Raw genomic sequence first — 56,256 nt, forward strand, 5'->3', positions numbered from 1 at the left:
TGTCCGCCGAAAACAGCACGTCCGGCGTCCCGTTGGGTGCGACCTTCTGCAACTCCACGAGGGCCTGCGCACCGCTCGTGTAGTAGATCGTGAGGGTGTTGTTCGTCCCGTCGTCCGTGTAGGTGATCTGGTCGGAAGCGTAATCGACCGAGTCCGGCTGAACGCGGTTGTCACCCTTGTACACCACCACGGAGTCAGTGACCACGTTTGAGTCGATCAGTTCGTGGCTGAGGGTGATCGTCTCGGCGTCTCCGGCGTCTCCGTCGGTCGTGAACGTCTCGTAGGCCACCAGCGACAGGTCGAAGGGGCGGCTCCCGTCGACGGACACTGCCCGCTTGGGCTGGTACTCCGCGACGGTCGTGGGCTGTCCCGGCGACCCTGTGGAGAAGGTGAAATCACCGGCTGTGATGTTGTCGCGGCTGGTGTTGGCCTCCCCGAAGACGCTGCATGATCTGCTCGTTCATGCTGTCAGTCCTCCGCTCGGACGGTCACAGCCTTGCGGTCGATCTCCACACGCGAGTTGTCCCAGTCGATCTGCTTCGAGGATCGGATGGCGACCTGCACCTCCTCGAAGTCGAGCACGACCAGGCCGTCGCCCTTCAGTTCGGTGCGGGTCTGTTCGCGGTAGTCCTCGTTTTGCTGCTCGGTGAGCGAGAGGGTCCGGTACTGACGGATGTTGCTGAGCCGTTCGCTCACGACCATCGGCTGATCGCGACTCGGAGTGTCCCACCGCAGAATCACCTCGGTGTCGCGGGGCAGGTCGTTCCCGTTGGCGTCCTTCGAGCTCGGCGTAGATGGGGACACCAGACCCACCGTACACGTGGTTGTCGATCTCGATGACGAGCCCGTCGACGGGCGACCACGTGAGATCGTGCTGTCGGTGTCTTTGATGTTCGTCTCTTCGGTGGCGTCGACCTTCGCGCTGCCGAGGTTGGTCAGGCTCTCCGACATCAGTTACCACCCGAGACCCGCGCCCGGAGTTCTTCGAGGACGTTGATGCCGCCGCCGATGGCGACCTTCCGGCCAGCGCCGCCGTAGAGCGCGCCGCCAGCGGCCACTGTCGCGCCGTAGGCTTCGTTGGGGAGGTCCCGACCCATCTTGTCTTCGACTGCGTACTGTACGAGTTCCGGTGCCATGTAGCCGCCACCGATGAGGGCCACGTCGACCACGTAGTCCTCGCTGGCGAGCGTCGACATTGCATTACCAAAGTCCATGCAATCGAGCAGTAGCGGTCGTGTACCCTTCAACGAGCCACGAAACGAGGAATCGTCTGTGCTGTACCGTGCTGTGTCGTGCTGTCAGTAGGGTGCAGCGTCCATCAACACGCGAACCACTTCGGCGTTGTTCGGCCGACCGCCTGGTCGCTCCTCCCTCGATGGAGTCACGGACTTGCTCGAATACCTGACTGTCCTCCCCCTGGAGAGTGATCTGCGTTCTCATTCTGGCATTTTGATGCTCTTGCCCGGCGCGCCGACGTGCTCGCTCTCCATGTCGACGTTGGCCGAGTTCATCCGTCGAACTGTGCCGCTGTCGTCCGAATAGATCCACTCGGAGCCAGTCACCGTGTCCCCCTCAGTCCACTTCCGGACCGAGATCGCCCCCTCGTCGTCGGCATGTAGCCCCTCGGGAAGCCCCGGCACCTGGTGGCCGCCCGACCGGTGGAGGTCCTGGGGGTAGTCGACTACGCCGCCGATCTTCGACAGATCGCGGTCGCTCTCGAAGCCGCCGAGCTTCCGGGCGGTACACTGGGCGATGATCGTCTCTGCCAGCTCGGAGAGCCGTTGTGTCACCCAGATACTCGACTGCCCCTCGCCGCGCCCGGTCGTCGCCAGCCCCTTGATGGGGTCGAGGAGCTTCGCCTGCTGCTGGGCGACGAAGTGGGCTTCGTCGATGACCCACAGCACCGACAGCGACGACCGCCGACCGGCGCTGATCGCCTTCGCACAGACTGCTCGCCACTGTTCTGGCGAGAGATGGGAGTGGCGGGCCAGCACGACGTTGCCGTTCTGCTCGATCAGTTGCCGGAAGTGGTCGGTCGACCACTGCTCGGCTTCGACGGGGCCAGCGATCCAGTGCTTTGCCTTCCCAGCTTTGACGAGACCGCGATACTCGTCCTTGTAGTCCAGCAGCACCACGCCGTCGTACTCTCCGAGATTGCTCTCGGTGGTGGCCTGACAGACGTAGGACTTCCCCCATCCGCTCGCTGCTGCGAGGAGCAGGTTCACGGTTCAGCCTCCCGGTCGACATTCTCGCCCACGATCCGAAGCGTCTCGCCGTCAGCGGTTCTAATTCGTCGGACTTCGCCGTCGTTCAGTGTTTCGAGATCGAGGGCAGAGAGGTGGGCGTAGTCCGGGTGGTCGTCTGGCTCAGCGGGTGTGTCACTCTGTCGGTACTGCGACAGCAGCAGGTCGAGCAGGAGCGCGACGATGAGTACCCACGCCATCGCCTCGGCCGTCTTCTTGACTTCGTAGGTCGGTGGGAGAGCTACGTTCATGCCAGCGCCTCCGTGTTCGCGTAGATGGCCCCCTCGGTCGCCTCGCTCGGGCCGGCAAGCAGCTCCTCCATCGCTCGCTCTCGGTCGAACTCGACAATCACCTGCTCGAAGCGGTCGAGTGAGACGCCCCACTGGCCGCTGACGTGGTGGTCTGCCACCTCTCGATCAGAGCGACCGTGCAGCCCGTCGGCCTGGTGGCGCACTGCGTCGGCCCACCGGCTGACCTGCTGTTTCCACTCGCTGTGGTCCATCTCGGCGTAGGTCGCCAGCGTCTCGGGGTCGTCGACGTCGAGGTCTTCGGGGGCGTGGTGGGCCAGCCAGATCTCGGCGAGCGATGGGCCGCCGGGCGTCTGAGCGGCGAGCACGTCGCAGATCTCCGCCACGCGCTCCTCCACGTCGTGCTCGTCCACGCCGTCGTCGGGGTCGATCCCCAACTGCTCGCGCTGGTCGAGCACGGCCGCCCGCTGCTGGGCTTCGATCTCGGCCAGCACTCGGGCGTGGGCCGTGATCCGCTCGGAGTTGTGAGGGTCGTTCAGATCGCCTTTCATCTGCCGTAGCTGCTTCATGCGTTCCATCATAGCTGTAGGTCCAGGTTGTCGGTGAGGTCACTGATAGCGTCCTGTGCCAGATCCGTCTCGGTGAGTACGATCGCCAGCGCCAGCCCGGCGGTCCCCAGCGCCACCTTCTTGCCGGGCGAGGTGTCGGTGCCCATGCCCGACTCGGCGAGCCACTGGTCGACCGCGTCGTCGAGTTCGACCGGCGGCGATCGGGCGAGGTTCTCGATGGATTCGGCGTCCTTCTCGGTCGGCCCGTCGCTCGCTTCGGCGATCTCGCCGAGGAGGAGTGCCAGCACCATCACGTACTGGTCGCCCCACGACTCGCCGTCTGGGACCATCGACTGTGGCTCGTCGTCGGTGGTCTCCTCGCCGCTCTCGTCGTCCTGCTCGTCGCTGCCAGCGCCGGCTTCCTCCCTCGATGGCGTCGGTGTCGAGGTCGAGATCGTCGAGGTCCACGTCGGCCCGCTCGTCGTCGTCGATCGCCGGCCGGTCGTCCTCGGTTTCCTCGCTGGTCTCTGGGTCCGGTTCGGGCTCCTCGGGTGGCTCTTCCTCGGCGGTCTCGGCTTCGCTCATCAAAACACCTCCTGGGGAGTCTCGCCTTCGTCGACGGGACCGGCGTCGGATACCTCGCTCTCTACCTCGACCGGTTCATCCTGCTGATCGTCGCTTTTGGGCTGGTCGCCACGACGAGAGCAACGAGGAGGGCGACAGTCCCGGCCAGAATGGCCTTCCCAGAGGGCCGCTGCTACCTCCCGAGCTACCTCCATCTGCCTGGTCGTCTTGCTGGTCGCCCCCCTGCTCGTTGCTGCTCTGTTGGGTCAGTTGCTGTTCGTACTCGTCGGACTGGTCCATCTCTTGCTGGTCGTTCTCGCTGGTTTGGCTTGCTTCAGTCTGCTCTCCGGTTGGTTCTTGCTGGTCTTCGTCCTCGTCGCCGTCGGTAGCAGCCGCGCCGCCCGTTCCAGGGGGGTCGTCGTCACCCCTTCTGGCTGGTCGCCTTGCTGCTCGTCTGGGTCCTGCTCGTCGAGGAGGGGCTTCAGTGCCTCCCAGTCGTGTTGGTCGTCGGTCAGTGCGTTGATGTGGGACCGGACAGCGGCCTTCGAGGCGTCGCCGTCCGGTGGATAGTCGCACCCCTCTACGGGGCAAGTGTAGTCACTCATAGCGTGTTCTGGCCGCCCTCAGGGACGGCGAAAGCGTCGGGTACTTGCTGCTCTGTTCGCTGGTCGTCGCTGGTTGTCTGGCTGGTCTCTCGCTGGTCGGCCATGAGACCACCCGGATTCTGGGGGGAATCTGGCTGCTCTACCTCCCCTTGCCGCCGCTCTCCCTGCCCCCCACCGGCCAGTCGTGCCTGGTCGTTTGCCCGGTCGCCGGTGAGGGGTCCGCTGGTCGTCGGTCTCGATCACCTGCTCTCGACCGCCGTTCTCGCCTGCTTCAGTCTGCTCTCTGGCTGGTTCTTGCTGGTCGTCGGCGTCGGTGCCGACCGGCGTTTCGCTGGCCCCCTCGAAAACCACCTGTCGGATGCTCTCGCGGTCCCCCTCAGTGACGGGATGGGAGTGGTCGCTGTGGTCAGCGTGGCACTCGTGGCAGTCGGCAGCCATCTGCCGGGTGAGGTCGGTCAGATCGGCCTGCGACCCTTCCAGCCGCTCGAAGTGAAGGGGCTGCTGGCCGACGGTGGCCCGAATCCGGTTGATCGCACGGGCGGCCTGCTGTGCGTGGACCCACTCGTTGGCGAGGGTTTCGAGGGCGTCGTCGACGGCGTCGAGTGCCCCGAGATAGCCGTTCCACGCCTCGCTGAGTGCCCCCTTCTGCTTGCCGGTCGAGCTCCTCGGATTTGCCTGCTTCAGTCTGCTCTCCGCCCTGTTCTACCTCGTCGGGCTTCGAGGGTGTCGGGCGTGCGTCGGGTGCTCGCTGGGCCAGCAGCATCTCTTGCACGTCGTCGAAATCGTACTGGCAGGTCTCGGTGAGGAACTCGCAGGCTTCGGGGTCGCCGTTCTCACAGTGCCCTCTGGCATGGTCGCACCGCTCGCCTTTCGCCGTCTGGGCGGCGTCGGCGGCCTTCTCGTCGACGCTCTCCCCAGCGTCGGTGCGCTGGCCGCTCTCGCGGCTGGCGTCGGCCATCACCTCGCGGTGCTCGTCGACGGTGAGGGTGCCGTCGTAGTAGCTCACCCAGTCCTCGACGCCCTCGGACCGGGCAATCCCCTTGACCGCCTTCGCGTGGGGTACCGAGGCGCGTGCCTTCGAGAAGTCGATCCGGTCACGCTCGCCGTCGGACAGCGGAACCTGACCGGGACCGTCGCTCTGCTCGCCCCGACTGTCGGCAGCCTCCAGGCGCTCGGCATCGAGCACGTGTTCTGGCGTGTCGGCGTCGGAGTAGGCGACCGTCTTCAGCCGGCGGTCGTCGTCCGTACACAGGTACTCCTCGTGTCGCTCTCTCGCGGCGTCTGCGGCGTCTTTACTCCCGTACTCGATTCGTGTGGTCACAGAATGAGGTCACCACCATACACCCAAACGGGAGGTAGAGCGTGTTGGGTGACTGGACCACTCCGAGTACGAGTATATAGTCGGATACAGACTTTTTACTAATCAGATTCTAGACGGTTCCATGTCGCAGCGGCAAGTGAGATACAACGTTGGTCGGGCGCTGTCGGACAGTCCGGTGGTGCCCCTTGGTGATGCAAAAGCGCAGGAACAGGGCGGATCGTCGATTTACGTTCCGTATCCGCAACCCCACGCCCGGAATCAGGGCATCGAGCAGAGTAGTGAAGTGGAGCTTGGCACTGCTCGCCGGGACGGGGGTTATCATGGTCGCGCCGTCTGGGTTCGACTGGGAGATGTTGGAAAAGCAGGGTGAGCCGTTTACTGCCGGTCAGTAGCCGTGTCTACTGACCGCTTAGTCCGTGCAGAGAACAACCGAGATAAGAACGCTGGTCCCTTGTATCCGTGTTGTCCTTCGAGGGGAGGTTCTTCATCACGGATGTCTCCGTAGCGGTCAGTACCGCTCACAGACTGCTCACTCACCGTCGGACACCTCAGTTCGGAGCGTTAGCGGATGGATAGCGACGCGGCCAGAGCGAACAGTCACGAGCCCACTCCCGTCGAGAGGGTCCAGAATTTCGCTTTTCACAAGCTCCTTCTTCTTGTTCGGGTGGGACTCTCGGCAGATGATGTCTTTTGCCGCCTCGACTGGTATGACTCGTCGCTCCTCGCCAGCGAGTTCAACATAAGCGTCCGCGAGATCGGGGTCCTTCGGGAGCACGAACCGGGACCGCTCCGACGACGGAAGGTACTCGTCGAGGGCTTCCCGAAGCACCTCGCTCTTTTTCTCGCCGTGCTCGTCGAGGTAGATCGCCAAGCGTCGGCCCAGTTCGTCGCCGAGACGCGCCTCGGCGCGTTCCTCGGTCCGGTGGCGGTCGTTAGCCTCGGAGTCGCCGGGAAGACGACTGCCTCGTGACTGACTGCTCATGCGACCCTCCTGTCCGCAGATCGGGCTTCCACTGCGGACACAGATGAAACAGGGGTTCGGTTACCCCGCATCCGGGGGGTGCCGAATAGTGGGTGTGTTTCGGTTCGAGTGTATGGTGGCGGACACCCCCCGTACATCGCTGAGAGAGTGGGGTGGGGGTCGGTCCGGTCATCGCTGACCACCGACCTTTTCGCGTGCCCAGCGTAGCTGATTCCCGACGGTTCCCGGCGACCGGTCCGTCTGGCGGGCGTACTCCCGAACGCCTACATCGCCCCACTCGCAGGTGAGATAGGCGTCGAGTTCGGCGGGCGTCAGTCCTTCGAGCACGTGGCTCCGGTCCTCGCGGTCGAAGGACAGCCACGACGGGGGTGTCCGATAGTGCCGGCTGGTGTCGATGTGCGTAACTTCGATCTGGCCGCGGACCCAGCGCCACCACAGGCTGGCGAGATGTGCGCACCAGTCCCGATGATGGAAGCCCTTGCAGGGACACTCGGCGCGCAGTGAGCCGCCAGAGAGCGCCCAGACGACTCTGTGGTAGCTGTCACTGTCCGATAGAGAGACTATACGCTCTGCCTCGTTGATCGGGCCGCCGTCGTCGGTCGTCTCCTGTGCGCGCTTCCAAGCTTGCTGGACATGGTGAAGTCGTCGGGCAGTTCGAAGCGCGGGAGCCCACCGATGCGCTCCGGTGACGGGCCGGCGGGTACATCCTCGACGATGCTCATTGTTGCCCGCCTCCGTGGCAGTCGGGGCACCATTCGGTCGGGATCGGTGAGTCGCCGCGGGTACCGCGTTGCATCCGGCTGCCACACTCGGGACAGTACTTCACGGGCGACACACCCCTTCGTCGCGCGCCGGACACCGTTGCAGTGGCTCTTCGATGTAACCACCACAGTAGTTACAGATCGGGCGGTGTCGGCCGTGGTCAATGCTCACGCCGACCACCTCCCAAAGCGGCCGCTAATTGTCGGAGAACCCTGGAAAAAGGGTATATAGGTAGTGGGCCGGCGCGAATTCGAATCGCGGTTACGGCCACCCGAAGGCCGAAGGATACCAAGCTACCCCACCGGCCCGTGACGTAGCAGTTGAGGAAACGGTGGGCGACGGTTTAATCGTTGCGAAACTGTGCCTTCGCTGTGGGTTAAGTCACACACCACAGCGTCCACCACCGTGTCTGGGGCCACACTGGGATATCCCCCTCTTCACAGTATAGTGATCAGTAACCGATTTATGTATATATACCGAGAAGGACGGTAAGGCAATGGCGAGTGGCTGGCGGTATCGGATTGTTTCCGTCGTCGGGGTCTTTGCGCTGATCGTGGCCGCAGTCACGGTTGCCAATCACCCGCTCGTCCACTCTGGCTTTCGATTGGTACCCATCGTCGGACATCTTCCCTTCGACCCCGCCGAGGGGAGAGAGTTCCTCATCGAAGCTGGCACGACGGCCGTCGTCGTCTTGCTGGCACTCGCTCCGCTGTACAAGCCCCGTCCTCACCGGATCCTCGACGTCTCGATGTTCGCCTTGAAACGGACGCTCGTTGGGCTGTTTGCCCTCGCAACGATCGGCTATTTCGATTACACGTATCGCTTGCCGCGAGCGACACTCCTGATCGTCGGATCGTTGCTCGTCGTGGCGATCCCGACGTGGTTTGTGACCATCCGGAGCCGGCCGGCACGTGGCGAGAGCGGTCGGGCGATCATCGTCGGCGACGATCCGAATGAGATCGACCGTATCTTGGCTGCGATCGACATCCCGGTCTTTGGCTACGTCTCCCCTCCGTCGCCCTACGTCGTCGACCAAGCGGGACCGGGGCAACCACAGCTTGCTGACGGTGCTGGCAGTACGGCCGACTCGCTGACGTACACGATGGACCTGGAGTGTCTGGGCGGCCTCTCGCGCCTCGACGACATTCTCGTCGAACACGACATCGATGTCGCCGTGTTCGCCTTCGACGAGACGGATCGAGAGGAGTTCTTTGGCGTGCTGGCGACGTGTCACGAACACGGCGTCGACGCGAAGATCCACCGAGACAAGGCCGACAGCGTCCTCGTCGACGACGACCAGGTCGAGGAGATCGTCGACATCGACGTCGAGCCGTGGGACTGGCAGGAACGGGTGGTAAAGCGAGTCTTCGACGTTGTGTTCGCGGCTGTCGGTCTGCTGTTCGGACTGCCGCTGATGGCAGCCGCTGCCGTAGCGATCAAAATCGAGGACGGTGGCACGATCTTCTATAAGCAGGAACGGACTGCTGAGTTCGGAGACACCTTTCAGGTGTACAAATTCCGGAGTATGATACCGAACGCAGAAGAGCGAACCGGGGCAAAACTAAGCGAGGAAGATCGGGGTAGACGAGATCCACGGGTAACGCGAGTTGGTCGAACTCTTCGGAAGACACATCTCGACGAGATTCCACAGTTGTGGTCGATCCTCGTCGGCGATATGAGTGTCGTCGGTCCACGACCGGAGCGTCCGGAGCTCGATCGCGATATCGAAGAAGGGGTATCCGACTGGCGTCGCCGATGGTTCGTTCGCCCGGGTCTTACGGGTCTCGCGCAGGTCAATGACGTAACCGGTCACGAACCGGTGCAAAAGCTGCGCTACGATGTCGAGTATATTCGCTGTCAGTCGTTTTGGTTCGATCTGAAGATCGTGATTCGGCAGGTTTGGCAGGTCGTTGGTGACATTCTCGAGACGGTTGTCCGTCGTTGGAAACACTGAGAATTCAGGCCCCCTTGGGTCTCCCGAGATTCGTCGAACTACCTCGAGTAAATCGAGAAGGCTATGAGCCGCGAGTTCCGGAACGTAAATCATGCGTATTCTTCGCGTTGCACAGAATTTGTATCCCGAGATTCCTGGCGGTGGGACCTACCACGTTCACGCGATGAGCCGGGATCAGGCCGCGATGAATCACGATGTCACGGTCTTGACGATCTCTGAGGACGAGAGTTTACCACGACGAGAAGAACGGGACGGGTACACGGTGGTACGGCACCAACCGACAGTCGAACTGTTGAGCAACGATATCTCACTCGGCGTCGCACGCTTTCTACGGACAGCTAACGACTTCGACGTGATACACGCTCACTCTCACCTCTATTTTTCGACGAACTTGGCGGCCCTGAAGCGGCGTCTGGGCGATACCCCACTGGCGATTACGAACCACGGGCTCTATTCACAAAATGCTCCCGAGTGGCTGTTCAATCTGTATCTACCGAGTGTGGGACGTTGGACGTTCAACTGCGCCGACGTGGTGTTTTGCTACACTGAAGAAGACAGAACGCGCGTACGGGAACTCGGCGTCGATTCCCGGATCGAAGTAGTGGCTAATGGCGTAGATACCGAGCGGTTTACGCCCGATGGACCGAAGAGTGATCAGATCGATCACGATGGCCCTATTGTGTTGTTCGTCGGGCGACTGGTTGACGGTAAGCGACCCGGGGATGCGGTTCAGGCGGTGTCCCGATTGTCGGACGACCGAAATGCGAAACTCTACGTAATCGGGGACGGACCGCTTCGAGAGGAACTGGGGAAGAATGCCGAGGATGTTGAGTTTCTCGGACACGTGCCTTACAGCGAGATGCCGAAGATCTATCGGTCAGGTGATGTGCTGTTGTTACCGAGTCGGGCTGAAGGATTACCTCGGACCGTGCTCGAGGCGTATTCGTCAGGATTGCCCGTTGTGTCGAGTCACTTAGAGCAGACTGCCTCGGTTGTTCGAGAGGGGGGAGAGACAGTCCCTGTCGGGGATATCGAAAGATACACTGCCGCACTAGAACGGGTTCTCGAAAACAAGGATGCGCTTGGCCATCAAGGTCGCCGTACCGTTGTCGACCGTTTTCGGTGGCAGAGAACTGTCGAGCAGACAACGGAGCATCTGTCGAATATCATATAATATTTCTTCTTCGCAGTCGATTGTGCCACCGGGCGAAGACGTAGACGGACCAGAGAAACTTCCCGTGTTCCTGTCGTTCCGTTTTGTGCTCTTCGAACCGATCCATAACGGCGTCGGTGTCGACGAGATCTGTGTTGAGGTCTGACATGGCTTGAACGAACTCGTCTGCGAGTTCGTGCTTGAACCACTTGCCGATCGGCATATCGAAGCCTTGCTTGCCCCGCTCCAAGATCGGATCCGGGAGTACATCGTCGAAGGCTCGCTTGAGGATACGCTTTTGCTCACGTGGTGTTATCTTGTAATCTGTCGGGAGCGACATCGCGTACTCGACGACACCGGTATCGAGGAACGGTACCCTGACTTCGAGCGAGTTGTACATACTGGCACGGTCGGTTTTGTGGAGAATTTGGTTTGGCAGTCCGAAGTGTGTATCGACAGCTTGCATTCTGGACATACTGTCCTGTCTCTCTTTCGGAAGATATGAAGTCGCGATTTCGTGTTGCTGCCTGAAGAGTTCACGGCCGGAATCGGAGGGATTCAACTCCCCCAAGCTACTGAGTGCGTTCTCCTCGGCGATCCGTGCCCACTCGAAGTGGCGAGCAGGAGTTTCCGGGATACCCCCCCGAGTAAACTTCTGAACTTTGCGAACAAACTCTCCTCGTACACTGCCTCGGGAGGCGTTGAGTCTTCCAATCACGGGTTCGAGGACTGACCGACGGACGATCGGTGGGAGCTGTCGGTAATAGCGGGAGTAGTATTCGCCTCGGTAGCGGCTGTACCCGGCAAAGAGTTCATCAGCGCCGTCTCCCGAGAGCGCGACAGTAACATCCTTGTTCGTTTCTCGCGAAACAATATATGTGGGGATAATCGATTGATCGGCGAAGGGTTCACCAAGACGGTCGAGGACGTTGGGGATTGCGTCGCGAACCTCGTTCGGCGTCACCGTACACTCGGTGTGGTCGGTGTCGTGGTACTCTGCAACTTCACGTGCAGCCCATGATTCGTCGAACAGTGACTCTTCGAAGCCCACAGTGAATGTTTTTACCGGATCGTCGGTGAGCTCTGCCATCGTCCCGACGACGATACTCGAATCGATGCCTCCACTCAAGAACGCACCCAAAGAGACATCGCTCATGAGTCGTTTCTCGATTGCGTCCTCGACACGCCCCCTGAGTTCTGTCGCTGCCTCTTCCAGAGTGGGTGTTCGCGGTTCGACCGAGGGGGTGTGGAACTGTCTATCGTCGATTTTGTCTTCCGATATAAGAATTAATTCGCCGGGTCTGAGCTTGCGAATGTTCTCGAAGGCCGTCGAAGGTGCGGGAATGTAGCCAACTGAGAAGTAGTTGGCAATGCTCCGTTCATCTATACCGCCGTGATCCACGCCAGATTCGAAGAGTGCTGGAAGCTCCGAGGCGAAGGCAATACGCTCGCCGTCGTTGGCGAGGAGCAGAGGCTTGATACCCATCGGATCCCGAGCGAGGAGGAGACGCTCTCTATTCGAATCCCAAAGGGCAAAGGCGAACATCCCTTCGAGTCGGTCAACGAATGATGGTCCATGTTCCTCGTAGAGGTGAACGAGGACTTCGGTGTCACTATCACTGGTAAATGAGTGACCGCTTTTGATCAACGAGTCACGGAGTGCGGTATAGTTGTAGAGTTCGCCGTTGAACACAGTGACGATCGACTCGTCTTCGTTGAACATCGGTTGTTGTCCGCTCTCCGGGTCGATAATGCTCAGACGACGGTGTACGAGCGAGATTACACTATCTGTATAAACACCTCCCTCGTCCGGACCCCGATGGACGAGCAGATCCTGCATAGATGTGAGTCGTGATTTCGAGGGGGACCTTCCCGTGGAAAAAATACCAGCAATGCCACACATACCATGTGGACTATCGACGTATATTTGAATCATACGAATTAACCATATCTACTGGAAACGATCTGAACGAATGGGACGCATTCTCGTCATTTGTGCGCAGTCTCCCTACCCGGTCGTCGACGGGGCTAGGTTACGGACGTACAATACCGCTAAAATTCTCCAGCAAGAACACGACATTCACCTGTTGATCGTGAATCAGGAGCCTGATGACGATCTCGAGACGTTGGCGACAGAATTCACAGGGGTGACGTCTTTCAGCCACGAATCGCTCGGTCACGAGTTCACCAAGTACGGACGTGCAGGCGCGGCATTTGCACGAGGCAATCCGATTCGGCCGGCGTACTACCACTTCTCGGACGTTCAGAAGTGGGTGAACGAACACGTTGGCGAATACGATCTGTGTTACGCGAACTACGTCAACACCGTCCCATACGTTCAGGAAGATCGCTTTGTCGTTGACTTTGTCGATTCGATGTCACACAACCGTGCACAGCTCGCCGAGATCCACTCACCGCCCCGGTCGTGGCTGTCTACGGTCGAGTCTCGACGATTAAACTCGTACGAACGAACGGTGGCACAAGCGGCTGAACACTCGTTCGTGACGACGGTCCACGATATGACCGCTATGGGGATACGGAACGACGTGACCGTCGTTCCCAACGGTGTTCGAGAGACGTACCTCGAGAGGCCCAACACAGTCAACACCGATCCTGGGCGAATCGTCTTTCTCGGGCGGATGGACTACTACCCAAACGTAGATGCAGTTCGATACTTCGCCGACGAGGTGTTTCCGCAAGTACGAGCCGAGGTCGACACTGCGTCGTTCGTCGTCGTCGGATCGAATCCATCGGAAGAAGTGCGTACACTCGACACGAGAGAGGGAATCACGGTAACCGGGTTCGTCGACGAACCGGCGGAGCACCTCGAGTTGGCCACGGCGGTCGTGGCACCGATGCGATACGGAACCGGTATCCAGAACAAAGTGCTAGAGGCGATGGCACTCGGAAAACCAGTCGTAACCACATCACTCGGTGCAGCCGGAATCAGCGCTGAGAACGGAACACATCTTTTGGTCGCTGACGACGCGACAGCAATGTCCGAGCGAACTATAGCAGTCCTGACCGACCCGCAGTTGGCAGCCAGTGTCGGCGGCGCTGCCCGAGAGCGAATCTCATATCAACACACGTGGGACGCCGTCGCACCACGGCTACTGGACGGGATCAGCGAAGCCATGGATTGAACCGGCCACACATACCTACTCTCCGTTGACCTGCTGAGCAAACAACAAACCTGCGAGAATGAAGATCGGTGCGCGAATCTCGAAGCTTGCTGCCGCTGTTCCTGCAATTACCAGACTGTATAAGTAACCGAGGACGAGTACAAAACTATATACTGATTGTCGAGATATGCGGACGACACCTCTGAGGGGTTCGGAAAGGAAGTAGAAAAATGCGAGAAATCCGGGAATGCCAACCTCACTCATCAATCGGAAAAAAATGCTGTGCGGAATGAGCGCATCGACGGAATACCTCGTCTCCCACTGTCGTAGCTCCGGTGTCGAGTACGCGTCTTTGGTCGCGAGCCAATTGTCCGGACCAACACCGAACACAGGATTGTCTAACGACATTCGTATCGAGGTTTCCCAAATATACAATCGTGGATTGTTCAACAGTCCACGCAGTGTTTTGAGTCTGTTTGCCACCTCTGGCATTAACAGTGCGATAGCGAAAGCGGCGACACCGATCATCGCTGCTATTGACAGTGTTCGGAGTAGGATCTCACGCTGGTTCGACCGCTGTCGGAGGTACAGTAACACGACGCCAACACTGAGAGCGCCGACAACCGCTAACCAGACTTTCCGTTCCTGGAAGTAGAGCACTTCGATGCTCAAGAGGCCGGCAATGATAGCGAACCGCCTTGAGAAGCGATGTGAGATCAATATTCCAAGGACCAAGACCAGTGACAATCCCTCAAGTTCGGTGAACAGGCGACCGGAAAACGTACCAATCGAGAGGGTGTAGAACAACGAATAGAACGCTTTGACGGTCCCGATCAAGATGAGTGTCCATATAGCGTATTTCACATCGTCTTCTGTTCGGGCAAGGTTCACGATAACCAGAGACAAGACAATCATCTCGAACCACTGAATGAGTTCAACAATCCCATCTGCCGTGGGACCAGTGACAAATAGACTGCCTGTGACGAAAACGAGGAACACAGCGTATGCTTCGAGTCCTCTCAGCCGCGGAATTCGTAAGATTCCACCCAAGAAGAGCAACGCGGCTGTCACCGCGACTAGGAGGTCTGTGATCGTTACAACCACCGGTCCGATCGAGAGATAGAGTGCCGCAGCAGCACGACCGTCGAGCGGATAGTTGAATGCGAGGGCTATCGACCCGACGAGAACGATCAGAATAGTCCGACGGAGTTGCTCACGTGGCAGGGAGTTGGGGCTATCGCCCTGTATCGCGAACGACATTAGATAGTATCTCTCCGTACTGTTAGTGGATATATCCCCCGTTTCGGATCCGCGAAGTGAAGACGGTCGTGTTTAGTTAAGCGTGAAAAGTGAGGCGGGAGAATTTCTTGGTGCTCTATGCCAGAAATCACCCGCCTCAGTGGGAGTAGAGAGTGGATTGATTTGGATTTTATGGAGCGTGAGCGGACACCCGAACCGGCGATGGCGCTGGGTATTCAGTCCCATCTTGCGGGACTCTCGCTGTCGAATACCGTCGATTTGCTCGAAGCTTTGGGTGTCCAACGCAGTCGGAAGGCGATCCACGATTGGGTTCAGAAAGCCGATCTACAGCCAGAATCTGGCCGATCTCCGAATCAAGTTGCGGTGGATGAAACAGTGATTCGGATCAACGACGAGCAATTTTGGCTGTACGCCGCCGCAGATCCCGCCACAAACGATCTGCTTCACGTTCGTCTCTTTTCGACTACCACGACTGCCCTCACCGAAATCTTCCTGCGCGAACTCCGGCAGAAACACGATGTCGAAACTGCCGAATTTCTCGTTGATGGCGCTCAACACCTCCAAACTGCGCTACAACGTTCAGGACTGCGATTTCAAATATCTCGCCACGGAAATCGGAATACTGTCGAACGGATTTTCCGAGAACTGAAGCGCCGAACCTCGTCGTTTTCGAACTGCTTCAGTCACGTCGAACCGGAGACAGCCGAAAATTGGCTCCAAGCCTTCGCCAGCTGGCACAATGCTCCAAACTAAACACGACCGTGAAGACACAACTGGGATTTATATCCTTCCAGATTAGAAACCGGTTGATGGCAGACACGATTGTTCTCGTCGTCCTTGACTCCGTACGCTACGACATATTTGAGGACTATCTAAATGAGGCCAGCGGAACGTTTCTATCGACTCTCGCTACGGATAGTGTCTCATTCGACCGGGCGGTCACCCCTGCTCCGTGGAGTCTTCCGGCCCACGCTAGCATGTTTACAGGAAAGTATCCGCGTGAACACGGAGCGACGAATGCCGACACGGCGATCCATCCACAGATTCCGACTCTCTTGACACGTCTCGGCGACGCTGGATACCGCACAGGCTGCTTTACCAGTAATCCGTTCGTCCACCCCGACTATGGATTTGAGGGCTGGGACCATCACCGAAACAATTACAGCGAAAAAATCTATGAAAAAGGGGGTGCGCCCGAGTCAGACGAGGCTGGCATAGGCGAACTGGTCGACGGGGCCCGTCAAGTAATCTCACATCAACATACGTTCCGTACCTTCGTCAACGCAACTTACCGGAAACTACGGACGGGACCCTCCCTCGTGGACGACGGCGGCCGTCGAATGGTTACGGACGCGGTAAACTGGCTCTCTGAAGACGACAGCGATAGCTTCGTGTTTCTCAACTTTATGGAGACACACGACTATCACCGCCGGTTATCTCGGTGGGGTCGGATTAAAAATATCGCAGAGAATGGGCGACTCTCGGAACTGAACAGTCGTGTCGGTGGTGCGGGGATTCAGTACTACGCCGGCAATAGCACAATCGATGAGACAGATCGAGAGTTTTATCGAAAGGTCGTGAGAGACGAAATCGGATATGTTGACAAACTGTTGCAGCAATTTTGGAGGGCACTCGAGCGTCAGGAGCGAGCGGAGGACTGTCTGTTCGTTCTCTGTGCAGACCACGGAGAAGGGCTGGGGGAAGGGGACATCGTCTATCATCTCGCTGGTGTGACCGAGCCTCTCGTTCGTGTTCCACTGTTCGTTCGTTCCCCAGACCAGCAGGACGGCCGTATCGAACGGTGGTCGTCTCTCGTGTGGATTTACGATACGATCTGTCGTGAGATCGGAATCGATACCGGCCTAACTCTTCTCGAGGAGTCGACGTACCCCGATCTCGTGGGATCGGAAAACACGAACCGACTGCAGGATTTGCTCGGAGAGATCGACGGCGACGTTTCGGATCAGTACCTACAGAAACGCGTCGCGGTATACCAGGCAGCCGACAGAGACCACAAGTCGGTCCGTCTGGAAGACACCTACGAACGCCGAAAACTGGGCTCCGGGTTGACTGAGTGGACAGTCGATGGCGACGCGAGGGCACTCGTCGATCAGTTTGAGGATTCACTTGAGGTAACAGATGAGACACATATGGATGTTGACGATGCAACTCGTTCTCGACTCGAGGATTTCGGTTACCTCTGACCGTCGTTCAGCGTCACCGAGACGAGGTCAGTGATGTACTTTCGGAAGTTCGAACGACTGAACCGATCGGTCGACTCGTGCAGTCGGTGGGAGAGTGTGTGGCATCGTTCTGGATCGTTCGCCAAACTTGCGAGGCGATCGACAGCCGTCGTTTTGTCCGTGTAGAGACAGTCGTCGACTTTACGCACGATTTCACGCTGTCCACCACTATCGTGGACGACCGGGATCAGTCCGGCTGCCAGCATTTCGGCGAGAGAAATACCGAACGTTTCGTATTGCGTTGCGTTGAGATAGTATCGCTGCATACAGAGCGTCTCAAGTAAGTCGGTATCGCCATGCCGAAGTTCGCCGTGATAGGTGACATATGGTCGATTGGTGGCCATCTCCAGGACATCTTGAGCGTAGGTACTTCCAGTCTCTGGCCCTGCGATGTGATAGTGCATCTCGTGACCACGTTCCTGCAGTTCATCCACAATTTCGATGCCATCTTTGATGCCTTTGATCGGTTCGATCCGGCCGATAGAAACGATACCGTTCTGTCTCTCATTCCACGGACGGAAGAACGTTTTAAAGTTCTCGACATCTACTGGCGGATGTAGAACGGATGGCCGCGTTTCGTAGACCCGTTCAAAGATATCAGCCGTGAATTCTGAATTGCAACAGAAGACCCCGCCGTCGATTACTGACGTTCGGTTGTAGCTGACGATTCGTCTACAGACAGCGTCGTACACGTCCTGAATAGCCGACTGTGCCCCGTAATGGCCGGGAAGTGTAGTCCGATCGAATTGTGGAAGGTGAACGTACTGTATCGAAGGTGAGGGGAGCGGCATTTCGTTGACCGTGCTCATCCAGAGGTCATACGATTTGCTACGGAAGGAACGGGCATATTTACACAACGCTGCCGCCAGAAACAGGTCCAGAGAACGACCCGAGAGTTGAGTCACGGTATCCATGCACAGCACAGAGAGTGGTGGGCGACGGATGCGCACTTCAGGGATCGGCATCTGAAAATAGGCTGCCAATTCGTCAAAATCCGGATCTCGAAACGTGAACAGAGTTATGTCATGCGTGTCTCCAAGAGCTCGCATGATTTCGAGACAGACCGCTTCACCACCGCCTTTTCGCATAAGGTCGTGATGGAGTACGGCAATATCAGCCACTGATACTGAAATATAGTCACCTCATCAAAAAGGCTCGTGATCTATTCGTATCGACTCTTGTTTGACTCTCATTCATCTCCCAAGAACGACACTGATAAATCGTCACCGAACTCAGTATCGGTTGACAAATGCCAGTGCAGGTATCGTCATCTAAATCTCGAGGAGAGAGTCCCTGAAATGCATCCATACGCTCCTATCACTCCTGATCCGGACGAACTGGATGCCAAAGCTGATGTCGTTATGGTCAATTATAATGGGAAGCAAAACCTCGGGCCGGCCCTCGACCGGTGGCTCTCGTTCAAACGAGAGGGATACCTTCGGGACATCATCGTTGTCGACAATAATTCTACAGACGGTTCTACACAGTTCCTGAACGAAGAGTATCCGTCGGTCAAATGTATAGAGAACGACACGAATGTCGGTTGGGGAACCGCGGTGAATATCGGAATTGACCACGCAGCGGCACCGTACGTGTTCGTCTCGAATCCGGATATGCTCGTCGAGGAATCTTGGTGCTACGGACTGTTGCGTTCGATTTCCACGCGCAAAGATGTCGGCGCAGCCACTGGGATAATCCTCCGTCCCTCCGGCGAGATTGATGGTCGAGGTGCCGACTTCGACTGGAAGTTTCGTTTCCGATACGGACCTCCTTCCGATAGCATAAGGGGTGTAGACAGCGTTAGGGGATCGGGAATGTTGATCGATAGAGCAATCTATGAAAGCGTCGACGGTATCGCCGATGATCTCTTCATTCAGTGGGAAGAGGCAGATCTGACACTAAAGATGGAGCGTGCTGGATACGAGACGATTTTTGTTCCCGGTTGTCTCGCCTGGCACTGTGAATCAGTGTCTCAAGAAGCGCCCCTGCAATATTATTACGCTCGAAATCTCTACATTGTGGCCGGACGCCATCTTCCGTTACGTGAGTACGTCCGGGTTCTCGTGGTCAATCTGTTGTTGCAAACGGTCGTTACGTGGGGACTGGTTCTCCTCGGAAGTCGAACCCCGTCCACGGCGTACGAAACGACCCGGGGTAGTCTCTGTGGTGCACTTCGATCACTGTTTGAGCGGGTGTGTCGATAAAGCGGTTGGCAGATGAGTATAAGACACTCGGTGGCTTGACCCACAATCGATCACTTTCGAGCATTCCTCATCGACGAGGGTAGTATCGGGGAAAACATACGAGGCGAGAGCGAAAGTCAGGTCAAGACCGTCGTGTAGATGCGTGGACCCTCCGAAAAGGGTCAGTACGACAACAATATTCGATCATCGATCGACGGACGAGTCCAGGTAGGAATATGATTGACTCAAGCAAGCTACTCTCTGACTTAGGCCTCGTCACCGTGGCGAACGCGCTTAAAAAGGTTCGTGGATTCATTTTTTTGCCAGCACTCACGAAGTTTCTCGGTCCCGAAGGATACGGTGTCTGGGTCCTCGCCTTGCTCTTGATACAACTCGTGCTCCCTGTCGCGTCTTTCTCTCTCATGGCCGGAATTCTACGCTACTTACCAGGAGAATCTGACAGAGAAGCACGACTACTGGTAGGGAATTTGACTGTTTTTGTACTGGTTGTTTCCGTTGCAATCTGTCTCCTGTTCGTTCTCGCGAGTGATGTGTTAGCAACGACCGTCTTCAAAGGGTACGAACTGGCGGTCGTAGTAGCTTCGATAGCCGTGGTTCCATCAGTTCTTTTTCAGTTCAACATCCGTGTCGTTCGCGCTCGACAACACCTGAAACTCTGGTCAGTTCTCGACACCGGCCAGCGGTTACTCGAGATCGTTGCGGTCGTTGCCATTGCCTTCACCGGATATGGTATCATCCACGTTCTCGTTGGACTTCTCGGAGCACGTGCCGTCGGTGCGGTGGTGTCATTCGGAGCGGTTATCGCGATTATCGGAATCCCGCTCGTGGGACATCCGAGTCGGGAGGTTCAGTATATCCGATATAGTCTGAAAACACTTCCATGGAGTCTTTCGCGTTGGTTTATCGATTCGTCTGATCGTTTCCTCATCAGCTTCTACATCGGTGCATCGGCTGTTGGTTACTACTCGGCTGCGTACACTGTTGCGATGGGGTTGCGATTACTCGTCCAGCCGTTGATGACTGTCGTTTCGACATCGTTACCACAATTATTCGAAAACGATAGTAAACAGGCGTGTCAAGTGTACTTGACCCAATCTGGGCGAGTTCTGACAGCACTTCTTCCACCTTCTATTGTCGGCCTTTCGATGGTTCGAACACCAGTTCTCAGTATCGTCTCGACACCTTCGATCGCTGAGGCTGGTGCGGCTGTGCTCCCGATAGTCGTCCTGAGCATCGCAGCGTTTAGCCTCAGTGAAATATCCACGCAACCGCTCTTACTTACAGAGCGTACTGGCTTCATTAGCGGTGTTTGGATCATCGCCGGTTTCTTGAATCTCGGTGGAAACGTGCTGCTGCTACCGCGGATTGGAATCGTCGGTGCAGCCGTGTCAACAGTTATCGCTTACGTCGTCGTCGCGTTGACCCTGTACGTGGCCACCTCGAGAGAAATCAGGCCCAAGTTCGACTGGGAACTCTTGGCAAAGACGATGGCTGCAACGGCAGTTATGGTACCCGTCGTCGACACACTACTCGGAGGTAGCTCACTTCGGTTGGTGGTCTCTATTATCACCGGTGCATGCGTATTCGGAACAACACTCTATCTCCTGGGTGGGATAACGAGAGAAGAGATCGAATTCATTACCGACAAATCTCGGTAGGCATCCGCTCAGCTATGTTGTAGACTGGACAAGTATGGTCGCTGTCTCATTTTCGCAAGCGCTCGCAAATCTTGCAGCTTTGACGAACCATACGGACAAGATGGCCGCTACGTGTTCACTCAAAGAACGAGCGAACCGCTGTCGCGATTCGATTAAGATCCCTTTCAGACAGGTCGAGGTGGAACGGTAACGTGACGATCCGGCTGGAAATTTCTTCGGTGACTGGCAGATCACCTCGCTGCCACCCCCAGTCTTTTTGATAATACTGTGTGAGATGGACTGGACTGTATGTGATGCGACTCGGGATTCCTTTATCGTCTAGATGCTCCATCAGGTCTGCTTGGACGGAGGGATCGTCGAGCAAAAGATTATACAGCTGATAGACGCTGTTGCGCTGGTCCGGAAAGACCGGACACTGGATACCGGTGATATCGCTGAGGCGCGAATTGAGGTACTCTGCCATCTCTCGACGGCGGGAAATTACGAAGTCGAGCTTTTTTGCCTGAGAGACTCCCAGAGCGGCCGTCATTGAAGACATCCTGAAGTTGTGCCCGTACGTAACGTAAACCTTCTCCTCGTTGCGTCCGTGAGACCGGATCAACTCGAGTTCCTCCCGTAGTTCGTCCGAGTCTGTGACGACCATCCCACCTTCACCGGTCGTTATGAGTTTGTTGAAACAGAAACTCAAAGTCGCCGATTTGCCGAACGACCCGGCCGGATCGTCGTCGAGTGTCGCACCGAGAGAATGGCATGCATCTTCGAACAGTAGCAGGTCGTTGTCTGCCGCCAGTTGCTGGAGTGTGCGTATCTCCGCACAGACATCCCCGGCAAAGTGAATCGGCATTATTGCCTTCGTGTCGTCGGTGATTTTTTCAGACACACTCTCTGGATCCAGTGCCAGTGAGTCACGTTCGATATCCGCGAAAACCGGTTTTGCGCCCGCTGCTACTACTGCATTCGCCGTCGCGGGGAACGTGAACGATGGAACAATCACTTCTCCAGAAGTGACACCGTTGGCAACCAGATTTGCGTATAATGCCGATGTTCCGGAATTGAACGCGATACCGTACTCGCATCCTGCTCGATTTGAAATCAACTCTTCGAATTCCGCTATCTCGGACCCTTTTGCCCACCACGTTCCTCGTTCGATGACATCAGTAACTGCTGCGATATCGTCTTCGTCAGAGTACGACTTGAACAGCCACAGATCCTCTTTGTTGTCCGTCATGCTTTACTCTACGTCCATTGATGTCACGAAGTTATAATACTCCTGCATCCCCTCTTCGAGCGAATATTCTGGAGAATAGCCAATCAGGTTACGGGCCTTACTAATATCGAGCCCTCCCCTATTTGGCCGGTACACGTTTTTTTCCTTGACGTACGTTTCCGTGTTCGGAACGAGATCTTGAATCGTTTCTGCGAGTTCCCGAATGCTCCGCCCTTCTCCCCTCGTGATGTTGAACGTCTCTTTTTCGGCATTCGGGTGTTCAGCGGCCAGGAGGAAGCCTTTTACGACATCCTTGACGTATGTGAAATCCAGTTTATGATAGCCACCGTTGTCGAGGCGGAGCCGTTCCCCCTTGAGTGCGTTTGTTAGGAATATTTCAGTTACGCGGCGATTACAGTCTGTCGGACCGTAGACAGCCGATGGACGAACGATCGAATATGGCAGATCAAATCGGTGGCCATATGCACGGGTGATGTGTTCCCCACTAAGCTTCATACTCCCGTAAATACCCAGTGGACTACAGTTGTCGTCTTCACTCGCCGGAATGATATTGTCGTCTTCGTCTTGCGGGAAGTTACCGTACACCATGCTCGAAGACGTATAGACGACGCGTTCGAAATCGAACTCAACCTCCCGAAGAACATCTAAAAGTGTCAATGTTCCCTCTAAGATATTCCGCCGTGCCTCTTCCGGATACTTGTTCGAGACGTTCGCGATTGGCAAGGCAGCAAGGTGGAGAATATAATCTGGCTCGTACGTCTCTAGGGTCTCTTTCAATAGCCCGCGATCAGTTGTATCGCCGCGAATCTGAGTGACGTGTTCTTCGTCGATGGATTCTTTTCGATATTGCTGATATTTTGGCCAATAGCTCTCGTCCAGCGGAATATAGTGTTTCTGGGCATCATAGGTGACGACCTGTTCTCCCCTGTCCGTTAGCTCTTGACATATATGGTATCCGATAAACCCTTCTCCGCCAGTTATGAGATACGTAGTCACTGTTATCAGAGATTTTTGATGGAGGATTTAATATCTTCTGGTTGCTTCGATCGCAACGTCTCCCCGTTCTCAGAAGATTTATTCGAGAGGTCATGCAGTGATGATGTATGAACCTCGCTTTTCTCGGGATTAACGAGTTCGGATGGGAGATCTACAACTGGCTCTGCGATCGGGAATCGGTGAGTGTGAATGTTCTCATCACTGACAGCAGTCAGCTGAATCTACTTGAGCAGGTGGAAGTTGATGTGATCGTTGCGGCCGGTTTCGGTGAGATTCTCCAGCCGGAAATTCTCCGGATTCCGGACAAAGGATGTATCAACATTCATCCGGGGTACCTTCCCCATACTCGCGGCTACAATCCGAACGTATGGAGCATCGTTGAGAATCTTCCTGCAGGTGCCTCTATCCACTACATGGAAGAAGAGGTCGACAGTGGAGATATAATTGCACGCCAAAGAGTCGAAAAGTCGTTTGACGACACTGGCAAGTCACTGTATGACAATATTACGAGTGCCGCAGTTAATCTGTTCAAAGAGACCTGGCCGGATATTGAGTCAGACAATATTGAACCGGTATCTCAGGATGACGATGTAGCGACATCACATCTGAAAGAAGATTTCAAACAACTGTGTGAGATCAAAAGCGACGAGACGTACGAAGCCAAGGAGTTGTTAGATATTCTCCGGGCACTTACCTTTCCGCCGTTCGATAACGCATATATAGAAGTTGATGGTGAAAAGTACTACGTTGAAGTTGACATCTCGAAGGCATCAGACAAGCAAGAAACTGAGGGGTTTATCAGCGAGTATTGAGCGAGACCCCCTCTCGAATTCATTGTCTTCTACTCTGTTTTGAGCTCTCGATCCCATCAGCACCTCGGTTTAGAAAGTTCAGCAGTATTGGTTGGACTGATCTGCCGTGATGTCGTAATCTCGTGCGAAATATGAACTACTAATTGTATCAGCCGATATTGTGTGTCTGTGACACCGAACGTACAAAGAGACCGGGTGTTTCGTGGATTGAACGCCCGAAGCCGTTCGATACTGGGACTACTACTGGAGTTGCGCTTCATGACTTTGTCCGCTTACGATTGCCGAGGATATCGATCTACCTGTCGTCCTCGTAGTAGGCACACTCGAGCATAATCTATGAGAGATAAATTAAAGCTGTTTTTTTGGTTCACCGAAAAAGAGGAGGCTGGATACATGTATCGAATTTGGGACTACCTCGCAGAGAGGGGTGAAATAGAGTCGTATGAGACGATAAATTCTAGGGATCTTTATCTGAATCCGAAAAAATATATATCAAATTATATACGTAGGTTCTTCGGATGGGAGTGGATGGTCGCTATTCAACAGTATCATCCGATTATCGTTCCATTTTGGCTGGCGAGTCTCGTCGGGAAACGTACAACGTTCTTTATTTCGGAGGTGCAGTGGAAACGCGATCACTTTACTTCTGGATCCGTATTAGATGTCCCGTTTAGACGAAAAATCTGGGAACAATATCTCAGCAGCGACAATACGAGTGTAATAACGTACACTGAATCCGCACAACAGTCTTTACGCGAGGAACTGGGTGTGATGAGTACGGTTGTCCCGTCACCTGCCGTTCCCAATACAGAGACCTTTCGACCCCTTGAGTCGGTAGAACGACGAGCTACTCCGACGGTACTGTTCGTCGGGCGACTCGTCCCCGAAAAAGGAATCGAACACTTGCTCGAAATCGCGTCTAACAATCCTGATATTGACTTCTGGTTTTGTGGCGATGGACCTCTGAAAGGAAGTGTCGAAAAAAGAGAACAACAATTCTCCAACGTCGAGTACTTTGGTTTCATCGGTGATCAAGATCGCCTTGTAGAAATCTATAACCAGGCGACTGTTCTTGCTCATCCAGTGAGGAGAACCGAAACGTGGGAAGAGTATTTTGGCGCGGTAATGGTGGAATCTTTATCATGTGGGACACCAGTGGTCGCCACCGACCATGCTGGACCAAGGTCAATCCTCAATGACGATATTGGCGTTCTAATTCCGGAAGCGGATATTGACGAGTTCGAAGACGAATTAGTCACTCTTGCAAACAATCAGCGTCGCTGTGAAGAGATGGGTATCGAAGGACGGAAAGTAGTCAAAGAACGATTCAGCCAAGAAAAAGTGTCTGAAATGTGGTTGGATGTAATTAAAGAGAGTAAGTAACACCGACAACTGTCACGGACTGTGATCTGGTCACCTGACCTCGTCGTTCGGTCAGTAGGCAACTGTGTGTACCCACGTTCTTCGATTTCGTCCGAACTACAGCGGTTGATCAAATCACATGCATTATTATCCTCGAACGGCCTACTGTGGATATGACTTCGAAAGTGTCCTCTGCTATCGACGAACTCGAGAATGGGGGCCCGATGCCTTTAGCTAAAAAATCTGCACTATATCTACTTCGACAAACTTCCTTCGGCAAAAGTCTCCTATATGATCGAACACTCGAAGAACTCCGCAAGCGTATGGGAGACGAAGACGGTCTCGACGACATTCTAGATACCGTACTGGGGGTTAAACCTGGATATCCTCCGTATCAAATAGCTATGATGCAGTTGAGAGACGAAATCGAAGAGCTCGCATCTATAATAAAAGAGGAGCAACCAAAGAGCGTCCTAGAGATCGGTACCGCCAATGGAGGCACTCTTTATGTTTGGAGTAGATACCTCGATAGCACACAACAATTAATAAGCTTAGACTTACCCGATGGACAATTTGGCGGTGGTTACGGCGAACGAAAAGCCGAAATATTCCGGGAATTCTCTCCCTCGAAGGAATTCCACTTCGTTCGAGACAACTCACATCGGTCAGGCGTATACGAACAAGTGGATAACATTGCGGACGATGGGCTGGACTTTCTATTTTTAGATGGCGACCACAGCTATCAGGGGGTTAAGCAGGATTTCGAGATGTATAGCCAGTTGGTGAACGACGGCGGTATCGTTGCACTCCACGACATTGTCAACCACCCAGACAGGGAGGCTGTAATCGAACAACGCAGAAGAACTGTCGACGATATCGAAGAAAGGCACCTTTCTTGGGGAGTGTCACACCCGGATTGCAACGTTGACGAGTTCTGGGCTGAACTCTCTCGCAATTACGATACTGAAGAGATCATATCACATCCAAAACAGACCTGGGGCGGCATCGGTATCGTTCGGATGTAACGTCCCAACTGTTGGACACACCATCTTATTTCTCATTGCATCGGCAGTATAGAACAAATGCTCGATCACTGTGCGGTATCGTACGAAAATGCGTATAAGGGTGTACATCGACATCAGACTGAATGGACGGCAGCGATCGGAGTTCGTCTCGAGTTCTCGGATACTCCCGTACGCTCAAGCGGAGGTTGACCACCACATACCGCGGCTCTGATCTGCGGTGTGCTTGTCGGTGGCTTGGTTCGGTAGCTCGAAACGCATCACTAGTCAGTTGGTTCACTGGAGAGCCGCAACCAGAAGTGATCGTCGTTGATCTCCGGGAGACGTATATCGCCGGCCCGGTGATTCGGGCTCTCGATGGGATCGTCCCACATATCGAACGAGCGTGGGATGAGTCTGTGTTTCAACAGTTTACCAGTCGCCTGAATGACGCCATTCGCCAGACACCGGTCAAACTCGCGAGCACCCTCGTACTCGCCGTGTTGCTCGTCCAGACGCTTAGATTCGTTCTCACTCCACCGGAAACGTCGTCCTCCACGTTGGCAGCACTCCTCGTCGCGTGGGTCGTTTCCTTACTCGGCCTCCGTGTCGACTGGACGCTCGCGGAACTCGCCGACAGTCGATCCGGCCGGGTCACAAAAGCACTCTTCGAACCACCGGACCTCTCCGGCAAAAACGAGTCGAAGTGACGACGAGTCGGTGACTTTATTCTGGCCAGCGGACATCACCGTGTATGAGCGACGAGGGCGACGTGAACGCAGTTCTCGACGAGCGCCCGGATCTCCGTGACGCCCTCGATACTGTTCTCGAGGTCGACGAACGGCACGAGACGTGGTCCTTCGAGGACGTTCCGATCGACTCCGGTCCGTTCGGAGAGTTGGTCGCCAGTGGCGTCGTCGAGTCTGTCGGTGACGAGTATCGGCTCGCGGATCCAGACGCCACTGTAGCGGCACTCTCGGGGGAGTCTTCGGAGGAAATGACGGCATCCGATCTCGGCGACTCGCTGTCTACGTTCGGGTGGCCGACGTTCGACCGAACGGCGGCCAGCGCGCTCACCATCGCACTCGCGTTCGTCGCACTCGTTCGCGTTCATCCGCTCTCGTCGATCTACCGTGACGGCAACGTCGTCCTCTCGGGAAACGATCCGTACTACTACCGCTACTGGGTAGAGGTCGTTTTGCGGGAGGGTGGTTCCGCCCTCAGCTTCGACGCACTCTCGGCACTGCCGGCGAATGTCACGAACGGTGAGCCACTGTTCGTCGCCACGTTGTGGTGGTTCGCGGCACTCCTCGGTGACGGTGCGGCCGCCGTCGGCGACGTGATGGCGTGGTATCCCGTTGTCTCGACGGTCGTTACGGCACTTTTCGTCTATCTGCTTGCCGTCACCGTCACCAGCGACCGACGGGTCGGTCTCGCGGCCGTCCTCCTCTTTGCCGTCGTTCCCGGCCACGCACTCCGCACCAGTGTGGGGTATGCAGACCACCACGCATTCGATTATCTGTGGCTGACGGCCACGGCGTTCGCACTCGCCGTCCTTGCGGAGACCGATCGGGAGACGCTCTCGTCGCCACGGACGTGGCTCGCGACGCTCGGTCTCGGTGTCGCAGTCGCCGGGCAGACGATCGCGTGGGACGCGTCACCGCTCGTGACCGTAGCTGTCGCACTGGTCGTCGTCGGGATAACGATCGCGGCCGTCGACGAAGTGCGGAGCCCGATCGTCGCCGGGCTCCCTATGGTCGTGGGACTCACTGTCGCGACTGTACTCAGTGTCGTCGTTCACGTCGTCGTCGACTGGCACACACCTCGTGTCGCTTTCGCTCCGCTCGTCGTACTCGGTGTCTCTCTCGGCGCAGTCGGAACTGCGACACTCGTAAACAGAACGACCGGTAACGTCCGACACCTGCTTGCAGTCGACGGGATCCTGTTTCCGCTCGGCGTCCTCGCCTTCAGATACACACGTCCGGACGACTGGAACGCACTCACCAGCGGTGCGATGCGACTCACCGCCGAGCGTAACATCGCCGAGACGGTCGGACTGTTCACACTTGACTCGCTGGCTGGGTTCCTGTTGCTCGGTTTCACGCTGGTGATCGCGTTCCCGGCGATGGTCTGGGGGGTGCAGCGAGCACGCACTCACTCCGTCTGGGTCGTTCCGGTGGTCTACGTCTGGTACTTTCTCGGACTTGCGACTCTCTCGGTCCGCTTCGTCGGCGAACTCTCCCAGTTCCTCGCGGTGTTTGCTGGCATCGGCTTCGTCCGGCTGGCTGCCTGGGTCGACGCGATCGAACCGCTCGACGGTCGCACCGTTCCCGAGACGCTCCCGACACTGTCCGTCCCCGATCGCCGGACACTCGGGACACTCGCCGTTCTCTTCCTCCTGGTCGGTAGTCTCGGGATCGTTCAGGTCCCCGTAAAGACCGCTCAGGTTACGATCGAGGACAGCACGTACCAGAGCGCTGTCCACATCGCGAACCACTCGGCGGACCTCGACGAGTCATACCCGGACAACTACGTCCTGAGCCGGTGGGGCCGTAACCGCGTGTACAACTACTTCGTCAACGGCGAATCCGAGAGCTACAGCTACGCACGGCAGACGTACGGTGAGTTCGCCCGTAGTCGAGATGCCGATCAGTGGTACGAGGAGTTCGACGGCCGGGTCGGTTACGTCGTCCTCTCTACGGACCGCAACGCGAGCGCCGAAACGACGTACTCCCATCTCACCGACGACTACGGTAGTCGGAGTCCTGACCACGGCGGTCTCGCTCACTTCAGAGCCCTCCACGTCTCGTCTGAGGGCCAAAAGATCACGTACCAGGTCGTTCCGGGCGCGAACGTGACTGGCCAGACGGCACCCAACGAGACGGTCACAGTACGATCGAACGTGACGGTTCCGGGCGCATCGTTCACGTACGAACGCCAGACCACGGCCGACGCGGACGGGAACTACAGCGTCCGTGTCGCCAATCCCGGGACGTACACGATCACGGCTGGCGGCGACGCTCACACAGCCGTCGTCTCGGAAGAGGCAGTCGTGAATGGGACGCGTCTCGGCGTCGGTCAACAGTGAGCGTAACAGAAACCGACTGACGACGTTACGGTAGCGAAAGAGCTTTTGAAACGGCCTGATACTCCGAAGCGAATGCAACTCATCGACGACGAGGGGAACCTCTTCGGGCGCGTCAACGTGATCGATGCGTTCGTCGTGGCGCTGATCCTCGCTGTTGTGATCGCAGGCGGTGTGGTCGTCTTCGGGGAGCAAGAAGAGCCGGAGCTCGACCGTGCGACGACGAACGTCACGCTGGATCTCGGGTCACAGCCGGGGTACATCGTGGCACAGTTGCGGGAGAACGACAGCTACGCGCCGACGGGGACGACGCGGCTCACAATCACGGATCTCTCCTTTGGGCCTGCCGACTCGGGCACGCGGGTCCTCGTTCGCGCCGAGCTTCGGGGGATCGCGCGCGACGGAGGGATCGACTACGACGGTGAGCCCCCGCGGCTGGGTCGAACGATCGACATCAGCACCGAAACCTACCGGGTGAGTGGCGTCATTCGCGACCTCGGTGGTGAGAACACGTTCACCACGGCCCAGCGGTCACAGGTCCTCGTTCGCGACACGGTGAGTGCAGATACGGCCGCCGAGATCGCCGAGGGCGACACCTATCGGATCGCCGGTCGAGACGTGGGGACCGTCGAGTCAGTGTCGGTCTACGGCACGAACCGATCCGAGCGAAAGCGGGTCTACGTCGGCCTCACGCTGACGACGACACGGCATGATGGGGGGCCGAACTTCGGGACGATCCCGGTCCGAGAGGGCGCTTCGATTCCCTTCGAGACGGCCGCGTACGAGCTGGACGGGACCGTCGAGCGCGTCGGTGCGACCGAGCAACGCGGCGAAGCGACGACCCGAACGGTGACAGTCGAGTTGGAGAACGTCTCCCAGAGCCTCGCGTCGGCCGTCGACGCGGGTGGGACCGAGACAGCTGGTGGCACGACGATCGCTCGCGTCGAGAGCGTCGATCGGGTGAACGCGACCGTCGTCACGACCAGCGACGACGGTGAGGTCTACGCGCGTGACCACCCCACGAAACGGGATCTCACGATCGAAGCGACCCTCTCGGTCCGTGAGACGGCGGCCGGTCTCACGTTCAAAGGCGAGCCCCTCCAATATGACAGCGAGATCGTCCTCGATCTCGGCGACGTAACGGTCCGTGCGACGATCGTGTCGCTGTAACCGCTGCTCGTCCTCTTGTCGACGATCCGCAGCACTCCTCGTCGGCGGTCGTTCGTGTGCTGGCACCATTTCACACGGACCCCGCCCAGTTATCCCCTTCGCGTTCTCAGACGTGCCTGTATGCACTACCGACGACTCGGCACGACGGGACTGCAGGTATCGCCGATCTGTCTCGGGACGTGGCGCTTCGGCAAGGAACACGAGGACAGCGGCGTCGTCGAGACGGACCGCGAGGACGCCCACGAGCTGCTCGACGCCTTCGCCGAGCGCGGCGGCAACTTCATCGACACCGCAAACGGCTACGGCGGCGGCGACTCCGAGCGGTGGATCGGCGAGTGGCTCGAAGACCGGGACCGGGAGGACTACGTCATCGCCTCGAAGTGCTTCTGGTCGACGGTCTCGCGCTTCCAGGAGAACCTCTCGAAGAAGAACGTCCGCGCGGAGGTCGAGGGATCGCTCGATCGGCTCGGCACGGATTACCTCGACGTTCTCTACCTGCACCGGTTCGACGACGACACGCCGATCGAGCAGACGCTGCGCGCCGTCGACGACCTCGTTAGCGAGGGCAAGGTCCACAATGTCGGCCTGTCGACGGCCGACGCATGGAAGCTCACCAAGGGCCTGTGGAAGGCCGACGTGAACAACTACGAGGCGTTCACCGTCACCCAGCCCCTCTTTCACGCCGCCTACTACGAGGACGTGGCCGAGTACCTCGACGTGTGTGCCGACCAGAACCTCGCGGTCTGTCCGTACTCGCCGCTGGCCGGTGGCTTCCTCACCGGCAAGTACGAGCGTGCGGGCGACGGGACCTACGAGCTGGACGCGCCCGAAGACACGCGTGCCCAGTTCGACGATCGCTTCCTCGATTTCTACGTCTCGGAACGGGGCTGGCACGTCCTCGACGAGGTCCGGGCCGTCGCCGAGGAGGTCGACGCCTCGCCGGCACAGGTCGCTCTGCGCTGGCTGATGGACCAGCCCGACTTCGACTGCGTCCCGATCGTCGGCGCGCGGACCGTCGACCAGCTCGACGAGAACCTTGGGGCGATCGACGTGACGATCTCCGACGACCAGTTCGACCGGATCTTCGAGGCCCGCTACGACGACGACGGCAACCTGTACAAGACGAACGCCTGATACGGACGACTCGTCGCCACGAGCGCGTCGCCCGCGACCACATCGCTTTTACCCCTCTCTGTCGGCAACGAAGCCAATGAGTGCTTTTCGCGTCCCGCTGTTGCCGTCGTGGCTCCGGTGGCTCGCCGTCGCCGTGGTGGGTGGTGTGATCTTCACGCTCTCGGTGGTCGTCGCGCCGCCGGGAGAGCCGGTCGTCAAGCCCTTCGATCTCCTCCCGCTGGACAAGTGGCGTCACTTCCTCGCGTACGCCGCCTTCGGTGGGACACTGGCGTACGCCACGAGTACCTGGCGGTGGTCGACCGGCCGACTCGCGGTGTTCGTGCTCGGGATCACCGTGGCCTACGGCCTCGGCATCGAGATCTGGCAGTGGTTCCTGCCCAACCGCTACTTCGGGCTGGGAGACGCCTACGCCAACGCGCTCGGGGCGGCGCTGGCGAGTCCGTGGTTCCTCCTCCGCGATCGCCTCTCGTTCGTGTCACTGTCGGAGTGGGCGTCCGCGATCGTCGACTGATACGGACCGTTGTAGCGATGTACCGGTGAGCGTCTCCCTCGTCGCACACCGGTACGCAACGACAACGTTCCGTATGAAGGCCGGCCGTCACGACCGTTCGAACGATGCACGAAAGTCGGCGGTGGCGTCGCGCCACGCCGCGATCAGCTCGTCGTCGTTCTCGCTGTCCCAGGGTTCGATCCGGTCTTCGGCGTCGAGTCGCTCGACGGTCCGACGAACCCCGTCCTCGAAGCTGACGGTGTACTCGAAGTCCAGGTCCCGTCTCGCCTTGCTGTTGTCGAACACCGTCGAGAACTGGAAGTGATCGCGCAGCATCGCCGTGCGGTCCGGGACGGCGTCGGCGAGGACGGTCGTCGGAACGTGGACGAGGTCGGGCTCGGGAGCGTCCAGCGCGTCGGCGACGGTTCTGTGGTACTGGTTCCAGGTGATCACCTCCTCGCTGGTGACATGGTAGCACTCGCCGTACGCGGCTCCGTTGCCGACGGCGGCGACGAACGCCGCGGCCACGTCGTCGCGGTGGCACGGGCCCCACAGCGACTGGCCGTCGCCGTGGACGACGATGGGCTTGCCCTTCCGGATCCGGTCGACGTAGTAGGTGCCGACGCCGAGCGTGTGGAGCACCGGCCCGCCTTCGCCGTAGGTGCTCCACGGGCGGAGCACGGTGGCGGCGAACGCGCCGTCGTCGTGGGCGGCCAGGAAGCGATCCTCGCAGGCGGCCTTGTTCGCGCCGTACTCGCTGACGGCCGGCTCGCGGGCGGCGTCTTCCGTGACGGGGTTGGTCGCCAGCGGGCGGTGGTACACGTCGACCGTCGAACAGAAGACGTACTGCTCGATCCCCGCGAAGATCTCGACGGCGGCCTCGGCCTGTGCGGGGGCGAAACAGACCATGTCGATCACGCAGTCGGGCCCGACCGCGTCGCGGGCCCGCTCCAGGGCGGCGTCGTCGTCGCGGTCGCCGTGGACGAACGACACCGCGTCCGGCAACTCGGCGTCGGTCTCCCCGCGAGTGAAACAGGTCACTTCGTGGCCGGCCGCGACGAGCTGGCGCGAGACGGCCGTGCTGATCAGTCCGGTGCCGCCGATGACGAGTACGTCCATGCCGGTGGGAGCGACCGCAGGGGGATAAAGCATCGTCACGCGGCCGCGGCGTCCGGGCGGGCGCTGGGTCGCGCTCGGGATCGACCGGCGGCGGTGGAGAGTAGTAGTCCCAGACCCAACGGTCGCGCATGGAGATCATCGCAGTCGCGGCGGTCGGCGAAAACGGCGTCATCGGCGACGGCGACCGACTCCCCTGGCACCTCCCCCACGAGTCCCGGCGCTACCGCGAGCGAGTCGCCGACGACACCGTCGTGCTCGGCCGCAAGACCTTCGAGATGTTCGAGGAACTGCCCGGCGCGCGACAGCTCGTCTTGAGTCGGAGCGAGCGTTCCTTCGAGGCCGAGACGGCGACGCACGCGGCGAGCGTCGACGCGGCGATCGATCTCGCCCGCGAGCGCGGCGATCCGGTGCTGTACGTGCTGGGCGGTGCCGGGGTCTACGAGGCGTTCCTGCCGCGGTACGACCGGATGTTGCTGAGCCGCGTCGACGGCGAGTACGAGGGCGACGCGACGTTCCCGGCGTTCGACCGCGAGGCGTGGACACTCGTCGACGAGACGCCGTACGACGGATACACGCTCGAAACGTGGGAACCCGCCGTGTGAGCGCCACCGACACCCGACAGTATCTTAGGGCGGCCCCGCCACCGACCCGATATGGAAGTCGGACTCGTCATTCTGGACGGCTGGGGACTGAACCCCGACACGGACACCCGGGACGCGGTCGCCGCGGCCGACACGCCAAACGTCGACCGATACCGCGAGATCGGTGCCGACAGCACGCTCGAAACCCACGGGCGTCGCGTCGGCCTCCCCGAGGGCCAGATGGGCAACTCCGAGGTCGGCCACCTCAACATCGGGGCCGGCCGCGTCGTCAAGCAGGACTCTGCCCGCGTCACCGACGGGATCGCAGACGGCACCTTCTTCGAGAACGACCGCCTGGAATCGGCCTTCGACTACGCCGAGGCCAACGACGGCGCGGTCCACTTCATGGGGCTGGTCTCTGACGGCGGCGTCCACTCCTACCAGAAGCACCTCCACGCGCTGATCGACTTCGCCGCCGACCGCGGCGTCGAGGCGGTCACCCACGCCTTCACCGACGGCCGGGACACCTCGCCGACCGGCGGCGAGGAGTACCTCGCCGAACTCCAGGCCCACGCCGCGGAGCGTGGAACGGGCCACGTCGCCACCGTCGCCGGGCGCTACTACGCGATGGACCGAGACCAGAACTGGGAGCGCACCCGCCGGGCCTACGACGCGATCGTCTCGCGCGAGGCCGCCCACAGCGCCGACACGGCGGTCGAAGCGGTCACCGACTCCTACGATCGGGGCGACACCGACGAGTTCGTCGAGCCGACGCTGGTCGAGGGCGAGCCTCGACAGACTCCCGGCGGCGAACGCCAGAGCAGTGGGCAGGGCCGGCCGGCGCTCGACGACGGCGACGCCGTGATCTTCTTCAACTTCCGCTCGGACCGCGCGCGTCAGCTCACGCGCATGCTGGGCGACGTTCGCCCAGAGGACTGGGGCGGCGACACGGAACCGCCGGAGGTCCGGCTGGTCACCATGACCCAGTACGACGCGACCTTCGACCTCCCGGTGGCCTACCCGCCCAACCAGCCCGAGGACGTGCTCGGCGAGGTGCTGGCCGAGACCGGCCACACGCAGCTTCGCCTGGCCGAGACCGAGAAGTACGCCCACGTCACCTACTTCCTCAACGGCGGCCGCGAGGTCGAGTTCGACGGTGAGATCCGCCGGATCGTCGAGAGCCCGGACGTGCCGACCTACGACCAGCAACCGGAGATGAGCGCACCCGCAGTCACCGACACCGCCATCGAGGTCATCGAGGACGACGACCCGGACGCGATGGTCTGTAACTACGCCAACGCCGACATGGTGGGCCACACCGGCGACTTCGAGGCCGCCACCGCGGCCGTCGAGGCCGTCGACGAGCAGCTCGGACGCATGGTCGAGGCGATCACCGAGGCCGGCGGTCACGTCCTCGTCTGTGCCGACCACGGCAACGCCGACGACATGGGGACCGCCGAGGACCCACACACGGCCCACACGCTCAATCCGGTCCCGTTCGTCTACCTCGGCCCCGACGGGACGGCGGCGGGCCGGGAGGCCCGCGACGGCGGGACGCTCGCGGATCTCGCGCCGACGATGCTGTCGCTGCTGGGGATCGATCAGCCCGACGCGATGACCGGCGAGCCGCTGATCGAGTGACGGCACTGGTCGGCCGTCCGTGGCCGTCGTCGACCGGCCCGGCGTTTCGTATCGACGCACGACCGGCGGTCGTCGTCCCGCGTTTCCGCGCTGTTCGACAGAAATACACACTATAAATGATTAATTTTTAGCCGGCGAAACACCATAGTACTGTCGCGGTCGGGCGTCCGCTACGGTCGCGGCCATCGGGGTGTCCGGATGTTGGGGGCACTGGCAGCTGCCCGATCGGTGTCGCCGTCGTACTGCCGTCCCGGCCGTCGAGGGATCACACATGCGACGACGGACGTACGTACGATCACTATCGGCGCTCGTGGGGCTCACGGGCGTCGGCGCGGCATCGGCACAGCAAGAGTACCCGACGTGGGACGCGAGCGCGACCTACTCGGAGGGTGACCGGGTCGTCTACGAGGGGACGATCTACGAGGCCCAGTGGTGGACACAGGGCGACGAACCCGGTAGCACCCAGTGGGGGCCGTGGAACGTCGTCGACTCTTCGGACGGTGGCTCCGACGACGGGAGCGACGGGGGGAGCGACGACGGGAGCGACGACGGCACAGACGGTGGCGAGGAGACCGACTATCCGGCCTGGGACGCCGGGACCACGTACACCGGCGGCGATCGGGTCGTCTACGAGGGGACCATCTACGAGGCCCAGTGGTGGACCCGAGGAGACAAGCCCGACGCCGGTGGACCGTGGGACGAAGTCGGTCCCGTAGACGGTGGCGGTGGGGACGACGGCAGCGGTGACGACGGCAGCGACGATTCGGACGGGGACACGGGTACACCGGGCGCGATCCCGGAGAACGTCTTCGCCCCGTTCGTCGACGTGGCCCTGGACGACCAGCAGGCGCTCACCGACGCGGTCTCGCACGCCGGGACGAAGTACTTCACGCTCGCGTTCGTCAACTCCGCCGGGGGCGAGCCGGCGTGGGCCGGCGACTCGAACCTGATCGTCGGCGAGAGCGGCGAACGCCTCGACATGCAGGGCCAGATCGCCGACCTCCGGGCCGACCACGACGGTGAGGTCATCGTCTCCTTCGGCGGTCTCAGTGGCACGTACCTCGCGGAGGCGGTGACGAGCGCGAGCACGCTCAAAGAGAAGTACGCGACCGTCGTCAATCGGCTCGACGCGCAGTTCATCGACTTCGACGAGGAGCAACACATCCGGGACAATCCCGAAGTCATCGAACGCCGGAACGAGGCACTCGCTTTGCTCCAGGCAGAGTACCCGGAGCTGTCGATCTCGTACACGCTGCCGGTGATGCCCAGCGGGCTCCCCGAGCAGTCGAGCAACGACGTGCTGTTCGTGCTCGAAGACGCGGCCCAGCGCGGCGTCGAACTCGACGCCGTGAACCTCATGACGATGAACTACGGCTCGGCGTTCGAACTGAACGGCGAGACCGTCGTCGACGCCGCCGAGAGCGTCCACGGACAGCTGGCCGACATCTATCCGGATCGGTCGGCCACAGAGCGCTGGAACACCATCGGCCTGACGCCGATGATCGGCCAGAACGACGTCGATTCGAACGTGTTCTACCCCGCGGACGCACAGACGGTGCTCGATTTCGCCCAGGAGAAGAACCTCCGGTGGCTGTCGTTCTGGGAGCTCGTCCGCGACAACGGCGAGGGGAGCGCGCTCTACGAGAGCAGCCAGATCGACCAGGAACCCTACGAGTTCTCGTCGATCTTCGACGCGTTCACGAGCGACAGCTGATACTGCCGGCTGTCACTTCGTGACGATCTTCGCTACCCCGGGGTGGCGAAATCGGTCACAGATGTACAGCCGGTAGTATGAACATCGAGGCACGGATCGCACGACGGCCGTGCGATCGGTGCGTCCATCCGTTCGAGCTCCGTAGCCGACACACTGTGGCGGTTCGCTCAGGCGTTCGCGACGGCGAATCGCACCTTCAGCGGCTCCAGGCTCTCGACGACGGCCGCGCGTTCGCGTTCGATCGCGTCGGGATCGCCTGGCGGGTACGCCCGTGCGAGTTCGAGTGCCCGGTCGTAGGCCTCGCGTGCGTCGACGAGCAGTTCGTAGGCCGATTCGTCGTTGTCGGCCGCCAGTTCCCAGTCGGCGGCGTCTGCACACGCCGCCGCGTGCTCTCGGTGGGCGGCGACGAGTCGCGCGAGCACGGTCTCGGCGTCCTCGCGGGCCGCCCGTTCGGCGTCGCTGACCGGCTCGTCCTCGTCGCCCAGCAGCGTGGCCGCGCGGCGGTACGCGTCGAGCGCCGCTTCCAGCTCTGTGGCGCTGTCGGCGGGCTCTGTGGCCTCGCGCGCGGACTCGTGGTGGGCGCTGGCCCGATCGAGGACGTGCTCGGCGAGCGTCGACTCCAGCACGTCGACGGCCGCGTCGACCGCGCGGGGCTTGTGAGCGGTGAACTCGAAGCGGTCGGTCCCCGTCTCGACGACGAGTGACTGTGTCAGGGTCTCAGTCCGTTTCTCGACGGTCTCGACGTCGTCGTAGGCGACTTCCGCGCAGAAGTCCGTCTCTTGGTCGGGCGGCACGCCGACGAGAAACAGGAGCCGACGGTCCGTGATCGCGGCGACGGCACCGTAGGCCGTGCCGGGTTCGATCACCGTCGTCTCGTCGCCGCCTCTCGTGAGTCCGACGCGCCTGTTGGTCAGGACGTGGTGGACCGTCTCCGCCGTGTCGCAGACGGCAGAGAGCGGTCGCTGGAGGAGATCGTCGGCGAGCGCGGCTATCTCGTTGTTTTCCGACGCCATGTGTCCCTACTCGTCGTTGTCCTCAGCGTCCACTGCCTCGATCGAACTATCAGCGATACGTCGCATAAACGTAACGGTCCCCCCAACGTGCGCGGGTGATCGATGCCTGCCCGTGGCGTCGTCGGCCCACGCGGCTCCCGCTGTGGCGTCGATCTCACCCGGTCCGAAAGGACAGATCCAGCGTCGGCGCGGAGTGAGTCAGCGATCCCATCGAGATCACGTCGACGCCGGTCGCGGCGTAGTCGGGCACCGTCTCGACGGTGATCCCGCCCGAGGCCTCCGCCAGCGCCGCGGCGTCGCTCTCGCGGAGCAACGCGACGGCCTCGCGCGTTTCGCCGGGGGGCATGTTGTCCAGCAGGACGACATCTGCGCCGGCCGCGGCCGCTCGGGGCGCGTCCTCGGGCGTCTCGACTTCTACGTCGAGCCGCGTCGCGAAGGAGGCCCGCTCGCGGAACTGCTCGATCGCTCCGTCCAGCCCCAGCTCGGCGACGTGGTTGTCCTTGACCATCACCATGTGCGAGAGGTCGAGCCGGTGGGTGTCACCGCCGGCAGCCGCGACGGCGCGCTTCTCGACGCCGCGCAGTCCGGGCGTGGTCTTGCGTGTCGCCGCGACGCGAACCTCGTCGTCGACCGCGCGGGCGGCGGCGACCGCGGCGTCGGTCTTCGTCGCGATTCCCGACGCGTGGCCGGCGACGTTGACGGCGACGCGCTCGCCTCGCAGGATCGCCCGCGCCGGTCCCTCGACGGCGAGCAGTACGTCGCCGCTCTCGACGGCGGTCCCGTCCTCGATTCGCTCTCGCACGGTCACGTCGAGGTAGTCGAAGACGGCCGTCGCGGCGTCGAGACCGGCGGCGACGCCGGACTCCGTGGCGAGGAGTCGGCCGGTGGTCTCGCCGGGCACGTCGTTGGTCACGTCGTGGTGGCCCACGTCCTCCCGGAGCCACCGCTCGATGTCGCTGTCGGTCAGCATCAGTCGTCGGCCCGGGGTTCGGGCTCTTCGGTCGGGTCGGCCTCGACGACGTGGTGGGTCCCGACGCTCTCGTCGTTCTCGATGGCGTGGCGAGTCACCAGCAGCGCCGTCACGCTGGCGTTGCGCAGTTCGTACAGCGACCGGGCGGTGCGCGTGCGGACGTAGGCGTCGACCTCGCCCTTGAGCCGCCGGAGGACACCCAGTGCGCGGTTCAGGTCCGCGGGGTCGCGTTCGATGCCGACGTACTCGTCCATCACGCGCCGCAGGCGCAGGAACTTCTGGCGGGCGAAGTCCTCGGGCAGGTCGGGATCTCGCTCCAGCAGCTCCGGCGCTTCGATCACCGTCGGCGCGTGCCCGGCCGCATCCGACCCGGCACGCAGGCCCCAGACCAGTCCCTCCAGCAGGCTCGTCGACGCCAGCCGGTTCGCGCCGTGGACGCCGGTCCGGGCGCACTCGCCGACGGCGTACAGCCGGTCGAGACTGGTCCGCCCGCGGTCGTCGACGGCGACGCCGCCACAGAGGAAGTGTTCGGCGGGCGCGACCGGGATCCCCTCGGTGTAGTCGACCCCGCGGTCGTCGCACTTCTCGGCGAGACCGGGGAACTCCGCGGCGAACGCTAGTGGGCTCACGTCCAGCACGACGCTGCCAGTCGCCTCGCGCTCGGCGGCGACCGCGCGGGCGACCACGTCGCGGGGCGCGAGTTCGGCGTCGTCGTGGTAGTCGGGCATGAACCGCTCGCCCGCACCGTTGCGCAGCAGCGCGCCTTCGCCGCGAACGGCCTCGCTGACGAGGAACGGGTCGCCGCCATCGCCCGTCGCGCTCGCGTCGCTGGCCGCGTCGGCTCCCTGCTCGCCCCCCACGTAGACGGTCGGGTGGAACTGGACGTACTCCATGTCCGCCACGTCTGCGCCGGCCAGTGCGGCCATGGCGATCCCGTCGCCCGTCGACCCGGTCGGGTTCGTCGAGTGGGTGAACAGATCGCCGATCCCGCCGGTCGCCAGCACCGTCGCACCGGCGTACAGCGGCGCGGCGTCGCCGTCGGATTCGAGCATCGCTCCGTGGACGCGCCCCTCGTGGCGGATCAGCTCCAGCGCCGCCGTGTCGTCTCGAATCTCGACGTTGTCGTGGTCGTCGAGGTAGTGCAGGAAGGGGACGTGGATGTGCTTGCCCGTGGCGGCGTCGACGTGGAGGATGCGGTCCTCGCTGTGGGCGGCCTCGCGGGTGAAGTCGTAGTTCTCGTCGCCGTTCGCTCGTTCCGAGGACTCCCGCTGGTCGTCCTCGCGGCTCTCGGCTGCGCCGCTCGCACTGTCTGCGGACTCACTTCGCTCGTCCGCACCGTCGAAGTTCACGTCCAACGTCTCGACGAGCACGTCCCGGACGGCCTCGTTGGCGTTCTCGACGAGCACGTCGACGGCGTCGGGGTCGGCCGTGCCGTCGGAGGCCGCGAGGATGTCCTGCTTGAACTGCTCGGGGTGGTCTCGGGAGACGGCGATCCCGCCCTGAGCCCACCAGGAGGAGGCACCTTCGGGACGGGTCGCTTTCGTGGCGACGACGACCTCCTCGCCCTCGCGTGCGCTGGCGAGGGCGGCAGCGAGGCCCGCGATCCCCGACCCGACGACGAGTACGTCGACCGTCTCGTGGTCCGTCGTTGCGCTCATGGTTCAGATCTCCAGCATTCGGTCGAGCGCGACCTGTGCAAGCTCTTTCTCCTGCGGTGCGACTTCGATGACGTTGCGCTCCCGGCCCGCCACCAGCTCTTCGAGCACCCACGCGAGGTAGTTCGGGTCGATCTGTCGCATGGCGTTGCAGTCCATGCAGGCCTCGCCACACAGCGGGACGACGTTCACCTCGGGGTGCCACCGCTGGAGGTGGTGGGTCAGGTGGATTTCGGTGCCGATCGCCCAGGTGTCGCCGGGATCGGCCTCCTCGACGACCTCACAGATCTGGGCCGTGGAGCCGGCCACGTCGGCCGCCTCGACGACCTCGCGTCGACACTCGGGGTGGACGATGACGTTGGCGTCGTCGTACTCCTCGCGCACCTGTTCGATGTGAGACTCGCGGAACCGCTCGTGGACCTGGCAGTAGCCGTCCCAGAGGATGATGTCGTTTGCGACGGCCTTGCTGGCGTCCTTGGAGTCGGGGTCCCACGGGTCCCACTCGACGATCTCGTCTTCGAGCCCCAGCCGGTGGGCCGTGTTCTCGCCCAGGTGCTTGTCGGGCAGGAAGAGGACCTTGTCGCCCTGTTCGAAGGCGTACTCGAAGGCCTTGTGCGCGTTCGAGGACGTACAGACCAGCCCGCCCTGCTCGGCACAGAAGGCCTTCAGGTCGGCGTAGCTGTTCATGTACGTGATCGGAACGACGTTGGCGTCGGTCTCGGCGGTCAACTCGGCCCACGCCGCGTCGACCTGGAGGGCCTCTGCCATGCCGGCCATCGGACAGGACGCCTCCATGCTCGGGAGGATCACGCTCTGGTCGTCGTCCGTGATGATGTCTGCGGACTCGGCCATGAACGTCACGCCGCCGAAGATCACGTAGTCGGCGTCGGCGTTGGCCGCCTCCTTGCTCAGCTGGTAGGAGTCGCCGATGAAGTCGGCGTGTTCGACGATCTCGCGGCGCTGGTAGTTGTGTCCGAGGATCACCACGTCGTCCCCGAGTGTGTCGAGCGCGCTCTCGATTCGCTCGGTCCGTTCGTCCTCCCCGAGATCCCGGTACTCCGGCGGGAGCTGTTCGAGGTTGTCGTACTTGAAGAGACTGAGGTCAGTCTCGAACTCCGCGGATTCCATTGCTGGCATAGCTGGCTACCCCTGTTGTCTCTTCCTACGGAACTCCGTATTGAAAAGATTTTACCTTCAATACACGAGAACGGTGGCGTTCTGGGAGTCGATGGCCGTCGTTGTAGCATCGTGGTGTTTGTTAGCACACAATCGGCTCGCGACCGCCGAGCGACGGGCCACGCGGAGGCCCGGAAGCCTCGGTACGATGGGCTTACCGATCGCCGGCCGGCGGTTGGCTCCAAATAACAAACCGCCCCACGGAGAGAGACGAGGGGTATGGGAAACAATTCGGGCGGTAACCCCGAATCGAACGGCGAGTCTGACGGGAGCACACGGCGGGCATTTCTGGGGGTGACACTCGGGGGCGCGCTCGTGGGACCCGCTGGCGTCGCCGGCACCGCGACGGCACAGGTAAGCGACAGCCAGTTCACGCTCGGCTGTGACTACGTCGAGGTTACCGACTCGACCGGCATCGACGCCGTCCGGGTCGCCTTCGAAGACGGCAGTTTCGTCCAGTCGAGCAACGGAGTCTCTCTCGACGACGGCGAGCCGGTCCGCTACGGCTCGCCGGGGCGAATCGTCGACTCGGTCACGATCAACGGCACGCAGACGGTCGACAACCCGGACCCGTGCCAGCGTCGACACAGAGCCACGACGTTTACGGCCACCAGCGTCCACGTCCCCGTGGGCGAGTTCGTCCTCTCTGGGGGCGTGCCGTCGGTGCTGACCTCGCGAGTCCGCTTGCACTTCGTCGACGGTACGACCGAGACGAAGCAGAGCTACAGCGAGGACGGCGTGGGCGACACCGACGACTTCCCGGAACTGTCCGGCATCCGCGACACCGACGGCATGGACGCCGTCCCGAACGTCTACCGAGGGAGCGGCCAGCACGCGGGCAAGACGATCGAAGCCATCGAGATCGAAACCGACCAGGACTACCGCCGACACTACCTCCGGAGCGACGTGGCCGAGGCCGCCACACTCGGCACGGAGACGCCCCAAGAACGCTGCGTCGAGGTCGTCGGAGCGAGCCAGGGCGACGTGAGCTACGAGCTGACCGCGACCGGACCGATCCGGCCGACGACGATCAACGACCGGATCGGTGCCGGCGACAACGACACCATCAGCCGGAACGACGACGGCACGTGGACGGTCAGTGGCTTCACCGGGAACACCGGCTACGGCGACTCGTTCGTGGTCAACGGCGCGATCACGGAGATCAGACAGACCGGCGGCGACGGCGACTACGTCGTCCGCGAGATGGAACGGCGCGTCGTCAGCCAAAGCACGGACGCTGTCGACAGCTCCCCGGACGGTGCCAGCGACGACGGTGGGGCGGACGGCAGCGGCGACGAACCCACCACCCACGAGGTCGCCGTCGTCGCCACCGAACAGGGCGAGGTGCGCTACGAGTTCACCGTCGACGGGTCGGTCGAGCGAGCGGTCGACGTGGCCGACGACCTCGTCGCCGAAGACAACGACACGATCACCGACAGCGGCGACGGGACGGTCACCGTCTCGGGGTACACGGGCAACCCCGGCTACGGCGACACCTTCCTCGTGACCGGGGACCTGACCGCCTTCGAGCGCACCGGCGGTGACGCTGCCTTCCGGATCGAACTCGACGGCGAGACCGTGACGGCCGACGAGCTGGTCGAACGCCTGTCCTGACCGGATCAGAACTGTTAGGGGAGTCGCCCGCGAGCATTCGGCCATGACCGACGCCGAGGAGCTCGCAGCGCGCGTCCGCGAGGGGGAGCTTCGCCTCTACGAACTCGAAGAGCACGCCGACGCCGAGACCGCCGCGAGGGCACGCCGACGGCTGCTGGCCGAGGAGACCGGCGTCGACCTCGAATCGGTCGGCGATTACACCTTCGAAGCCGCCGACGCCGAACCCAACGTCGAGAACATGATCGGCGCGGCCCAGGTGCCGATGGGCGTCGTCGGCCCCCTCCCCGTCGACGGGAGCGCCGCCGACGGCGAGCACTACCTCCCGCTGGCGACGACCGAGGGCGCGCTCGTGGCCAGTGTCAACCGCGGCGTCAGTACGATCAGGCGCGCTGGCGGTGCGACCGCTCGCGTGCTCAAGTCGGGGATGACGCGCGCGCCGGTCTTCAAAGTCGAGGACGTGGCCGCGGCCGGCGAGGTGTCGGCCTGGGTGCGCGAACACGTCGCGGCCCTCGCCGAGGCCGCCGAGGCGACCACCGGACACGGCGAACTCCAGGACGTGACTCCCTACGTCGTCGGCGACAACGTCTTCCTGCGGTTCTCCTACGACACCAAAGACGCCATGGGGATGAACATGGCGACGATCGCGACCGAGGCCGCCTGCGAGATCGTCGAGCGCGAGACGCCCGCCGAACTGGTCGCGCTCTCTGGAAACCTCTGTTCGGACAAGAAGCCCGCCGCGATCAACGCCGTCGAGGGACGGGGCCGCACCGTCGCCGCGGACGTGCTGATCCCCCACGAACAGGTCGAGGAGCGACTCGGGACCACTACGGAGGCCATCGCCGAGGCAAACACGCGCAAGAACCTCGTGGGCTCGGCCAAGGCCGGGGCGCTCGGCTTCAACGCCCACGCGGCCAACGTCGTCGCCGCGGCCTTCCTCGCGACCGGTCAGGACGCCGCACAGGTCGTCGAAGGCGCGAACGCGATCACGACCGTCGACGCCCGCGAGGACGGGCTGTACGCCTCGGTGACGCTGGCGTCGCTGGAGGTCGGCACCGTCGGCGGCGGCACGAGCCTCCCGACCCAGGCCGAGGGGCTGGACGTGCTGGGCTACGCCGGTGGCGGCGACCCCGCGGGCAGCAACGCCGACGCCCTCGCGGAAGTGATCGCCGCCGGGGCGCTGGCCGGCGAACTCTCACTGCTGGCGGCTCTCTCCTCGCGGCACCTCTCCAGTGCTCACGAGGATCTCGGTCGGTAGCAGACTCGCCTGGTCGATTTCGATCGATAGCGTCCCAACAACGCCGCTATTCCGGCTGCTGTCTTGCTCGTCGTCGTCTCTTCGACCCAATCACGTGGTTGATCTTACTGAACGAATCCAGTACACTTATACTGGCGATATTTGACAGGAATAGCCGTGGCCGCCGAACGGTCACCGAGTCAACACCACCGTCATGCCTCAGTACAACCGTCGGTCACTGCTCCGTGCGGGTGTCGCCGCCGGAACGGTCGCTACTGCCGGCTGCCGCGCTCCGCAGCGTCCGGAGCGAACGATACGATCCGATCGGCGACCCCCGGCGGGGACGTGGCCGTCACAGCACCGCGGCGTTCGAAACAGTCGCCACAGTCCGACTGCTACGCCACCGAGACAGACACCCCAACGCGAGTGGCGCGTCGATCTCCGGGGAACGGTGTTCCGGATGGTCGCAGCCGACGGGACGGTGTACTGTCTGACGCTGCGATCCGGCGCGTCGGGTGACGTGTACGCCGTCCGGGCGGACGGCGTGACACGGTGGCACGAGGCGGATCTCGACGGCGTCGGGTCGCTCGATTACGTCGCTGGGCGGCTGTACCTCGGCGGACGGACGTTCCGGGCGCTGGACGCGGCCTCCGGCACGGCGCTGTTCGAAACGAAGCTCCCGGAGGGACAAGCGTACTCGGCCGTCGAGCACCGCGGCACGATCTACGTCGCGACGAACACCGACGCGCTCTACGGGCTCGACGCGGACACCGGGGCGATCCGGTGGCACGCATCGACCGGTGGCGACCACGACATCAGCATCTACCAGGGGCGGCCACTCGTCTCCTCGCCGTCCCGAGTCCGCTGCTACCGGTCCGACCGTTCGGCGCTGAGGGCCCTCCTCGGCGAGCCACCGGCGATTCACACGTCCTGGCAGCCATCCCATCAGAGCGTCGCCGTCCTGTGGCCTGCCGTCGTCGACGGGACGCTGTACCGGGGAGCCGTCGGCACCGGTGGCCGATCGACCGTCCCGCTGATAGCGTACGATCTCGACGCGGGACAGCGGCGGTGGCACCGAGAACTGGCCAGTTACGTCTACACGCCGGCAGTCGACCCCGACGCCGGGCGCGTGTACACGTTCGCCCGTCCAGCGGGCGCTCGAACGTCCCACGGCACCGTGTACGCACTCGACAGCACCAGCGGCGCGACAGCGTGGTCACAGTCCCTCGACTTTCGTGCGGGCTGTCCCGTGATCGCCAACGAGACGGTGTACCTCTCCGGGCCAGACGCGGCCGGCGGGCGCGTCGTCGCCCTCGACGGCTCGACCGGCGCGGTGCGGTGGGAAGCCGGCGTCGGAGACAGACAGGTGAGCCACGCGCTCCTCTCGGTCGGCGACCGACTCTACGTCGGCGGCGCTGGGGAGCTGACTGCGCTGGCGTAGCTCGCTTGGAGTCATACTGCCGGCTGTCACTTCGTGACGCTCTTCGCCACCCCGGGGTGGCGAAACCGTTCACAGATGTACAGCCGGTCGTATCAGGACGCCCGCCGCTGGATCGTCACCAGCCACCCCGCGCCGCCGACGAGCGCCGCCACGCCGACCACGAGCAGGCGGTCGCTCCCGAGAGCGACCCCGCCGACGAAGCCGACCAGCGAGACGGCGAAGACCGCGTGTGCCGCCGCGAACAGCGTATAGCCCTGCCGGTAGAACACGACCGTCCCGAGCGCGAGTCCCGCAGCGAGCACGACCGGAGAGGCCAGCGCCGGCTGGATCGGGACGCCGCCCACGTCGATCGGTCCCGTGATCGGCTGGGCGAGAAAGAGCAGTCCGGCGGCCCCGACCAGGACACCGACGGCGGTCCGGCCGGGCTCGACGGCGTGACATCCTCCGCGCCGTAAACGGCGCGGCTTCCCTGCATGGGAATACCGGTTAACTACCGGCAGTGGGTTCCGACCCGACCTCGCCGAGCGTCATCTGCCGTGGTTGGCTCTGCTCAGTGGGGGTCGCGGCGCTGTCACAGGCGCTCCCATCCCGTGAGATGTCATCGCCCGCCGGTTTCAGCGGCAGGCTCTCACCCCACGGGTCATGGCGGTCAGCGATGTTGACCGCCGCGTTGATGTCTGCGTGGTACTCCGATACCCAACACTCGTCGTTCTGGCACCGAAACACGTCGCCGTTCCGGTGCCCGATGTGACCGCACTCGTGACACGTCTGACTCGTGTACTCCGGTCGGAGGTATTCGACCGGAAGCCCTGCCTCTCGTGCCTTGTCCTCGATGCGCTCCTGCAAGCGAGCGAACGCCCATGCGTGGAGTCGTCGGTTCATCCATTCGCCGTAGTCGAGGTCTTCGCGGATGTCCGAAAGGTCTTCCAGTACGAGGACTGGCTTCTCGAATCGACAGGCGTACTCGACGGCACGTCGAGATGCCTTCTCGATGATGTCTGTGAGTGCGTTCTGGTAGTGGTCGAATCGCTCGTCTATCCGCCACTGTGTGGCGTCACGCTCTTGGAGTCGCTTGAGCGTCGTGAACATCTCTTTGCGAAGGTGACGAGCGCGACCACCGTTGATGAGCAGTGGGTCAGTCGGAGTCCCCTGCTCGCAGGCACAGCCCGCGAGCAGGTGTGCTTCGCCAATGTCGAAGCCGACTGGTGTTACATCGTCGTCTGTCGGTTCGTAGTCCGGTTCTTCGACCGGGAACTCGACCGTGACGTGAAGCGTCCACGACGTGCGGTGGCGTTGCAGGCGGAGTTGGCCTGCCGACGCGTCACTGTCCACGAGGTCGTGCCACAGTTCTTCTTGAGCGTGGTTGATACGAAGTGGTATCCAGAAATTCGTCCCACGACCGGGCTGTGGCACCCACCACGTGAACTCGTAATCGCGTTCCGGCGAGTGGTCGAACTCGGCGGCTTGGTTGGTGAGTCGAACCGGGTGGTCGTCGTCCAACTCCTGTGCATCGTAGGTGCCGTGCAGTTGCGGAACGTAGTTACACAGGGCCGCCTTCGCCTGATACGGCAGGTCGTAGGGCGTCACCACGTCGCTGGTGGCGGTCATCGTCTCGCACCCGGCCTCGAACGCTTCGAGGAGTCCTGCCCGGTAGGTGTCGAGCAGGTCGCACAGTTTGCGTTCTTTGTGGGCTGTCGGCGGGGCGAGCGTAGCCTCCAGCGTTTTCGTGGTTGTCGCGGTCATGCTACTGGTCGTCCACGTAGTCCATCAGCACGTCAATGCTCACTTGGCCGGTCGTGGCGAGGAAGTACCCCGGTTGCCAGAACGCATCTTCGAGCATCTGTTTCACTTCGGGGTACTCCTGGCGAATCTGGCGCGAGGTAACACCCTTGAGTGAGTTGATGAACTTCGTGAGGTCGGTGGTGGGTTTGGTCGTGAACAGGATATGAACGTGGTCGGTGCCACCGTCTACGTTCTTGATGTCGGCCTCGAAGTCGTCTGCAATCTCGTGAGCGATTTCAGCCACGCGCTCCAGCCGCTCATCGGTGAGGATGTCGGCGCGACACTTCGTGACAGTCACAAAGTGGTATTGGAGCGCGTAGACCGTGTGCGACCCGGATTGCAGGTGATACTCCATTTGGCCTTGACAAATATAGGACACCCAATCTCAATAATTCTTGTGCCGTTGGGTATTCGGTCGGGCAGAACCGCGTGGACTGTCGCACCGAGCTTACGCAATTCACGCCCGCCGTGAACGGCGGGATTCTCTCGCTGAATCAAGATAGCCGGCGACGTTCATAGTCGCCGGTAGGTCCCGCCGCTCTCGGTCACCTCGCCGCGGCGACGGAGCTTCGCCAGTGCGTCGCGGACGTAGTCGGCGGGGACGCCGCGCTCGGTCGCGTAGTCGATCACGTCTGCCTCGGTGGGCGCTTCGCACTCGCGGAGTGCCGACAGGACGGTCTCCTTTCGGCTCTGTCCCCCGCCAGCGCCGCCCTCGGACCGTTCGGCGGCGGCCGCGACCTCCTCTGTATCTACGCCGGCAGCCTCTAGCACCGCCTCGTCGCTCGGACCGGCGTCGTCGAGTCGCCCCTCCATCTCGGCGAACGAATCCAGTCGTGCGAACGCGTCGCCCTGATCCTGACGGTTCGCGAGCATCGACGACCGGACCTCGCGGGCGTGGTCCTCGTCGTCGGTCTCGACGAACTTGCGGCGCTTCTCGTGCTTTCTGGTCGTGCCACAGCGGGGACACTGGGTCGTCGCCGGCCGCCCCTCGACGATCCACAGCGCCGAACAGTCGCTACACCCCACGACGGCGTACATACTCACCGTTGGGACGGTCCGTGATTGAATCTGGCGGTCACACCGGCAGCGCGGCCAGCAGCGTCTGGGGTGCCGCCGCCATCTCGTCGCCGTAGACGATACCGATGTACAGGAACAGGACGATCGTCGAGTTGTAGATGCCGTGGATCACCGCCGGGACGACGATGTTGTCCGTGTACTCGTAGCTCGTTCCAAACACCAGCGCCGGCCACAGCAACACGACCAGCACGAGCGCGTTCCCGACGGTCGAACCACCGACCAGTGCGACCCCGTGCATCCCAGCGAAGGCGATACTGGCGATGAGGATCGCGGACACCGGACTGAGGACCTCACGGAGGCGACCCTGGACGACGCCACGGAAGAGCAACTCCTCGCTGGGTCCGACGACGAACAGCATCACCGGGATCAGGTAGAGGACGATTCCGGGGTTCGCCATCGCGACCTCACCGAGCTGGTTCTGTCCGGTCTCGACCTGTAGCTGTGAGATGACGAGGAGGCCGACGATCACGCCCGCGAAGGCGGTACAGTACCCCCCGAAGATCACACCGAGGTCGCGCAGATCGGGCACGCCGTAACCGATGTCGAAGGGCGTCGATCCGGGTTCGAAACCCAGTCGCTCTCTGATCTTCGGCCCCAGCGACGGTCTGGCGTTGACGTACGCCATCGACACGCCGAAACAGCCGACGCCCTGGACGAAAATCAGCGAGAGGATCAGGAACTCGACGCTCGTCGGGTCGAGGTCGAATCCGGCCAGAATCAGCCCGATTCCCGCGACGTTCGCCAGGACGATCCCCAGGATCAAGCCGCCAGCGCCGAGCCCGAGCGCGGAGACCAGTGCGACGGCCGTTCGCTTCGATTGCTCGTTCATCTTGATGGTACTCGATCTTTGGAGTCGACGGCATGAAAACTGTTCTCCAGTCCGCCGACGCGTCCCAGCTCGACCCCCCCACCGCCCCGGTAAGCTTACCTGCCGCCCTCCACTCACCTCTGCCATGCAGGTCTGTGACACCGCCGACAGCGAGTTCACCGAGGTCGTCGACGGCGTCCACATCGCGCCGCTGGCGGTCGGCGAGCGGATGAACGTCCAGCACTTCCACATCGAACCGGGCGCGGTCGTCCCGGAACACAGCCACCCCAACGAGCAGGTCGGTTTCGTCGCTCGCGGGACGTTCACGTTCCTTATCGACGGCGAGGAACAGGTCGTCGGTGCCGGCGACTCCTACGTCGTCCCGGCCGAGGAGCCACACGAGGCGGCCAATCGAACGGACGAGCCCGTGCGCGGGATCGACGTGTTCAGCCCGCCACGCGACGAGCCAGACTGGAAGTGACAGTGTGACGCGGGACACTGCCCGCGCCGCTTGCCGACTTACGGCCAGTCGACCAGATCAGACTGGTAGTAGTTCACGTTCGCCTGCGCCCAGCGTGGGCCCTGTAGGGCCAGACGCTGGCTGAACGCGTCGAAGTCGCCGATATCGGACGACGACGACCAGCCCAGTTCCGCGATGGCAGCCAGTCGCGGGAACACCATGTACTCGATGTCGTCCTGGGTCTCGACGAACTCCGTCCACAGCGGTGCCTCGACGCCGGTGACGGACGACTCGTCGACGTCGTCGATGTAGCTGCCCGGATCCCAGGTGTAGGCGTCCTCGACCGAGACCGGTCCCGCCCAGTCCTGGCCCACACCGTCCTGTCCGTTGTAGTCCTGATCGAGGTAAGAGAGGTGGGCCGGCGAGGCGATGACGTCGTTGCCCTCGCTGGCCCGGGCCGCGACCTCCGGGGCCTGTGCGTCGGTGCCCCAGTACTGGAGGAGCGCAGACTCAACGGGCTCCGTGCTGGCGATCTGGTGCCAGCCGATGGGGGTCTTTCCGGCGTCCTCGACCATCGGGAGAACCGCGTCCATGAACTCCTCGTACCGGGCTTCCGAGAGGACATCGGCTTCGTCGCCACCGATGTGGAAGTACGGCCCGTCCGTCATCTCGGCGACCGCGCTGATGACGTCGGCCGCGAACTGGAGGCTCGTCTCCTTGTGCTCGTCGTCCATGCACAGCGTGGTGTCGCCGACGTTGATGCCGGTGTCTTCCTCGCGTTTCGTGTCGTCACAGTTCAGTTCCGCGTACGACTCCAGGGCCGCCCCGGTGTGGCCGGGCATGTCGATCTCCGGGACGACCGTCATGTGGCGATCCTGCGCGTACTGGATGATCTCCTGGTAGTCCGCCTTCGTGAAGTGGCCGCCGGGCCCGCCGTCGACCTCCGAGTCTGCGCCTTCGTCCGTGAGGTTCGGCCAGTCGTCGATCTCGATACGCCAGCCCTGGTCGTCGGTCAGGTGCAGGTGCAGGTGGTTGATCTTGTAGGCCGCCACCTGGTCGATGAACTCCTTGACGACCGACTTGTCGAAGAAGTGTCGTGCCACGTCCAGCATCGCGCCGCGGTACTCGAAGCGCGGTGCGTCGGTGACCGAGCCGCCGGGGACGACCCAGTCGACGGACTGCTGGCTGTCGGCCTCGACCGCCGCCGGGAGTACCTGCCGGATCGACTGGACACCGTAGAACAGGCCCGAGACCGCGTTGGCACGGACCGTGACGCCGTCGTTGTCGACGGTCATCTCGTAGCCTTCGTCACCGACCGACGAGGGTGCGCCGTTGAGCAACAGCGCGATACTGTCCGCGGACGCGGACGAGCCACTCTCGACGGACAGATCGAAACCGGTCGCCGGCCCCAGCAGGTCGGCGAGGTACTGTCCGATCTCGGTACCGCTTCCCTCGGCGACGATCGTCGTCGAGGACGTGATCTCGAAGCCGTCGTCGGCGGTCGTGACGCTGTCGGGCTTTGGCACGAGATCGGCCAGCGTCTTCGTGACTGGCTCGGGCGGCCCACAGGAGGTGATCTCCTTCCAGGGAGCCCCATCGCTGGGCTCGTCACCCCGGCTCCACCACCTGGCCTCCCAGAGCGTGCCGTCGTAGACGACCCGGTCGCCGCCGGTGTAGGTCGCTTCGGAGTCCCACTTCGAGACGCCGCTACACTCGCCGTCGTCGCCGCCGACGGTGACGGTCGTCGAGTTGGTGTCGGTCGCGCTGTCGTCGTCGGTCACGGTGAGTGTGATCGTGTACTCGCCCGACGAGTCGTACGTGTGGGTCGCGGTCTGACCGCTGGCGGTCGCGTCGTCGCCGAACTCCCAGGCGTACGACGAAATCGACCCGTCTGCGTCCGAGGAGTCGGCAGCGTCGACGGTCACCGACTCGCCCGTCGTCGGCGAGGACGGCGAGACGGTGAACGACGCGTTCGGGGCCTCGTTGTCGCTTTCCGAGACCGACACCGTCGTCGATGCCGTCCCACTCGCGCCGTCGTCGTCGGTCACGGTGAGTGTGACCGTGTAATCGCCCGCCGACTCGTACGTGTGGCTCCCCGTCTGTCCGGTGGCTGTGTCGCCGTCGCCAAACTCCCAGGCGTACGAACTGATTGAGCCGTCCGGATCGGAGGATTCCGACGCGTCGAACGTGACGGACTCGCCCGGTGCGGGTGTACTGACGCTCGCCGTGAACGACGCGACCGGAGCTTCGTTCTCGGTGTCGCCACCACAGTCGCCGATCTTCGTCCAGACCGAGTCGCTCGCTTCGGGTTCGTTGGCCTGGGTCCACCACTCGGCTTCCCAGAGAACGTCGTCGTGAACCACGCGGTCGCCGCCGTTGTAGGCGGTGCCAGATTGCCACTGCTGGACGTCGCTGCAATCTGCTGCCGATGCAGTCCCGCTGACGCCGATCGCCAGCGCAGACAGTGCCGATGCCTTCCGTAGGATGTTTCGTCGTGTTTCTCTCATACGTTCGAATGTCGCCTTCGGCAGTCGCTCGCTGGCCGGGTCGGGCCAACCGTCGATCCGCGCGACCTCTCGGTGTCCACATCCCCCAACCGGGCCGGTTGCGATCCGAAGCGTCCGTCGTCGATCGTCTCACTGTGCTCGAACTGACGGATCGCACGCCAGTCAACCCTAGCCACGAACCCTTCTGTATTAGTACATTTTCATTATATATTTATATAAGTGGCTGTAGGTGTGTACTGAACCGAGGCGGCGTCTGGTGAGACCGTGCCAGTCGGGTGAGGAAGTGAACGGACGATGGATGTGTCCAGTCATATACCGGCTGTCACTGTTTCAAGATATTCGCGACCCCGTGGTCGCAAAATTCTTCACAGACGTACAGCTGGCAGTATCAGCAGGGACTGACGGAGACGATTCTCACCGATCCGAGACGATAGAACAGTCGAACGGCGACGGCGTCGTTGGCGCGAGTGTCTCGTTGTTCGCGCGGTGACGCCGGGCGAGTCCAGAAACTCGCTTACGCGAGCTTCTCGATATTCTCGACGATGGCGTCCGAGTACTCCTCGGTGCCGAGCTTCTCGGCGTCTTCGAGCTGGCGTTCGAGGTCGTAGGTGACCTTGCCCGAGGAGATCGTCTCCTCGACGGCGTCGCGAACGAGGTCGGCGGCGTCCTTCCAGCCCATGTAGTCGAACATCAGACGGCCAGAGAGGATCATCGCGGTCGGGTTGGCCATGTTCTGGCCGGCGCGCTTCGGGGCCGAGCCGTGGACGGGCTCTGCGAGCACGCGGGCGTCACCGAAGTTCGCACCCGGTGCGATGCCGAGGCCGCCGATCTGTGCGCCAGCGGCGTCCGAGAGGTAGTCGCCGTTGAGGTTGGGCATCGCGAGCACGTCGAACTCGTCGGTGCGCAGCTGCATCCACTGGAGCATCGCGTCGGCGAGGCGCTCCTCGACCATGACGGCGTCCTCGGGGATGTCGATGTCGTCCTGAGTCTCCCACAGGGAGTCTGGTGCGGCGAAGACCTCGTCGTCGGAGTACTCCTCGTCGGCGACCTCCATACCCCACTCGGTGAACTGGCCTTCGGTGAACTTCATGATGTTGCCCTTGCCGACGAGCGTGACCTTGTCGCGGTCGTGCTCGATGGCGTAGTCGATGGCCTTGCGGACCAGCCGCTTGGAACCGAACTCGGTGATCGGCTTGATGCCGATGCCGATCGGACCGTCGTGCATCACGTCGTCGAAGCCCATCTCCTCCTCGACGAAGTCCCGGACCTGCTCGACCTCTTCGGTGCCGGCCTCCCACTCGATGCCGGCGTAGACGTCTTCCGTGTTCTCACGGAAGGTGACCATGTCCATCTCCTCGGGCGCTTTCATCGGCGACGGGACGCCGTCGAGGTAGTAGGTCGGTCGGACGTTCGAGTAGAAATCGAGCGTCTGGCGCAGCGCGACGTTGAGCGAGCGGAAGCCAGCGCCGACCGGGGTCGTCAGCGGCCCCTTGATGGCGACGCGGTGCTCGTCGATCGCGTTGACGGTGTCGTCGGGGAGGTTCTCGTCGTACTTCTCTCGGGCGGACTCGCCTGCGAAGACGCGCATCCACGAGATCTCGCGGCCTGTCGCGTTCGCGGCGGCCTCAAGCACCTTCTGGGCGGCCGGGCCCACGTCCTTCCCGATACCGTCGCCGTGGATGATGGGGACGATCGGGTTCTCCGGGATGTCGAGTTCGTCGTTGTCCTCGTCGACGACCTCGATCTTCTCGCCTTCGGCGGGCACCTCGACCTTGTCGTAATCGTAGCTCATACCCGGCCAATCGAAAGTCGCGCCTAAAGGAGTGCCGCTTTCCGCGAGGGCATGGTAACAGGGGACAGGGGCCGTCTGCCGCGGGAATCGAGTCCGATGTCTCGGCTAGCGAACTGCGTCGAGCACGGCACGGATCTCGGTCGGTGCGTTCACGAGTGCCCGCGGGAAGCGAGCGCGAGCGTTCGTCACCGTGTCGGTCAGCGCGGCGCTGGCGTCGTCGAAGACCCCCTCGCCGTGGCCGAGCAGGATTCGGTCGGGATCGCAGTCGGCGAACAGTCGCCGTGGCGGCGAGAGGCGACTCAGGAACGGCATCCCGAGGCGTTCCGAACCGACGGCGAACTTCTCGCCGGCGAGGAAGTCCGGGACGTACAGCGTCCCGTCGGCCTCCCGGTAGGCGAGGACTTCACGCCACGCCCGTAGCGGTCTGATCGCCGTCAGCTCGAAGCCGGCGACCGATCCCGAGACCCGTTCGACCGGGGCGTCCACCCGCTGGGCGCTCCGGTCGAGGTGGTCCGGTACGTGGACGGAGACGCCGTGTCGGCGGGCGAACGTCCCGGCGTCGCGGGCGTGGTAGTCCGACAGCACGACGACGCCGGCCACCTCGCCGAGGTCGTGGACGCGTTCGTCGATTCCGGGGGCGTCGATCGGATCGAACAGCCAGACGCCGCCGTCGCCGCGGGTAGATCCGTCGTCGCTGGCACGAACGGCGTGGCTGGCCCGCTGGCCGCCTTCCTCGGGGTGAGCGAACCAGCCGAAGCCGTCGTCCCAGCGGTCGATCAGGGCGTACTCCGTCGCATCCTCGGCTCGTACATCGCTCTCGACCAGTCAGCCCGTTCCATTCGGGTTTTCGGTTCGCCGGGTCGCTTTTGACCGTGGCGGCGCTCGACCTCCACATGGATCTGATCGTCCACGGCGGCGCTGGATCGGTCCCCGACGAACCCACGGCTCGGCAGGCGGTCCTCGACGACGCCGCTCGTGCGGGCAGCGACGCCGCGTCGCCACTCGACGCGGTCCGGGACGCGGTCGCCGTCCTGGAGTCGAATCCTCGCTTCAACGCCGGCGTCGGCAGCACCGTCCAGAGCGACGGCGTCGTCCGGACGGACGCGAGCGTGATGACCGACGACGGTCTCGCCGGGGCCGCCTGCGCGATGCCCGGTGTCGAACACGCCGTCGACGTGGCGCGAGCGGTCGCGACGGAGACGCCCCACGTCTTGCTGGCCGGCGACCGCGCCGTCGAGTTCGCGGCGACGGTCGGCGTCGAGACGGACGGGAATCTGTGGACGGAGCGCACGCGAGAGCGCTGGCAGGCGGCCGACCCGCCGGACGGAGACGCCGCCGAGCAACTGGCGTGGGTCCGCGAGCGGTTCGGTGCGAGCCACGACACGGTCGGTGCGGTCGCGACCGACGGCGATCGGGTGGCGGCCGCGACCTCGACTGGCGGGCGGTGGTTCGCACTGGCCGGCCGCGTCGGCGACGTGCCCCAGCTCGGGGCCGGTGTCTACGCCGACGAGCGAGGGGCCGCGAGCG

General features: G+C 61.7%; 55 protein-coding genes and 1 tRNA gene (2 of these 56 running past the window's edge). 25 read left to right on the forward strand and 31 right to left on the reverse strand.

The annotated features are described in order from the left end of the window. The 7 genes from AC5FRZ_RS04445 to AC5FRZ_RS04475 all read right to left on the reverse strand — a co-directional run. Positions 1-328 carry the 5' portion of a hypothetical protein gene (locus AC5FRZ_RS04445; protein WP_493563978.1) on the reverse strand. Its footprint begins 266 nt before the window's first position, so 328 of the gene's 594 nt are visible here — the first part of the coding sequence; its start codon is at positions 326-328; the stop codon falls past the left edge of the window. Positions 329-468: 140 nt separating this feature from the next. Beyond that, positions 469-951 (reverse strand): hypothetical protein, encoded by a 483-nt coding sequence (locus tag AC5FRZ_RS04450; protein WP_493563979.1) that lies wholly within the window; start codon positions 949-951, stop codon positions 469-471. Next, positions 951-1,196 (reverse strand): hypothetical protein, encoded by a 246-nt coding sequence (locus AC5FRZ_RS04455; RefSeq protein WP_240936937.1) that lies wholly within the window; start codon positions 1,194-1,196, stop codon positions 951-953. Before AC5FRZ_RS04455 ends, AC5FRZ_RS04450 begins: the two co-directional genes overlap by 1 nt. 240 nt (positions 1,197-1,436) lie before the next feature. Continuing rightward, positions 1,437-2,225, reverse strand: a complete 789-nt coding sequence (locus AC5FRZ_RS04460) for an ATP-binding protein (protein ID WP_493563980.1) — start codon at positions 2,223-2,225, stop codon at positions 1,437-1,439. Further along, positions 2,222-2,494 carry a hypothetical protein gene (locus tag AC5FRZ_RS04465; protein WP_493563981.1) on the reverse strand — a complete coding sequence of 91 codons (273 nt, stop codon included), beginning with the start codon at positions 2,492-2,494 and terminating at the stop codon, positions 2,222-2,224. Before AC5FRZ_RS04465 ends, AC5FRZ_RS04460 begins: the two co-directional genes overlap by 4 nt. Next, positions 2,491-3,072 (reverse strand): hypothetical protein, encoded by a 582-nt coding sequence (locus AC5FRZ_RS04470; RefSeq protein WP_208628447.1) that lies wholly within the window; start codon positions 3,070-3,072, stop codon positions 2,491-2,493. Before AC5FRZ_RS04470 ends, AC5FRZ_RS04465 begins: the two co-directional genes overlap by 4 nt. Continuing rightward, positions 3,069-3,389 (reverse strand): hypothetical protein, encoded by a 321-nt coding sequence (locus tag AC5FRZ_RS04475; RefSeq protein WP_493563982.1) that lies wholly within the window; start codon positions 3,387-3,389, stop codon positions 3,069-3,071. The genes AC5FRZ_RS04470 and AC5FRZ_RS04475 overlap by 4 nt, the downstream gene beginning before the upstream one ends. 19 nt (positions 3,390-3,408) lie before the next feature. Here AC5FRZ_RS04475 and AC5FRZ_RS04480 point away from each other — a divergent pair, with 19 nt between their 5' ends. Then, positions 3,409-3,711, forward strand: coding sequence for a hypothetical protein (locus AC5FRZ_RS04480; protein WP_493563983.1), 303 nt, complete (start codon positions 3,409-3,411; stop codon positions 3,709-3,711). A gap of 158 nt (positions 3,712-3,869) precedes the next feature. Here AC5FRZ_RS04480 and AC5FRZ_RS04485 read toward each other — a convergent pair whose 3' ends face one another. The 6 genes from AC5FRZ_RS04485 to AC5FRZ_RS04510 form a co-directional block, all read right to left on the reverse strand. Beyond that, complete coding sequence (locus AC5FRZ_RS04485; RefSeq protein ID WP_493563984.1) at positions 3,870-4,208, reverse strand: hypothetical protein; 339 nt, start codon at positions 4,206-4,208, stop codon at positions 3,870-3,872. Between the two features lie 406 nt (positions 4,209-4,614). Beyond that, positions 4,615-5,529, reverse strand: a complete 915-nt coding sequence (locus AC5FRZ_RS04490) for a hypothetical protein (RefSeq protein ID WP_493563985.1) — start codon at positions 5,527-5,529, stop codon at positions 4,615-4,617. A 529-nt stretch (positions 5,530-6,058) separates the two neighbouring features. Continuing rightward, positions 6,059-6,511, reverse strand: coding sequence for a hypothetical protein (locus AC5FRZ_RS04495; protein ID WP_493563986.1), 453 nt, complete (start codon positions 6,509-6,511; stop codon positions 6,059-6,061). 168 nt (positions 6,512-6,679) lie between these two features. After that, positions 6,680-6,838 carry an RNA polymerase subunit sigma-24 gene (locus AC5FRZ_RS04500; RefSeq protein WP_493563987.1) on the reverse strand — a complete coding sequence of 53 codons (159 nt, stop codon included), beginning with the start codon at positions 6,836-6,838 and terminating at the stop codon, positions 6,680-6,682. Positions 6,839-7,071: 233 nt separating this feature from the next. Then, positions 7,072-7,233, reverse strand: coding sequence for a hypothetical protein (locus AC5FRZ_RS04505; protein ID WP_493563988.1), 162 nt, complete (start codon positions 7,231-7,233; stop codon positions 7,072-7,074). Between the two features lie 275 nt (positions 7,234-7,508). Then, positions 7,509-7,581: transfer RNA gene (locus tag AC5FRZ_RS04510), tRNA-Pro, on the reverse strand. Between the two features lie 557 nt (positions 7,582-8,138). On the opposite strand from AC5FRZ_RS04510, the gene AC5FRZ_RS04515 reads away from it, so the two are divergent. Beyond that, entirely contained in the window at positions 8,139-9,227 is a 1,089-nt protein-coding gene (locus AC5FRZ_RS04515; protein WP_493565074.1) for a sugar transferase, read from the forward strand. Between the two features lie 91 nt (positions 9,228-9,318). Further along, on the forward strand, positions 9,319-10,401 hold the full coding sequence (locus tag AC5FRZ_RS04520; RefSeq protein ID WP_493563989.1) for a glycosyltransferase family 4 protein: 1,083 nt from the start codon (positions 9,319-9,321) through the stop codon (positions 10,399-10,401). On the opposite strand, the gene asnB is transcribed toward AC5FRZ_RS04520, so the two are convergent. Next, positions 10,394-12,316 carry an asparagine synthase (glutamine-hydrolyzing) gene (asnB, locus tag AC5FRZ_RS04525; protein WP_493563990.1) on the reverse strand — a complete coding sequence of 641 codons (1,923 nt, stop codon included), beginning with the start codon at positions 12,314-12,316 and terminating at the stop codon, positions 10,394-10,396. The two genes, AC5FRZ_RS04520 and asnB, sit on opposite strands and share 8 nt — an antisense overlap. Positions 12,317-12,353: 37 nt before the next feature. Here asnB and AC5FRZ_RS04530 point away from each other — a divergent pair, with 37 nt between their 5' ends. Continuing rightward, a complete protein-coding gene (locus tag AC5FRZ_RS04530; RefSeq protein WP_493563991.1) occupies positions 12,354-13,523 on the forward strand; it encodes a glycosyltransferase in 1,170 nt (389 codons plus the stop codon). A gap of 15 nt (positions 13,524-13,538) precedes the next feature. Here AC5FRZ_RS04530 and AC5FRZ_RS04535 read toward each other — a convergent pair whose 3' ends face one another. After that, positions 13,539-14,762 carry an O-antigen ligase family protein gene (locus AC5FRZ_RS04535; RefSeq protein WP_372479540.1) on the reverse strand — a complete coding sequence of 408 codons (1,224 nt, stop codon included), beginning with the start codon at positions 14,760-14,762 and terminating at the stop codon, positions 13,539-13,541. Positions 14,763-14,879: 117 nt separating this feature from the next. Between AC5FRZ_RS04535 and AC5FRZ_RS04540 the strand changes: the two genes are divergently transcribed. Further along, on the forward strand, positions 14,880-15,515 hold the full coding sequence (locus AC5FRZ_RS04540; protein ID WP_493563755.1) for an IS6 family transposase: 636 nt from the start codon (positions 14,880-14,882) through the stop codon (positions 15,513-15,515). Between the two features lie 56 nt (positions 15,516-15,571). Then, complete coding sequence (locus AC5FRZ_RS04545; protein WP_493563992.1) at positions 15,572-16,966, forward strand: sulfatase-like hydrolase/transferase; 1,395 nt, start codon at positions 15,572-15,574, stop codon at positions 16,964-16,966. Here the strand turns inward: AC5FRZ_RS04545 and AC5FRZ_RS04550 are convergent. Continuing rightward, the gene (locus AC5FRZ_RS04550; RefSeq protein ID WP_493563993.1) at positions 16,957-18,126 is read right to left on the reverse strand and encodes a glycosyltransferase family 4 protein; all 1,170 of its coding nucleotides are present in this window, start codon (positions 18,124-18,126) and stop codon (positions 16,957-16,959) included. The genes AC5FRZ_RS04545 and AC5FRZ_RS04550 overlap by 10 nt on opposite strands. A 177-nt stretch (positions 18,127-18,303) precedes the next feature. Between AC5FRZ_RS04550 and AC5FRZ_RS04555 the strand changes: the two genes are divergently transcribed. Together AC5FRZ_RS04555 and AC5FRZ_RS04560 are read left to right on the forward strand one after the other, a co-directional pair. After that, a complete protein-coding gene (locus AC5FRZ_RS04555) occupies positions 18,304-19,209 on the forward strand; it encodes a glycosyltransferase family 2 protein (protein WP_493563994.1) in 906 nt (301 codons plus the stop codon). Between the two features lie 215 nt (positions 19,210-19,424). Next, the gene (locus AC5FRZ_RS04560; protein ID WP_493563995.1) at positions 19,425-20,867 is read left to right on the forward strand and encodes a lipopolysaccharide biosynthesis protein; all 1,443 of its coding nucleotides are present in this window, start codon (positions 19,425-19,427) and stop codon (positions 20,865-20,867) included. 115 nt (positions 20,868-20,982) lie between these two features. Here AC5FRZ_RS04560 and AC5FRZ_RS04565 read toward each other — a convergent pair whose 3' ends face one another. Both AC5FRZ_RS04565 and AC5FRZ_RS04570 read right to left on the reverse strand, forming a co-directional pair. After that, entirely contained in the window at positions 20,983-22,095 is a 1,113-nt protein-coding gene (locus tag AC5FRZ_RS04565; RefSeq protein WP_493563996.1) for a DegT/DnrJ/EryC1/StrS family aminotransferase, read from the reverse strand. 3 nt (positions 22,096-22,098) lie between these two features. Further along, positions 22,099-23,091 carry an NAD-dependent epimerase/dehydratase family protein gene (locus AC5FRZ_RS04570; RefSeq protein WP_493563997.1) on the reverse strand — a complete coding sequence of 331 codons (993 nt, stop codon included), beginning with the start codon at positions 23,089-23,091 and terminating at the stop codon, positions 22,099-22,101. Positions 23,092-23,198: 107 nt separating this feature from the next. On the opposite strand from AC5FRZ_RS04570, the gene AC5FRZ_RS04575 reads away from it, so the two are divergent. The 8 genes from AC5FRZ_RS04575 to AC5FRZ_RS04610 all read left to right on the forward strand — a co-directional run bounded on the left by AC5FRZ_RS04575 (position 23,199) and on the right by AC5FRZ_RS04610 (position 32,166). After that, positions 23,199-23,903, forward strand: coding sequence for a methionyl-tRNA formyltransferase (locus AC5FRZ_RS04575; protein WP_493563998.1), 705 nt, complete (start codon positions 23,199-23,201; stop codon positions 23,901-23,903). Positions 23,904-24,431: 528 nt separating this feature from the next. Further along, positions 24,432-25,286 carry a glycosyltransferase family 4 protein gene (locus AC5FRZ_RS04580; protein WP_493563999.1) on the forward strand — a complete coding sequence of 285 codons (855 nt, stop codon included), beginning with the start codon at positions 24,432-24,434 and terminating at the stop codon, positions 25,284-25,286. Positions 25,287-25,438: 152 nt separating this feature from the next. Next, positions 25,439-26,290: a class I SAM-dependent methyltransferase gene (locus AC5FRZ_RS04585; protein ID WP_372479535.1), complete on the forward strand. Its 852-nt coding sequence runs from the start codon at positions 25,439-25,441 to the stop codon at positions 26,288-26,290. Between the two features lie 296 nt (positions 26,291-26,586). Next, on the forward strand, positions 26,587-26,976 hold the full coding sequence (locus tag AC5FRZ_RS04590) for a hypothetical protein (protein WP_372479534.1): 390 nt from the start codon (positions 26,587-26,589) through the stop codon (positions 26,974-26,976). 44 nt (positions 26,977-27,020) lie between these two features. Then, on the forward strand, positions 27,021-29,354 hold the full coding sequence (locus AC5FRZ_RS04595) for an STT3 domain-containing protein (RefSeq protein ID WP_493564000.1): 2,334 nt from the start codon (positions 27,021-27,023) through the stop codon (positions 29,352-29,354). A 72-nt stretch (positions 29,355-29,426) separates the two neighbouring features. Beyond that, on the forward strand, positions 29,427-30,521 hold the full coding sequence (locus AC5FRZ_RS04600; RefSeq protein WP_493564001.1) for a DUF4330 family protein: 1,095 nt from the start codon (positions 29,427-29,429) through the stop codon (positions 30,519-30,521). A 120-nt stretch (positions 30,522-30,641) separates the two neighbouring features. Further along, the gene (locus AC5FRZ_RS04605) at positions 30,642-31,655 is read left to right on the forward strand and encodes an aldo/keto reductase (RefSeq protein ID WP_170093590.1); all 1,014 of its coding nucleotides are present in this window, start codon (positions 30,642-30,644) and stop codon (positions 31,653-31,655) included. 76 nt (positions 31,656-31,731) lie between these two features. Beyond that, entirely contained in the window at positions 31,732-32,166 is a 435-nt protein-coding gene (locus AC5FRZ_RS04610) for a VanZ family protein (protein ID WP_493564002.1), read from the forward strand. An 87-nt stretch (positions 32,167-32,253) separates the two neighbouring features. Here the strand turns inward: AC5FRZ_RS04610 and AC5FRZ_RS04615 are convergent, their stop codons facing one another. Beyond that, positions 32,254-33,264: an NAD-dependent epimerase/dehydratase family protein gene (locus AC5FRZ_RS04615; protein WP_493564003.1), complete on the reverse strand. Its 1,011-nt coding sequence runs from the start codon at positions 33,262-33,264 to the stop codon at positions 32,254-32,256. A gap of 128 nt (positions 33,265-33,392) precedes the next feature. On the opposite strand from AC5FRZ_RS04615, the gene AC5FRZ_RS04620 reads away from it, so the two are divergent. The 3 genes from AC5FRZ_RS04620 (at position 33,393) to AC5FRZ_RS04630 (ending at position 37,200) form a co-directional block, all read left to right on the forward strand. Beyond that, positions 33,393-33,866, forward strand: a complete 474-nt coding sequence (locus tag AC5FRZ_RS04620) for a dihydrofolate reductase (RefSeq protein WP_493564004.1) — start codon at positions 33,393-33,395, stop codon at positions 33,864-33,866. 51 nt (positions 33,867-33,917) lie between these two features. Continuing rightward, positions 33,918-35,486, forward strand: a complete 1,569-nt coding sequence (gene gpmI / locus AC5FRZ_RS04625; RefSeq protein ID WP_493564005.1) for a 2,3-bisphosphoglycerate-independent phosphoglycerate mutase — start codon at positions 33,918-33,920, stop codon at positions 35,484-35,486. 271 nt (positions 35,487-35,757) lie between these two features. Further along, a complete protein-coding gene (locus tag AC5FRZ_RS04630; RefSeq protein ID WP_493564006.1) occupies positions 35,758-37,200 on the forward strand; it encodes a carbohydrate-binding protein in 1,443 nt (480 codons plus the stop codon). Between the two features lie 167 nt (positions 37,201-37,367). Here the strand turns inward: AC5FRZ_RS04630 and AC5FRZ_RS04635 are convergent, their stop codons facing one another. The 4 genes from AC5FRZ_RS04635 to nadA form a co-directional block, all read right to left on the reverse strand. Then, the gene (locus AC5FRZ_RS04635) at positions 37,368-38,213 is read right to left on the reverse strand and encodes a hypothetical protein (protein ID WP_493564007.1); all 846 of its coding nucleotides are present in this window, start codon (positions 38,211-38,213) and stop codon (positions 37,368-37,370) included. A 154-nt stretch (positions 38,214-38,367) separates the two neighbouring features. Then, positions 38,368-39,183 (reverse strand): carboxylating nicotinate-nucleotide diphosphorylase, encoded by an 816-nt coding sequence (nadC, locus tag AC5FRZ_RS04640; protein ID WP_208628827.1) that lies wholly within the window; start codon positions 39,181-39,183, stop codon positions 38,368-38,370. After that, positions 39,183-40,841, reverse strand: coding sequence for an L-aspartate oxidase (locus AC5FRZ_RS04645; RefSeq protein WP_493564008.1), 1,659 nt, complete (start codon positions 40,839-40,841; stop codon positions 39,183-39,185). Before AC5FRZ_RS04645 ends, nadC begins: the two co-directional genes overlap by 1 nt. Before the next feature lie 3 nt (positions 40,842-40,844). Further along, entirely contained in the window at positions 40,845-41,975 is a 1,131-nt protein-coding gene (nadA, locus tag AC5FRZ_RS04650) for a quinolinate synthase NadA (RefSeq protein WP_170093599.1), read from the reverse strand. A 258-nt stretch (positions 41,976-42,233) separates the two neighbouring features. On the opposite strand from nadA, the gene AC5FRZ_RS04655 reads away from it, so the two are divergent. The 3 genes from AC5FRZ_RS04655 (at position 42,234) to AC5FRZ_RS04665 (ending at position 46,303) form a co-directional block, all read left to right on the forward strand. Next, complete coding sequence (locus AC5FRZ_RS04655) at positions 42,234-43,628, forward strand: hypothetical protein (RefSeq protein WP_493564009.1); 1,395 nt, start codon at positions 42,234-42,236, stop codon at positions 43,626-43,628. A gap of 43 nt (positions 43,629-43,671) precedes the next feature. Further along, the gene (gene hmgA / locus AC5FRZ_RS04660; protein WP_493564010.1) at positions 43,672-44,883 is read left to right on the forward strand and encodes a hydroxymethylglutaryl-CoA reductase (NADPH); all 1,212 of its coding nucleotides are present in this window, start codon (positions 43,672-43,674) and stop codon (positions 44,881-44,883) included. A 439-nt stretch (positions 44,884-45,322) separates the two neighbouring features. Continuing rightward, a complete protein-coding gene (locus tag AC5FRZ_RS04665; RefSeq protein WP_493564011.1) occupies positions 45,323-46,303 on the forward strand; it encodes an outer membrane protein assembly factor BamB family protein in 981 nt (326 codons plus the stop codon). A gap of 92 nt (positions 46,304-46,395) precedes the next feature. Here the strand turns inward: AC5FRZ_RS04665 and AC5FRZ_RS04670 are convergent, their stop codons facing one another. The 5 genes from AC5FRZ_RS04670 to AC5FRZ_RS04690 form a co-directional block, all read right to left on the reverse strand. After that, on the reverse strand, positions 46,396-46,647 hold the full coding sequence (locus tag AC5FRZ_RS04670) for a hypothetical protein (RefSeq protein ID WP_493564012.1): 252 nt from the start codon (positions 46,645-46,647) through the stop codon (positions 46,396-46,398). Between the two features lie 142 nt (positions 46,648-46,789). After that, entirely contained in the window at positions 46,790-48,046 is a 1,257-nt protein-coding gene (locus AC5FRZ_RS04675) for an RNA-guided endonuclease TnpB family protein (protein WP_493564013.1), read from the reverse strand. A 1-nt stretch (position 48,047) separates the two neighbouring features. Continuing rightward, positions 48,048-48,440 carry an IS200/IS605 family transposase gene (gene tnpA, locus AC5FRZ_RS04680; protein ID WP_493564014.1) on the reverse strand — a complete coding sequence of 131 codons (393 nt, stop codon included), beginning with the start codon at positions 48,438-48,440 and terminating at the stop codon, positions 48,048-48,050. 158 nt (positions 48,441-48,598) lie between these two features. Further along, a complete protein-coding gene (locus tag AC5FRZ_RS04685) occupies positions 48,599-49,123 on the reverse strand; it encodes a DUF5817 domain-containing protein (RefSeq protein WP_208628834.1) in 525 nt (174 codons plus the stop codon). A 37-nt stretch (positions 49,124-49,160) separates the two neighbouring features. After that, positions 49,161-49,991 carry a CPBP family intramembrane glutamic endopeptidase gene (locus AC5FRZ_RS04690; RefSeq protein WP_170093604.1) on the reverse strand — a complete coding sequence of 277 codons (831 nt, stop codon included), beginning with the start codon at positions 49,989-49,991 and terminating at the stop codon, positions 49,161-49,163. A gap of 124 nt (positions 49,992-50,115) precedes the next feature. On the opposite strand from AC5FRZ_RS04690, the gene AC5FRZ_RS04695 reads away from it, so the two are divergent. Further along, positions 50,116-50,451 carry a cupin domain-containing protein gene (locus AC5FRZ_RS04695; protein ID WP_493564015.1) on the forward strand — a complete coding sequence of 112 codons (336 nt, stop codon included), beginning with the start codon at positions 50,116-50,118 and terminating at the stop codon, positions 50,449-50,451. A 38-nt stretch (positions 50,452-50,489) separates the two neighbouring features. Here the strand turns inward: AC5FRZ_RS04695 and AC5FRZ_RS04700 are convergent, their stop codons facing one another. From AC5FRZ_RS04700 to AC5FRZ_RS04710, 3 genes are all read right to left on the reverse strand, one after another. Continuing rightward, positions 50,490-52,937 (reverse strand): family 20 glycosylhydrolase, encoded by a 2,448-nt coding sequence (locus tag AC5FRZ_RS04700; RefSeq protein ID WP_493564016.1) that lies wholly within the window; start codon positions 52,935-52,937, stop codon positions 50,490-50,492. Positions 52,938-53,451: 514 nt separating this feature from the next. Further along, positions 53,452-54,729, reverse strand: coding sequence for an NADP-dependent isocitrate dehydrogenase (gene icd, locus AC5FRZ_RS04705; protein ID WP_153552696.1), 1,278 nt, complete (start codon positions 54,727-54,729; stop codon positions 53,452-53,454). A gap of 105 nt (positions 54,730-54,834) precedes the next feature. Continuing rightward, entirely contained in the window at positions 54,835-55,314 is a 480-nt protein-coding gene (locus tag AC5FRZ_RS04710) for a hypothetical protein (protein ID WP_493564017.1), read from the reverse strand. Here AC5FRZ_RS04710 and AC5FRZ_RS04715 point away from each other — a divergent pair. Both AC5FRZ_RS04715 and AC5FRZ_RS04720 read left to right on the forward strand, forming a co-directional pair. Next, entirely contained in the window at positions 55,297-55,599 is a 303-nt protein-coding gene (locus AC5FRZ_RS04715) for a hypothetical protein (protein ID WP_493564018.1), read from the forward strand. The genes AC5FRZ_RS04710 and AC5FRZ_RS04715 overlap by 18 nt on opposite strands. Positions 55,600-55,622: 23 nt before the next feature. Then, positions 55,623-56,256: the 5' portion of an isoaspartyl peptidase/L-asparaginase gene (locus AC5FRZ_RS04720; protein WP_493564019.1), read on the forward strand. 212 nt of this gene lie beyond the right edge of the window; 634 of the gene's 846 nt are visible here — the first part of the coding sequence; the start codon lies at positions 55,623-55,625; its stop codon lies beyond the right edge, outside the window.

The organism is Halomicrobium sp. HArcht1-1, from assembly GCF_058933285.1.

Bases quoted from the DNA above. Each gene is read 5' to 3' on its own strand.
- AC5FRZ_RS04450 (WP_493563979.1), bottom strand. From the start codon at position 951: ATGTCGGAGAGCCTGACCAACCTCGGCAGCGCGAAGGTCGACGCCACC.
- AC5FRZ_RS04455 (WP_240936937.1), bottom strand. From the start codon at position 1,196: ATGTCGACGCTCGCCAGCGAGGACTACGTGGTCGACGTGGCCCTCATC.
- AC5FRZ_RS04465 (WP_493563981.1), bottom strand. From the start codon at position 2,494: ATGAACGTAGCTCTCCCACCGACCTACGAAGTCAAGAAGACGGCCGAG.
- AC5FRZ_RS04470 (WP_208628447.1), bottom strand. From the start codon at position 3,072: ATGATGGAACGCATGAAGCAGCTACGGCAGATGAAAGGCGATCTGAAC.
- AC5FRZ_RS04475 (WP_493563982.1), bottom strand. From the start codon at position 3,389: ATGGTCCCAGACGGCGAGTCGTGGGGCGACCAGTACGTGATGGTGCTG.
- AC5FRZ_RS04485 (WP_493563984.1), bottom strand. From the start codon at position 4,208: ATGAGTGACTACACTTGCCCCGTAGAGGGGTGCGACTATCCACCGGAC.
- AC5FRZ_RS04495 (WP_493563986.1), bottom strand. From the start codon at position 6,511: ATGAGCAGTCAGTCACGAGGCAGTCGTCTTCCCGGCGACTCCGAGGCT.
- AC5FRZ_RS04505 (WP_493563988.1), bottom strand. From the start codon at position 7,233: ATGAGCATCGTCGAGGATGTACCCGCCGGCCCGTCACCGGAGCGCATC.
- AC5FRZ_RS04520 (WP_493563989.1), top strand. From the start codon at position 9,319: ATGCGTATTCTTCGCGTTGCACAGAATTTGTATCCCGAGATTCCTGGC.
- asnB (WP_493563990.1), bottom strand. From the start codon at position 12,316: ATGATTCAAATATACGTCGATAGTCCACATGGTATGTGTGGCATTGCT.
- AC5FRZ_RS04530 (WP_493563991.1), top strand. From the start codon at position 12,354: ATGGGACGCATTCTCGTCATTTGTGCGCAGTCTCCCTACCCGGTCGTC.
- AC5FRZ_RS04535 (WP_372479540.1), bottom strand. From the start codon at position 14,762: ATGTCGTTCGCGATACAGGGCGATAGCCCCAACTCCCTGCCACGTGAG.
- AC5FRZ_RS04540 (WP_493563755.1), top strand. From the start codon at position 14,880: ATGCCAGAAATCACCCGCCTCAGTGGGAGTAGAGAGTGGATTGATTTG.
- AC5FRZ_RS04545 (WP_493563992.1), top strand. From the start codon at position 15,572: ATGGCAGACACGATTGTTCTCGTCGTCCTTGACTCCGTACGCTACGAC.
- AC5FRZ_RS04555 (WP_493563994.1), top strand. From the start codon at position 18,304: ATGCATCCATACGCTCCTATCACTCCTGATCCGGACGAACTGGATGCC.
- AC5FRZ_RS04560 (WP_493563995.1), top strand. From the start codon at position 19,425: ATGATTGACTCAAGCAAGCTACTCTCTGACTTAGGCCTCGTCACCGTG.
- AC5FRZ_RS04565 (WP_493563996.1), bottom strand. From the start codon at position 22,095: ATGACGGACAACAAAGAGGATCTGTGGCTGTTCAAGTCGTACTCTGAC.
- AC5FRZ_RS04575 (WP_493563998.1), top strand. From the start codon at position 23,199: ATGAACCTCGCTTTTCTCGGGATTAACGAGTTCGGATGGGAGATCTAC.
- AC5FRZ_RS04580 (WP_493563999.1), top strand. From the start codon at position 24,432: ATGGTCGCTATTCAACAGTATCATCCGATTATCGTTCCATTTTGGCTG.
- AC5FRZ_RS04585 (WP_372479535.1), top strand. From the start codon at position 25,439: ATGACTTCGAAAGTGTCCTCTGCTATCGACGAACTCGAGAATGGGGGC.
- AC5FRZ_RS04595 (WP_493564000.1), top strand. From the start codon at position 27,021: ATGAGCGACGAGGGCGACGTGAACGCAGTTCTCGACGAGCGCCCGGAT.
- AC5FRZ_RS04600 (WP_493564001.1), top strand. From the start codon at position 29,427: ATGCAACTCATCGACGACGAGGGGAACCTCTTCGGGCGCGTCAACGTG.
- AC5FRZ_RS04605 (WP_170093590.1), top strand. From the start codon at position 30,642: ATGCACTACCGACGACTCGGCACGACGGGACTGCAGGTATCGCCGATC.
- AC5FRZ_RS04610 (WP_493564002.1), top strand. From the start codon at position 31,732: ATGAGTGCTTTTCGCGTCCCGCTGTTGCCGTCGTGGCTCCGGTGGCTC.
- AC5FRZ_RS04615 (WP_493564003.1), bottom strand. From the start codon at position 33,264: ATGGACGTACTCGTCATCGGCGGCACCGGACTGATCAGCACGGCCGTC.
- AC5FRZ_RS04620 (WP_493564004.1), top strand. From the start codon at position 33,393: ATGGAGATCATCGCAGTCGCGGCGGTCGGCGAAAACGGCGTCATCGGC.
- gpmI (WP_493564005.1), top strand. From the start codon at position 33,918: ATGGAAGTCGGACTCGTCATTCTGGACGGCTGGGGACTGAACCCCGAC.
- AC5FRZ_RS04630 (WP_493564006.1), top strand. From the start codon at position 35,758: ATGCGACGACGGACGTACGTACGATCACTATCGGCGCTCGTGGGGCTC.
- AC5FRZ_RS04635 (WP_493564007.1), bottom strand. From the start codon at position 38,213: ATGGCGTCGGAAAACAACGAGATAGCCGCGCTCGCCGACGATCTCCTC.
- nadC (WP_208628827.1), bottom strand. From the start codon at position 39,183: ATGCTGACCGACAGCGACATCGAGCGGTGGCTCCGGGAGGACGTGGGC.
- AC5FRZ_RS04645 (WP_493564008.1), bottom strand. From the start codon at position 40,841: ATGAGCGCAACGACGGACCACGAGACGGTCGACGTACTCGTCGTCGGG.
- nadA (WP_170093599.1), bottom strand. From the start codon at position 41,975: ATGCCAGCAATGGAATCCGCGGAGTTCGAGACTGACCTCAGTCTCTTC.
- AC5FRZ_RS04655 (WP_493564009.1), top strand. From the start codon at position 42,234: ATGGGAAACAATTCGGGCGGTAACCCCGAATCGAACGGCGAGTCTGAC.
- hmgA (WP_493564010.1), top strand. From the start codon at position 43,672: ATGACCGACGCCGAGGAGCTCGCAGCGCGCGTCCGCGAGGGGGAGCTT.
- AC5FRZ_RS04665 (WP_493564011.1), top strand. From the start codon at position 45,323: ATGGTCGCAGCCGACGGGACGGTGTACTGTCTGACGCTGCGATCCGGC.
- AC5FRZ_RS04675 (WP_493564013.1), bottom strand. From the start codon at position 48,046: ATGACCGCGACAACCACGAAAACGCTGGAGGCTACGCTCGCCCCGCCG.
- tnpA (WP_493564014.1), bottom strand. From the start codon at position 48,440: ATGGAGTATCACCTGCAATCCGGGTCGCACACGGTCTACGCGCTCCAA.
- AC5FRZ_RS04685 (WP_208628834.1), bottom strand. From the start codon at position 49,123: ATGTACGCCGTCGTGGGGTGTAGCGACTGTTCGGCGCTGTGGATCGTC.
- AC5FRZ_RS04690 (WP_170093604.1), bottom strand. From the start codon at position 49,991: ATGAACGAGCAATCGAAGCGAACGGCCGTCGCACTGGTCTCCGCGCTC.
- AC5FRZ_RS04695 (WP_493564015.1), top strand. From the start codon at position 50,116: ATGCAGGTCTGTGACACCGCCGACAGCGAGTTCACCGAGGTCGTCGAC.
- AC5FRZ_RS04700 (WP_493564016.1), bottom strand. From the start codon at position 52,937: ATGAGAGAAACACGACGAAACATCCTACGGAAGGCATCGGCACTGTCT.
- icd (WP_153552696.1), bottom strand. From the start codon at position 54,729: ATGAGCTACGATTACGACAAGGTCGAGGTGCCCGCCGAAGGCGAGAAG.